The organism is Natronosalvus amylolyticus (assembly GCF_024298845.1).
In the GTDB taxonomy this organism is placed as follows: Archaea; Halobacteriota; Halobacteria; order Halobacteriales; family Natrialbaceae; genus Natronosalvus; species Natronosalvus amylolyticus.
In genome coordinates this window covers 3,480,565-3,523,614 of sequence record NZ_CP101156.1, presented here as the reverse complement: position 1 = coordinate 3,523,614, position 43,050 = coordinate 3,480,565, and the positions used below count along the sequence as shown (strand labels likewise).

Annotated in this window: 40 protein-coding genes; 23 read left to right on the top strand and 17 right to left on the bottom strand. The window is 59.9% G+C overall.

Translation table 11 applies throughout. The features are described from left to right. Nucleotides 1-61 precede the first annotated feature (61 nt). The 3 genes from NLK60_RS16450 (at nucleotide 62) to rad50 (ending at nucleotide 4,603) form a co-directional block, all read left to right on the top strand. A complete protein-coding gene (locus tag NLK60_RS16450) occupies nucleotides 62-331 on the top strand; it encodes a MarR family transcriptional regulator (protein ID WP_254808856.1) in 270 nt (89 codons plus the stop codon). A 139-nt stretch (nucleotides 332-470) separates the two neighbouring features. Continuing rightward, a complete protein-coding gene (mre11, locus tag NLK60_RS16445; protein ID WP_254808855.1) occupies nucleotides 471-1,898 on the top strand; it encodes a DNA double-strand break repair protein Mre11 in 1,428 nt (475 codons plus the stop codon). Then, nucleotides 1,895-4,603 carry a DNA double-strand break repair ATPase Rad50 gene (gene rad50, locus NLK60_RS16440; RefSeq protein WP_254808854.1) on the top strand — a complete coding sequence of 903 codons (2,709 nt, stop codon included), beginning with the start codon at nucleotides 1,895-1,897 and terminating at the stop codon, nucleotides 4,601-4,603. The genes mre11 and rad50 overlap by 4 nt, the downstream gene beginning before the upstream one ends. Before the next feature lie 44 nt (nucleotides 4,604-4,647). Here the strand turns inward: rad50 and NLK60_RS16435 are convergent, their stop codons facing one another. The 3 genes from NLK60_RS16435 to NLK60_RS16425 all read right to left on the bottom strand — a co-directional run bounded on the left by NLK60_RS16435 (nucleotide 4,648) and on the right by NLK60_RS16425 (nucleotide 5,725). Beyond that, a complete protein-coding gene (locus NLK60_RS16435; protein WP_254808853.1) occupies nucleotides 4,648-5,085 on the bottom strand; it encodes a DUF7346 family protein in 438 nt (145 codons plus the stop codon). Beyond that, nucleotides 5,082-5,444, bottom strand: a complete 363-nt coding sequence (locus NLK60_RS16430; RefSeq protein WP_254808852.1) for a DUF7322 domain-containing protein — start codon at nucleotides 5,442-5,444, stop codon at nucleotides 5,082-5,084. The genes NLK60_RS16435 and NLK60_RS16430 overlap by 4 nt, the downstream gene beginning before the upstream one ends. A 98-nt stretch (nucleotides 5,445-5,542) precedes the next feature. Continuing rightward, on the bottom strand, nucleotides 5,543-5,725 hold the full coding sequence (locus NLK60_RS16425; protein ID WP_254810509.1) for a DUF7331 family protein: 183 nt from the start codon (nucleotides 5,723-5,725) through the stop codon (nucleotides 5,543-5,545). 166 nt (nucleotides 5,726-5,891) lie between these two features. On the opposite strand from NLK60_RS16425, the gene NLK60_RS16420 reads away from it, so the two are divergent. The 6 genes from NLK60_RS16420 to NLK60_RS16395 all read left to right on the top strand — a co-directional run bounded on the left by NLK60_RS16420 (nucleotide 5,892) and on the right by NLK60_RS16395 (nucleotide 16,225). Next, nucleotides 5,892-11,165, top strand: a complete 5,274-nt coding sequence (locus NLK60_RS16420) for a DNA polymerase domain-containing protein (RefSeq protein WP_254808851.1) — start codon at nucleotides 5,892-5,894, stop codon at nucleotides 11,163-11,165. A 345-nt stretch (nucleotides 11,166-11,510) separates the two neighbouring features. Then, nucleotides 11,511-12,425, top strand: coding sequence for an ABC transporter ATP-binding protein (locus tag NLK60_RS16415; RefSeq protein ID WP_254808850.1), 915 nt, complete (start codon nucleotides 11,511-11,513; stop codon nucleotides 12,423-12,425). Nucleotides 12,426-12,486: 61 nt separating this feature from the next. After that, the gene (gene sufB, locus NLK60_RS16410; RefSeq protein ID WP_254808849.1) at nucleotides 12,487-13,917 is read left to right on the top strand and encodes a Fe-S cluster assembly protein SufB; all 1,431 of its coding nucleotides are present in this window, start codon (nucleotides 12,487-12,489) and stop codon (nucleotides 13,915-13,917) included. 1 nt (nucleotide 13,918) lies between these two features. Further along, entirely contained in the window at nucleotides 13,919-15,133 is a 1,215-nt protein-coding gene (gene sufD / locus NLK60_RS16405; protein WP_254808848.1) for a Fe-S cluster assembly protein SufD, read from the top strand. 421 nt (nucleotides 15,134-15,554) lie between these two features. Further along, complete coding sequence (locus NLK60_RS16400; RefSeq protein WP_254808847.1) at nucleotides 15,555-15,932, top strand: winged helix-turn-helix domain-containing protein; 378 nt, start codon at nucleotides 15,555-15,557, stop codon at nucleotides 15,930-15,932. Then, the gene (locus tag NLK60_RS16395) at nucleotides 15,929-16,225 is read left to right on the top strand and encodes a DUF7521 family protein (RefSeq protein WP_254808846.1); all 297 of its coding nucleotides are present in this window, start codon (nucleotides 15,929-15,931) and stop codon (nucleotides 16,223-16,225) included. Before NLK60_RS16400 ends, NLK60_RS16395 begins: the two co-directional genes overlap by 4 nt. 175 nt (nucleotides 16,226-16,400) lie before the next feature. Here NLK60_RS16395 and NLK60_RS16390 read toward each other — a convergent pair whose 3' ends face one another. Further along, nucleotides 16,401-17,594, bottom strand: coding sequence for a threonine synthase (locus NLK60_RS16390; RefSeq protein ID WP_254808845.1), 1,194 nt, complete (start codon nucleotides 17,592-17,594; stop codon nucleotides 16,401-16,403). Between the two features lie 260 nt (nucleotides 17,595-17,854). Here NLK60_RS16390 and NLK60_RS16385 point away from each other — a divergent pair, with 260 nt between their 5' ends. Then, the gene (locus tag NLK60_RS16385; RefSeq protein WP_254808844.1) at nucleotides 17,855-19,225 is read left to right on the top strand and encodes an NAD(P)/FAD-dependent oxidoreductase; all 1,371 of its coding nucleotides are present in this window, start codon (nucleotides 17,855-17,857) and stop codon (nucleotides 19,223-19,225) included. A gap of 6 nt (nucleotides 19,226-19,231) precedes the next feature. On the opposite strand, the gene NLK60_RS16380 is transcribed toward NLK60_RS16385, so the two are convergent. Both NLK60_RS16380 and artA read right to left on the bottom strand, forming a co-directional pair. Next, entirely contained in the window at nucleotides 19,232-20,047 is an 816-nt protein-coding gene (locus tag NLK60_RS16380; RefSeq protein WP_254808843.1) for a metallophosphoesterase, read from the bottom strand. Next, entirely contained in the window at nucleotides 20,040-21,053 is a 1,014-nt protein-coding gene (gene artA, locus NLK60_RS16375) for an archaeosortase A (protein ID WP_254808842.1), read from the bottom strand. Before artA ends, NLK60_RS16380 begins: the two co-directional genes overlap by 8 nt. 117 nt (nucleotides 21,054-21,170) lie before the next feature. Here artA and NLK60_RS16370 point away from each other — a divergent pair, with 117 nt between their 5' ends. After that, nucleotides 21,171-21,950 (top strand): DUF7839 domain-containing protein, encoded by a 780-nt coding sequence (locus NLK60_RS16370; RefSeq protein ID WP_254808841.1) that lies wholly within the window; start codon nucleotides 21,171-21,173, stop codon nucleotides 21,948-21,950. A gap of 50 nt (nucleotides 21,951-22,000) precedes the next feature. On the opposite strand, the gene NLK60_RS16365 is transcribed toward NLK60_RS16370, so the two are convergent. The 6 genes from NLK60_RS16365 to NLK60_RS16340 form a co-directional block, all read right to left on the bottom strand. Further along, nucleotides 22,001-22,609, bottom strand: a complete 609-nt coding sequence (locus tag NLK60_RS16365) for a J domain-containing protein (RefSeq protein ID WP_254808840.1) — start codon at nucleotides 22,607-22,609, stop codon at nucleotides 22,001-22,003. 289 nt (nucleotides 22,610-22,898) lie between these two features. After that, on the bottom strand, nucleotides 22,899-23,669 hold the full coding sequence (locus NLK60_RS16360; RefSeq protein WP_254808839.1) for a proteasome assembly chaperone family protein: 771 nt from the start codon (nucleotides 23,667-23,669) through the stop codon (nucleotides 22,899-22,901). 6 nt (nucleotides 23,670-23,675) lie between these two features. Further along, entirely contained in the window at nucleotides 23,676-23,855 is a 180-nt protein-coding gene (locus NLK60_RS16355; RefSeq protein ID WP_254808838.1) for an RNA-protein complex protein Nop10, read from the bottom strand. Nucleotides 23,856-23,872: 17 nt separating this feature from the next. Next, nucleotides 23,873-24,673, bottom strand: a complete 801-nt coding sequence (locus NLK60_RS16350) for a translation initiation factor IF-2 subunit alpha (RefSeq protein WP_254808837.1) — start codon at nucleotides 24,671-24,673, stop codon at nucleotides 23,873-23,875. Continuing rightward, nucleotides 24,670-24,843 carry a 30S ribosomal protein S27e gene (locus NLK60_RS16345; RefSeq protein ID WP_254808836.1) on the bottom strand — a complete coding sequence of 58 codons (174 nt, stop codon included), beginning with the start codon at nucleotides 24,841-24,843 and terminating at the stop codon, nucleotides 24,670-24,672. Before NLK60_RS16345 ends, NLK60_RS16350 begins: the two co-directional genes overlap by 4 nt. A gap of 5 nt (nucleotides 24,844-24,848) precedes the next feature. Then, the gene (locus tag NLK60_RS16340; RefSeq protein ID WP_254808835.1) at nucleotides 24,849-25,133 is read right to left on the bottom strand and encodes a 50S ribosomal protein L44e; all 285 of its coding nucleotides are present in this window, start codon (nucleotides 25,131-25,133) and stop codon (nucleotides 24,849-24,851) included. A gap of 324 nt (nucleotides 25,134-25,457) precedes the next feature. On the opposite strand from NLK60_RS16340, the gene NLK60_RS16335 reads away from it, so the two are divergent. Together NLK60_RS16335 and NLK60_RS16330 are read left to right on the top strand one after the other, a co-directional pair. Beyond that, on the top strand, nucleotides 25,458-25,724 hold the full coding sequence (locus tag NLK60_RS16335; RefSeq protein ID WP_254808834.1) for an HAH_0734 family protein: 267 nt from the start codon (nucleotides 25,458-25,460) through the stop codon (nucleotides 25,722-25,724). 306 nt (nucleotides 25,725-26,030) lie between these two features. Beyond that, complete coding sequence (locus NLK60_RS16330; protein WP_254808833.1) at nucleotides 26,031-26,633, top strand: metal-dependent hydrolase; 603 nt, start codon at nucleotides 26,031-26,033, stop codon at nucleotides 26,631-26,633. Nucleotides 26,634-26,729: 96 nt separating this feature from the next. Here NLK60_RS16330 and NLK60_RS16325 read toward each other — a convergent pair whose 3' ends face one another. Continuing rightward, the gene (locus tag NLK60_RS16325) at nucleotides 26,730-27,089 is read right to left on the bottom strand and encodes a winged helix-turn-helix domain-containing protein (RefSeq protein ID WP_254808832.1); all 360 of its coding nucleotides are present in this window, start codon (nucleotides 27,087-27,089) and stop codon (nucleotides 26,730-26,732) included. 193 nt (nucleotides 27,090-27,282) lie between these two features. On the opposite strand from NLK60_RS16325, the gene NLK60_RS16320 reads away from it, so the two are divergent. Further along, entirely contained in the window at nucleotides 27,283-27,987 is a 705-nt protein-coding gene (locus NLK60_RS16320; RefSeq protein WP_254808831.1) for a competence/damage-inducible protein A, read from the top strand. Nucleotides 27,988-28,362: 375 nt separating this feature from the next. Here the strand turns inward: NLK60_RS16320 and NLK60_RS19575 are convergent, their stop codons facing one another. Then, entirely contained in the window at nucleotides 28,363-28,485 is a 123-nt protein-coding gene (locus tag NLK60_RS19575) for a hypothetical protein (RefSeq protein ID WP_256530381.1), read from the bottom strand. A 111-nt stretch (nucleotides 28,486-28,596) separates the two neighbouring features. Here NLK60_RS19575 and NLK60_RS16315 point away from each other — a divergent pair, with 111 nt between their 5' ends. From NLK60_RS16315 to NLK60_RS16300, 4 genes are all read left to right on the top strand, one after another. After that, the gene (locus NLK60_RS16315) at nucleotides 28,597-29,682 is read left to right on the top strand and encodes an ATP-NAD kinase family protein (protein WP_254808830.1); all 1,086 of its coding nucleotides are present in this window, start codon (nucleotides 28,597-28,599) and stop codon (nucleotides 29,680-29,682) included. A gap of 169 nt (nucleotides 29,683-29,851) precedes the next feature. Continuing rightward, the gene (locus tag NLK60_RS16310) at nucleotides 29,852-30,883 is read left to right on the top strand and encodes a phosphate signaling complex PhoU family protein (RefSeq protein ID WP_254808829.1); all 1,032 of its coding nucleotides are present in this window, start codon (nucleotides 29,852-29,854) and stop codon (nucleotides 30,881-30,883) included. A 217-nt stretch (nucleotides 30,884-31,100) separates the two neighbouring features. Next, nucleotides 31,101-32,951, top strand: a complete 1,851-nt coding sequence (locus NLK60_RS16305) for a molybdopterin biosynthesis protein (RefSeq protein WP_254808828.1) — start codon at nucleotides 31,101-31,103, stop codon at nucleotides 32,949-32,951. Between the two features lie 167 nt (nucleotides 32,952-33,118). After that, nucleotides 33,119-33,766 (top strand): helix-turn-helix domain-containing protein, encoded by a 648-nt coding sequence (locus tag NLK60_RS16300; RefSeq protein ID WP_254808827.1) that lies wholly within the window; start codon nucleotides 33,119-33,121, stop codon nucleotides 33,764-33,766. Here NLK60_RS16300 and NLK60_RS16295 read toward each other — a convergent pair whose 3' ends face one another. Both NLK60_RS16295 and NLK60_RS16290 read right to left on the bottom strand, forming a co-directional pair. Continuing rightward, on the bottom strand, nucleotides 33,767-34,405 hold the full coding sequence (locus NLK60_RS16295) for an HAD family hydrolase (protein WP_254808826.1): 639 nt from the start codon (nucleotides 34,403-34,405) through the stop codon (nucleotides 33,767-33,769). It abuts the gene before it with no gap. 337 nt (nucleotides 34,406-34,742) lie between these two features. Further along, the gene (locus tag NLK60_RS16290) at nucleotides 34,743-34,934 is read right to left on the bottom strand and encodes an HVO_0649 family zinc finger protein (RefSeq protein ID WP_254808825.1); all 192 of its coding nucleotides are present in this window, start codon (nucleotides 34,932-34,934) and stop codon (nucleotides 34,743-34,745) included. Between the two features lie 268 nt (nucleotides 34,935-35,202). Here NLK60_RS16290 and NLK60_RS16285 point away from each other — a divergent pair, with 268 nt between their 5' ends. From NLK60_RS16285 to NLK60_RS16265, 5 genes are all read left to right on the top strand, one after another. Next, a complete protein-coding gene (locus NLK60_RS16285; protein WP_254808824.1) occupies nucleotides 35,203-37,086 on the top strand; it encodes a bacterio-opsin activator domain-containing protein in 1,884 nt (627 codons plus the stop codon). 116 nt (nucleotides 37,087-37,202) lie between these two features. Beyond that, a complete protein-coding gene (locus NLK60_RS16280) occupies nucleotides 37,203-37,385 on the top strand; it encodes a DUF1328 family protein (RefSeq protein WP_254808823.1) in 183 nt (60 codons plus the stop codon). 300 nt (nucleotides 37,386-37,685) lie between these two features. Beyond that, entirely contained in the window at nucleotides 37,686-39,614 is a 1,929-nt protein-coding gene (locus NLK60_RS16275; protein ID WP_254808822.1) for an aldehyde ferredoxin oxidoreductase family protein, read from the top strand. A gap of 121 nt (nucleotides 39,615-39,735) precedes the next feature. After that, nucleotides 39,736-40,671, top strand: coding sequence for an alpha/beta fold hydrolase (locus tag NLK60_RS16270; protein WP_254808821.1), 936 nt, complete (start codon nucleotides 39,736-39,738; stop codon nucleotides 40,669-40,671). A gap of 169 nt (nucleotides 40,672-40,840) precedes the next feature. Next, complete coding sequence (locus NLK60_RS16265; protein ID WP_254808820.1) at nucleotides 40,841-42,190, top strand: glycoside hydrolase family 68 protein; 1,350 nt, start codon at nucleotides 40,841-40,843, stop codon at nucleotides 42,188-42,190. Between the two features lie 52 nt (nucleotides 42,191-42,242). Here the strand turns inward: NLK60_RS16265 and NLK60_RS16260 are convergent, their stop codons facing one another. Then, nucleotides 42,243-42,602, bottom strand: coding sequence for a DUF8106 domain-containing protein (locus tag NLK60_RS16260; protein ID WP_254808819.1), 360 nt, complete (start codon nucleotides 42,600-42,602; stop codon nucleotides 42,243-42,245). Nucleotides 42,603-43,050 lie beyond the last annotated feature (448 nt).

The following is a 43,050-nucleotide window of genomic DNA, read 5'->3' as shown; positions in this document are numbered from 1 at the left end:
CTATCAGTCATAAACATAAACAGCAAATATTATTACCTTGTATGTACAAGCCTGTGCTACGATGAGCATATCAGAGCCGTTTCAGACGAGCGAACCCGACAGAGGCACGTGGGACGACGTCCGAGAACTGCCACCCAGCGCCAAACTCGTAGCGAAAGTTCTCGAGTACAACGAGACGATGACCCAACAGCAGATCGCCGAAGAGAGTCTGCTCCCGGCCCGCACAGTCAGGTACGCCCTGAACCGACTGGACGAAGAGAACGTCATCGAGTCGCGCTTTTCGTTCTCCGATGCACGCAAGCGGTTGTACTCACTCGAGATCGAACACTAACTGCAACTGACGTATCACTCGAGATCGAATATCACCGTTAGCACCTTACCGGTCGACCAACCACGAGTTCTCGAGTTTTCGTTCACTTTCACCCCAGTCACGCAATCCCTTTAGGCGATGGCGAACAAGGTCGCCGTAGATGACGCGGGTGACACACACGGGCGACACCCATATCGGGTACCAGCAGTACAACACGCCCGAGCGACGACGGGACTTTCTCGAGGCGTTCAGTGCAGTCGCTGACGATGCAATTGCCGAGAACGTCGACGCGCTCGTCCACGCTGGCGACCTCTTTCACGACCGACGGCCCAGCCTGCTCGATCTGCAAGGGACCGTCGAAATCTTACGGCGACTAGCCGATGCCGACATCCCCTTCCTTGCCGTCGTCGGGAACCACGAGGGCAAACGCGACGCCCAGTGGCTCGACCTCTTTGCGGATCTGGGGCTGGCGACCCGACTCGGAGCGTCCCCTGTGGTCGTCGACGATCTGGCGCTTTACGGGCTCGATTTCGTGCCGCGTTCCAGACGTGAGGACCTCCCATACGACTTCGATCCCGTTCCCGAGGACGCCGAGCATACGACGCTCGTCAGCCACGGCCTATTCGAACCGTTCGCTCACGCCGATTGGGACACCGAAACCGTCCTCGAGCGCTCGAACGTGACGTTCGATGCGATGTTACTCGGGGACAATCACGCCCCGGACACCGCCGAAGTGCGGGGTACCTGGGTCACCTACTGTGGTTCCACCGAGCGCGCGAGTGCGAGCGAGCGAGACGACCGCGGGTACAACCTCGTCACGTTCGAGAGCGACGTCACCATCAGCCGACGATCTGTTCCCGACACCCGCGAGTTCGTGTTCGTCGACGTCGAACTGGGCGAGGAAGAAGGAATCGACCGCGTTCAGGAACGCGTTCGAGAGTACGACCTCGAGGACGCCGTCGTCATCGTCACCGTAGAAGGTGACGGGCGACCGATCACACCCGCAACGGTTGAGGAGTTAGCCCTCGAGCGAGGTGCGCTGGTCGCTCGGGTCAACGACCGACGGGAGATTTCCGACACCGACGACGAGGTGACCGTCAGTTTCGCAGATCCGGACGCGGCCGTTCGAAAGCGTGTGCGGGAGATGGGACTGAGTAACGCAGCCCTCGAAATCGACGAAACCGTGCGTGACAGCGAGTTGGCGGATTCGAACGTGCGTGAGGCCGTCGAGCGTCGCGTGACGGAACTGCTCGAGGCCGACGAATCGGCGTTCGCACCCGCGCCGAATCGAGACCCGGACGAGGTGAACACGCTGGCTGATTCGCTCTCCGAAGACGCCGATTCCGAAGGCGACCACGCGGAAGAGGGCGCAAGCGACGTAACCCCCTCGAACGACGGGGCCGATACGGAGAGGGTTGATGATACCGATGGGAAAGATACCACGAACCCAGCCGACGAAAACGACGAATCGAGTGTTGTCGACGAGAGCGAAGACTCGAGTACAGTCGGTAAAAAAGACGAATCGGGCAGGGCCGATGAAAGCGACGAATCGAAAGAGTCGACGACTTCACTGGGTGATTTCGCATGAGAGTACTTTCACTCCGACTGAAAAACTTCAAGTGCTATGGGGAAGCCGAACTGGGGCTCGAGGACGGCGTCACCGTCGTCCACGGCGTCAACGGAAGCGGTAAATCGACGCTACTCGAGGCGATTTTCTTCGCTCTGTACGGGTCGAAGGCACTCGACAACCGTACCCTCGACGATGTCATCACCACCGGCGAAGAGGAAACGTCGGTCGAACTCACGTTCAGCCACGATGGAGAGCGGTACCGTATCCAGCGTGAACTGAAACTTCGCGGCGACCGAGCCACCACGACGACGTGTGTCCTCGAGTTGTCCGATGGCTCGGTCGAAGGGGCGCGGGACGTCCGACAGGCGGTTACCGAACTGTTGCGGATGGACGCCGACGCGTTCGTCAACTGTGCGTACGTCAGGCAGGGCGAGGTGAACAAGTTGATTCACGCCTCGCCACGTGAGCGACAGGACATGATCGACGAGTTGCTCCAGCTGGGCGCACTCGAGGAGTATCGAGAGCGCGCGAGCGAAGCACGACTCGGGGTCAAAGACGTCCTCGACCGACAGGAGGGCGCACTCGAGAAACTGCGAGAACAGATCGAACAGAAAGAACACAAGGAGTTACACGAGCGACTCAACGGACTCGAAAGTCGCCGAGCCGAGGTGACCGAACAGATCGACAACTACAGCCAGCAACGCGACGCTGCACAGGCGACACTCGAGGAGGCCGAAACGACACTCGAGCAGTACGAGGACACGCGGGAGGAAATCGACGTCCTCGAGGAGGAAATCGAGGCGTTACGGTCGACGATCAAAGCCACGGAATCCGAACGCGAGGAGCTGCTCGAAGCGATCACCGCGCTCGAAGACGAACGGTCGGAGACGGAAGCGGACAGAGACGAGACGGTAGCCTCTCTGGCGCTCGAGGTTTCGGGAGACTCCTCGAGCGAAACCGAGATTCGCGAGACCGTCGAGGATCGCCTCGATACTATCGGGGACCGCGACGAAGAGCTTCGAGACCAGTTACAGACCCAGCAGATCGAAATCGAAGGGAAACAGAACGAGCTCGAGACGTTGCGATCGCGTGCCGAAGAACTCGAGGACGAAGCTGCTGAGGCGAGGACGGAGGCGTCGGAACTGGCCGAAACAATCGAAGAGGACGAGGAGACCATCGAGCAACGAACCGAAAAACGAGCGAATCTCGAGAAGACGATCGAGACGGCACGGGCGACGTTCGAGGGAGCCCCGGTCGACGTCGGTGAGGCGGCCGCGTACCATGAGGAGTGTGTCGAAGCGCGTGACGAGTGTCAGTCCGAACTGGCGTCGATCGACGCGAAGATCGAGGCCCTCGAGTCGTCGATCGAGGAGGGCCAGGCCCTCCTCGCCGAAGGCAACTGCCCCGAGTGTGGTCAGCCAGTGGAGGATTCGCCACACGTCGACGTTCTCGAGGAGCGTCGGGAAGAACTCGCCGACCTGGAGGACACACGAGAGTCGTGCGTCGAGGCCCTCGAGGAAGCTCGTGGGGCGCTCGAGTCGGCCGAATCGCTGGTCGAAGCCGAACGGACGATTCGCGAGATCCAAGAACGGATCAGCGATGCGACGACGCTCCTCGAGGAGAAACGCGAACGACTCGAGGAACGTCGCGAGCGACGTGAAACGCTGCTCGAACGGGCGGTCGAACTGGAAGAGACGGCAGCGGCCAAGCGTGAAACAAGTGCGGAGATCGAGGCCGAAATCGAGTCGGCTCGAGAGCAACTCGGCGAAATCAACGGCGAACGGGCCGAGATCCGTACCGAACGCGAAACCCTCGAGACGGTTGCGGACCAAACTGACCGGCTCGCCGACCTCGAGCAACGGATCGACACGGTACGCGAGAAACGCGCGAGTAAAGCCGAGTTGAACGACGAGCGGCGGGACAGGCTCACCGAAAAACGCGAGCGCAAACGAGAACTCGAGGCCGAGTTCGATCCCTCGAAGGTGGAAGAAGCGCGGACGAAAAAGCAAAACGCCCGGGATTATCTCGAGCAGGTCGAACCCAGACTCGAGGAACTCGAGGAGACGCGCGAGGAAGTGCAGGGCGCAATCGGAGCCGTCGAACGGGAACTCGAGAACCTCGAGGAACTGCGAGCGGACCTCGAGCGGGTAAAAGCACGGTGTGAGGACTTACAATCGCTGTACGACGAAGCCGAAACCCTGCAGACGACCTACGGGGAACTGCGGGCCGAACTGCGCCAGCGAAACGTCGATACGCTCGAGCGCCTGCTCAACGAGACGTTCGAACTGGTGTATCAGAACGATTCCTACGCGTCCATCGATCTCGACGGGTCGTATCGTCTAACGGTCTATCAGAAAGACGGCGAAGCGCTGGAACCCGAACAGCTATCGGGTGGCGAACGGGCGCTGTTCAATTTGAGTCTTCGCTGTGCCATCTATCGGTTGCTCGCCGAAGGTGTCGAGGGGGCTGCACCCATGCCACCGTTGATTCTGGACGAGCCGACGGTGTTTCTCGATTCGGGCCACGTCACCCAGCTGGTTTCGCTCATCGAGTCGATGCGCCAGTTGGGCGTCGAACAGATTCTCGTGGTCAGCCACGACGAGGAGCTAGTCGGGGCCGCCGACGACCTCGTTCGAGTCGAGAAGGACGCTACCTCGAATCGCTCGCGTATCGAACGCGGTGAGCCACCCGAAGCCGCATTGCTCGCCGCCGGCTCGGACTAACGCTTCGGTCTGAGCGCTTTTCGAACGACTGGCCACGATTCCAGCTATTCCTCGAGTGAGAGCGATCGAAGCGTCTCGAGCGTTTGCCGCATCGACTCGGTGGTCCGGTAGCCGCGTTCGCCACCGACTTGCGTTTTAGCGAGCACGCCGGCAGCCGTCAACAGGGTGAGGCGTCCGTGCAAGTCACTTTCACAGAAGTCAGTCGTCTCGAGCAGTTCTCGGACGCCCAGCGGCCCTCTATCGGCGAGTTCGACGAGGAGCCCGAGCGTTCGCTCGTCGGGTGTCGCGAGTATCAGTGTACGAATATCGTCCGGGATAGCCCGTGCCGCAGTTTCTAACGGCGATTCGCCTTCGAGATGCTCGAGGCGGTCGTTGTCGACGTGTTTCGTGACGTTCGTTTCCGGATCGCGAACGAGACTCGAGTCACTCGAGCGTTTGAGCAGGAGGTACCGAGTACCGTCGGTATCGACGACGACGTTCATGCATCCCCCGATGTTTCGTCTGTGGTCGTCGTTTCTTCTCCGGACGCAGCCTCGATGGTTGCGGCCACGTCACGATAGCGTCTGAGCGCAAAGATAGAGAGTAAGAGTCCACCACCCAGAAAGAGCCAGCCGGCCCGTTGATTCGTCTGAAAGATGAGAAAGAGGGTGCCGAGTGAGAGCGCTATGAGCGCCGCCTTGATGACCATGACGAGCACCCAGAACTGGGTCGTCAGCTGCGGATCGGTATCTCCAGCGTTTTCGGAAACGTCCGGAATCGTGAGCGAGTCGCTGGTCGGGTCCCGAAACTCCGCTTCGGGGTCGTATTCGTCCGGTTCGTGCTCGCTCGGCTCGAAGTCCACACGTCGAAGACGTTCGCAGTGTGCAAAAAACGTTCGCGTTGTTGTCTGGCCGCTGATTCGGCGAAAAAGCAGCACGCGGGATGACGCCTGTGCACCGATCAGGCGAGTTCTTCGAGCGAGAGTGTTCGCGTGGTCTCTACCCACGCGAGGGGATTTTCGGCGTCATAGAAGACGACGCCCTCGTCCGTTTCGTATGACTCGATCGTGGCCGTTCCATCGGGTTGGCCACGCGGTTCGCTTCCGTCCGTCGTATCGTCATTAACACGGATAGACACGGCAATTACCTCAACCCATGCTATGTGTTACCACGTTATATGTCTTGTTGCCCAGCTATCGGCTGTCCAACAGGTTGACGACCGGTGGCGACGACCGTTCTTCCGCGTGCTACCGACGAGTTGCCAGGCGATTCGAGTGGGTTTTTACCGGACGCCTACAAAGCAGGATATCATGAGTGATTCGGGGCAGACTGGGTTGGACGCCTTCGCCGCGGACGACGACGAGCGCCCGGCAGCAGAAGCCGCCCACGTCGCCGGCAACGGCGGTTCGAGTGCAAGCGAGGTGATCGACGTGCAGCGCGAAACGCTCCCTGAACCCGAGGGAACGGTCGAAGTCGCCGTCATGCAGGTCGATTACACCGTCGCTGGTTACGGTGACGACGAACATCCTATCGTCCACGTCTTTGGCCGAACGACCGACAACGAACTCGAGCACATCCAGGTGGTTGGCTTCAAGCCGTATTTTTACGCCCCGACCGACACGCTCGATGTCGACCGTCTCGAGCGAAACGAGCGCATTACGGACTGGGAGGAAACCGACGAAAACGGCGACCCCTACGAGAGCATCCGTGGCCAGAACCTGACAAAGATATTCGGTCAGACGCCACGCGACGTCGGGCAGATTCGTGACGAGTTCGACCACTACGAGGCGGACATTCTGTTCCCGAACCGTCTGCTTATCGACAAGGACATCCGAAGCGGCGTCCGAGTTCCGGCGCGACGAGCAGACGATGGAAGCCTGGTCGTCCCGCACAACGAACTCGAGGCCTGTGCGGTCGAAGCCGACCCGCGCGTCCAGACGTTCGACATCGAGGTCGACGACCGAAACGGATTCCCCGAAGATGGCGAAGAACCGATCATCTGCCTGGCCAGTCACGACTCTTACCGGGACGAGTACATCCTCTGGGTGTTCGAAGCCGACGAGGGCGACGGAGAGATACCCCACGAGTTAGGCGAGTACGAACCCATCGAAGGCGACATCCACCACGAGGTTCGCGCCTTCGAGAAGGAAGAAGCCATGCTCGAGTCGTTCGTCTCGTACATCGACGAAACGGATCCAGACGTCCTAACGGGCTGGAATTTCGACGATTTCGACGCCCCCTACTTCCTCGACAGGCTCGAGGTCCTCGAGGGGAGCCACCACGACTACGACCTCGAGGTCGACCAGCTTTCCCGCGTCGACGAGGTCTGGCGAAGCAACTGGGGCGGTCCGGACATCAAAGGCCGCGTCGTCTTCGACCTGCTGTATGGCTACCAGCGAATGGTGTTCTCGGAACTAGATTCCTACCGGCTGGACGCGGTTGGCGAGGCTGAGTTAGGTGTTGGGAAAGAGCGCTATGCCGGCTCCATCGGGGACCTCTGGGAGAACGACCCGAAACGGTTGCTCGAGTACAACCTGCGGGACGTCGAACTCTGTGTCGAACTCGACCGCCAGCAGTCGATCGTCGCCTTCTGGGACGAGGTGCGCACGTTCGTCGGCTGTAAACTCGAGGATGCACCAACGCCAGGTGATACCGTCGACATGTACGTCCTCCACGAGGCGTACGGTCGGTTTGCGTTGCCCTCGAAAGGACAACAGGAAGCGGGTGAGGAGTACGAAGGTGGGGCGGTTTTCGACCCGATTACGGGCGTCAAAGAGAACGTGACGGTGCTCGACCTGAAGAGCCTGTATCCGATGTGTATGGTGACGATCAACGCCTCACCGGAGACGAAAGTCGACCCCGAGGAGTACGACGGCGAGACGCATATCGCTCCCTCGGGCACGCACTTCCGCCAGGAACCCGACGGCGTCATGCGGGAGATGATCAACGAGTTGCTGGCCGAACGTGAAGAGAAAAAGACTCTTCGAAACGAGCACGAACCCGGAACCCAGCCGTACGAACAGTACGACCGACAGCAAGGAGCTGTCAAAGTTATTATGAACTGCTTCACGCCGGACACTGAAGTGCTAACTCCCAAGGGTGTTCAAAATGTCACGGCGCTCGAGGTGGGTGACGAGGTCTACTCGTTGGATCCGGAAACAATGCGAATGGAGGTCAAACCGGTCACAGAGACACACGCATATCCGGACTATACGAACGAACTCATCGATATACAGACCAGTAAAATCGACTTTCGAGTAACGCCAAATCATCGTATGCTCGTTCGAAAGAACGAGCGAAATGGAATTACTGAAGACACGTATCGGTTCATCGAAGCTGGATCGCTAGATCGAGCGACGAATTACGAGTTGCCACACGACTGGGACGGTCCTGGCGGTGACACACTGGAGACCGTCGACCTCACGAGGATGATCGACGGGGAATACGAAGTCTGGGTTCGGCCATCGGTGCACGGTCACACGTTCACTGCCGAACTCGGGTGGACGCCGAGGCGAGTCCCGAAAGCCGACGTTGGACAGACGGGATACGTCTTCACGGCCGAAGAGTTCGAGGCCAACCGCGAGTACATCGAGGACGTGTGTGAACGAAGCTTCGTCCATCTGGAATCCGGTCGAAAGTGGATTCCACGTACCTATGACGGCGACGCGTTTCTCGACTTGCTCGCCTGGTACATCACGGAAGGGAACGTTTACACGTCAGAGACGAAAGAATTCAACGGAAAGACTCGCGGTTCAGCGACGACCGTCAAAATCGCCCAGAACGTCGTGCCAGTGGCTGATGGTGGCGTCGACCACCACACGACGATCGGTTCTCTGCTCGAGGAGATGGGATTCGACTGTTACGTCGACGACCGATGTTACCAGTTCACGTCGAAACTGTTCGGCGAATTCCTTCGAGAGACGTGCGGCGACAACAGCTTCGAGAAGCGTATTCCGGATTTCATCTTCGAGTGCAGTAGCCGTCAGAAACGACGCTTCCTCGAGACCCTGATCGACGGTGACGGCGACTGGCAGACGAACAGTTGGCGGTACACAACTTCGAGCGAGAAATTGCGAGACGACGTGCTTCGCCTCTGTGCCCATCTCGGGTTGACTGGAAGTTACGACCACGATAGCGGATCCTGGCGAATTTACGTCACAGAGGACTCGAAGAATACGCTTCGGATGCACCGAAGTTCCTCCCGGAGTACGGCCGAAGACGGCGTCTACTGTGTCACCGTTGCTGACAATCATACCTTGCTTGCGGGCCGGAATGGAAAATTTCAGTTCGTCGGGCAGTCATTGTATGGCGTTTCGGGGTGGGAACGGTTCCGGCTCTACGACAAAGAGGCGGCATCTGCGATCACCGCTACCGGCCGAGAAGTCATCGAGTTCACCGAAGAAGCCTCGAACGAAATCGGGTACGACGTGGCTTACGGGGACAGTATAACCGGCGACCGCCCAGTCGTCGTTCGCGACTCGAACGGGTACGTGCAGGTACAGCCCATCGAAACCCTCTTTCAGGACGCGACGAAGACTGCCGATTCTGGGGTCTTGATTACTGCAGACGGCGGAACAGTGGGTGCCACTTCGATTGGCAAAGACCGACGCCAACTCGAGGGCTGGGAGGCACTCTCGGTCTCGGCAGACGGGGAGGCTGAGTGGCAGCCGATACAACAGATTATTCGTCACAAAACCGACAAACCAGTTATCACGCTCCAGCACAAGTTCGGTGAGTCGACGACGACGCGAGATCACGCCTACATTGTCGAAGCGGATAACGAATACGTCGAGGCGACACCCGAAAATGTCGATGAGCCGCTTCGAGTCCCGGAGATCCCAGCCGTCGATACTGTCACGAATGTCGACGTATTCGAGGTGTTGGATGGGTATACACGAACGTACGAAGACGGACGAAGCGTTGGCCGAGAAAACGCCGAAACCAAGGTGAAACGGGTACACGCGACCGACGAGTACGTCTGGTTCGGCCACGAACACCATGGTGAGCTCGAGTCGACGGTCAAAGTGAAGCGCCATATCGATCTCGATTCCCCGGATGGGGTAGCATTCGTTCGCCTGCTTGCAGCCTACATCACCGAAGGAAGCGCCTCTACAGCCGAAACGTCGAAAGGCAAGTTCGGCGCATCGATTGCAGAATCTCGGATGGAGTGGTTACAACAGCTCAAAACGGACTACGAACGACTGTTCGAGGGGGCGACTGCCACGGTAATCGATTCCGACAGTCGTCCAGTGCGAACCATCGAGTCGACGTCGCCGCACGAAGAGGACGAGATCACGTACGATGATCAGACGAAAAAACTGCAGCTAATGAACGAACTTTCGGCAGTATTCTTCCGAGAGTTTGCCGGGCAAACGTCACACGGAAAACGCCTTCCTTCGTTCGTTTTCCACCTTCCAGAGTCACTGCAATCACTGTTTTTAACCGTCCTCATCGAAGGTGATGGTTCGCGCGAATTCCCACGGTATAGCGAGGATTACAGCGAGCGCCATTTTGACTACGAGACCGTCAGTCGAGAACTCGCGGCCGGTCTTTCCACCTTGCTCACCCAGCAGGGTCAGAAACACTCGTTAAAATATCGAGACGAAAAGAATAGTTACACCATTCGAACGTGTGATTACTACCGGGCCGGTCAGGACCCCGTCCTTCGAGAAGCCGACTCAGACGGGTACGTGTACGATCTAAGCGTTGCCGAAAACGAGAACTTTGTTGACGGGGTTGGTGGTCTCGTCCTCCACAATACCGACAGCGTCATGCTCGAGCTCGGTCCCGACGTATCCACCGAAGAAGCGATCGACCAGTCCTTCGAGATAGAGGAGTACGTCAACGAGCGCTACGACGACTTCGCACTCGAGGAACTCAATGCGGAGTTACACCGCTTCCAGATCGAGTTCGAGAAACTGTATCGGCGCTTTTTCCAGGCCGGCACGAAAAAGCGCTACGCAGGCCACATCGTCTGGAAAGAAGGAAAAGACGTCGACGACATCGATATCACCGGCTTCGAGTACAAGCGCTCTGACATCGCACCCATCACGAAGGAAGTCCAACACCGCGTGATCGAGATGATCGTCCGTGACGGTGACGTCGACGCGGTGACCGACTACGTCGCCGGCGTGATCGACGACTTCCTCGAGGGAGACGTCAGCCTTGAGGAGATCGCCATCCCTGGCGGCATCGGAAAGCGCCTCGATAACTACGATACCGACACGGCCCAGGTGCGCGGAGCGAAGTACGCCAACCGAATGCTTGGCACCAACTTCGACCGGGGGAGCAAGCCAAAACGGCTGTATCTGGACCGGGTCGACCCGGCGTTCTTCCGTCGCCTCGAGGACGAGGAAGGACTCGACCCGCACACCGACCCCGTCTACGGGGCGTTCAAACGCGACCCCGACGTAATCTGTTTCGAGTACGAAGACCAGATTCCAGACGAGTTCAGCGTCGATTACGACAAAATGCTCGAGAAGACCCTCCAGGGGCCGATCGAACGGATTCTCGAGGCGCTTGGCATGTCCTGGGACGAAGTCAAATCCGGTCAGGAACAGACGGGTCTGGACTCGTTCATGTGACCGTCCGTTGACGGGGTTTCTGCTCATCAATTGTGCGCGTTTCAGATCTGATAAGATAACCAGATGTGGTTACACCACGTGTCCAGTGTTGTTTGTTGACATCAACCACAATAGAAACAGCAGTCAAAAAACACCGAATACAGTCGCATAGTAGGATTTATCCGGGAATCAGGCGACTCATATAGTCCCTAATTGAAACTGGCTTGGCTTCGGCACTTCACCGACAAGAAACTCTGTTTTCTGTATCGAAAAATAATTCTCCAATTGACCCACCGTTCACAATGAAATACGAAACCATTATGGGGCTGACGACCCCACTCACGAACGACAGAGGTAACCGAATATATGGCACGTCTTGAACTTAAAAACTTGCACGCTGAAGTGGCCGAGGGCGACGAACAAATTCTCCGCGGTGTCGACCTCGAGATAAACTCCGGAGAGATCCACGCACTGATGGGGCCAAACGGCTCCGGGAAGTCGACCTGCTCGAAGGTCATCGCCGGGCATCCGGCCTACGAAGTCACCGAAGGCGAAGTCTTGCTCCACCTCGAGGAAGGTGAGTTCGGTGACGAAATCGACATCCCCGAGGACAAACGCACCTGGAATCTGCTCGAGCTCGAGCCGAACGAACGCGCCGCCCTGGGCGTCTTCCTCGGCTTCCAGTACCCGGCCGAAATCGAAGGCGTCACCATGACGAACTTCCTCCGAACGGCACTCAACGCAAAGATCGAAGAGCGCGAAGAGCTGTTTGAGGACGAAGACGAGGATACGGCCGAAGCCGAAGACGAGGAAGACGAAACCGTCCCCTCCCCGATGGAAGGAGCGGCCGACGACGGCGAGATCGGCGTCTCCGAGTTCCAGGATATCCTGCGCGAGAAGATGGCACAACTGGACATGGACGAGAAGTTCGCCCACCGCTATCTCAATGCCGGCTTCTCCGGCGGGGAGAAAAAGCAAAACGAAGTGCTCCAGGCTGCGATTCTCGAGCCCTCGATCGCCGTCCTCGATGAGATCGACTCGGGACTCGACATCGACCGACTGCAAGACGTCTCCAACGGGATCAACTCCCTGCGCGACGATCAGGGCACCGGCATCCTCCAGATCACTCACTACCAGCGCATCCTCGATTACGTCGAACCCGACCGCGTCCACATCATGCTCGACGGAAAGATCGTCAAAAGCGACGACGCAAGCCTCGCTCAGCAACTCGAGGACAAGGGGTACGACTGGGTTCGCGAAGAGGTATACGAGGCGGCGTAACCGTATTCAGCTAGCCAAACCGTCATAACGCTACAGCCGTAAACACAACCAGATACAACCTATGAGTTCAGAACAAGACCACCTCAAAGAGACCGACACCGAAGCCCGCTTCGATTTCAAACAGAAGGAGCGCTCGGCTGTCCGGTCAGAGAAAGGACTGACTGAAGAGGTCATCCGGATGATCTCCGAAGACAAAGACGAACCGGAGTGGATGCTCGAGCGACGCCTCCGTGCGCTCAAGCAGTACCACGCGATGCCGATGCCCACCGACTGGCCCGGACAGCCGGACCTGTCGGAGCTCGACGTCGAGGAAATCGTCCCCTACATTCGCCCTGACGTCGACAAACGTGAAGGCGTCGACGACTGGGACGAACTGCCCGACGACATCAAGGATACCTTCGAAAAACTCGGTATTCCGGAAGCCGAGCGAAAGGCGCTCTCCGGGGTCGGCGCCCAGTACGAGTCCGAGATCGTCTACCAGAACATGCAAGAACAGTGGGAGGAAAAAGGCGTCGTCTTCATGAACATGGACCAGGCGGTCAAAGAGCACCCCGAGATCGTCAAGGAACACTTCATGACGACGTGTGTCCCACCGAGTGACAACAAGTTCGCCGCACTCCACGGCGCCGTCTGGTCGGGCGGTTCGTTCGTGTACGTCCCCGAGGACGTCACCGTCGAGATGCCAGTACAGGCGTACTTCCGGATGAACAGCGAGGGGATGGGCCAGTTCGAACACACGCTCATCGTCGCCGAACCGGGGTCGGAAGTCCACTACATCGAGGGCTGTTCCGCACCGAAATACGGCAAACACAACCTCCACAGCGGTGGCGTCGAAGTCTTCGTCAAAGAAGGCGCACACGTCCAGTACTCGACCGTCCAGAACTGGTCGAAGAACACCTTCAACCTCAACACGAAACGCGCACTGGTCGACGCGGACGGAACCATGGAGTGGATTTCGGGCTCGATGGGCTCGAAAGCCACCATGCTCTACCCGTGTTCGATTCTTAAAGGACGAGGCGCAACCGACACCCACATCACTATCGCTTTCGCTGGCGAGGGACAGGACATCGACACCGGCGCGAAAGTCTACCACAACGCGCCGAACACGAAGTCGACCATCGAGTCCAAATCGATCTCCAAAGACGGTGGCCGTACCAATTACCGCGGCCTCGTCCACATCGCCGACGGCGCCGAGGGCTCCTCGACGGCTGTCGAATGTGACGCGCTGATGTTCGACAACGAATCGACCTCCGACACCATGCCGTACATGGAAATCGAGGAGTCGAAAGTCGACGTCGCCCACGAGGCGACCGTCGGGAAAATCGGGGACGAGGACATCTTCTACCTCCAGAGCCGTGGCCTCGACGACGACGACGCCAAGAAGATGATCGTCGCCGGCTTCATCGAGCCGATCACCGAAGAACTGCCGATCGAATACGCGGTCGAACTCAACCGCCTCATCGAACTCGAGATGGAGGGAAGCCTCGGATAATATGAGCACGACACAGGTACACGCCAATCTAACGGACGCACAGGTACGCGAAATCTCGGGGAACCTCGAGGAACCCGAGTGGATGCTCGAGACGCGTCTCGATGCACTCGAGGCACTCGAGACGCTCGATATGCCGGACGTGATCCGCACGCCGGGTCGAGACTGGACGAACCTCCACGGCCTCGATTTCGAAGCGTTTGTCGACCCGCTCAACGCGGCAGAGGACAAAGATCAGGTCGGTCCCGAGGACGTTGACGTGCTTTCGTGGGGCGACGCACTCGCCGAACACGAAGAACTCGTTCGCGAGCACTTCGGCTCCATCATCGATCCGCAGGAGAACTACCTGACGGCGCTTTCGACGGCCCTGTTTACCACCGGAACGGTCATCTACGTTCCCGAAGGTGTCGACGCCGAAGACGTCACCATCCGGACCGAACAGCACTCCCGCTCGCTGTTCAACTACACGCTCGTGATCACCGAGGAATCCTCGTCGGTCACGATTCTCGAGCGCCAATCGACTGGGACGGCACTCGAGGACGAACAGTACTACAGCGGCATCGTCGAAATCGCCGCCGGCGAGAACAGCTACGTCCAGTACGGTAGCCTCCAGAATCTCGACGAAGATTCCTACTGTTTCACCGCCAAACGAGGCGAGACAGATACCTACGCTACGATCAACTGGATCGAAGGCAACATCGGGACGAAGCTAACCAAAACCGAAACCTCGACCCTGCTCGCTGGCGACTCATCGGAGACCCAGATCGTCGGCGCGTTCTTCGGCCACAACGACCAGCACTTCGACCTCGACGTCAAGGTCTGGCACCGCGCCGAACACACGACGGCGGACCTCGTTACCCGAGGCGTCACCGACGACACCGCTCGCTCGGTGTACGAAGGAGTCCAGAACGTCGGCCGTGACGCCTGGGACACGAGTTCCTACCAGCGCGAAAACACCCTGATGCTGAGTGACGAGAGCGAAGCCGACGCCTCCCCCAAGCTCATCATCAACAACCACGACACGGAGGCCAGCCACTCCGCGACCGTCGGCCAGATCGACGAGGAGGACCTGTTGTATATGACTTCTCGTGGGGTCTCGCCACGACTGGCCCGCAACATGCTCGTCGAAGGCTTCTTCGTGCCAGTCCTCGAGGAAGTCGCTGTCGACGAACTGCGCGAGGACCTCGAGACGCTGATCCGAGAGCGACTCGAGAACTGAACGGAGGTCAGTTTCGTTTTCTCACGTTGGGCCGTCGTTTTTCCACCGTCACCAGGACCGGTTCGTTCGATCTCGAGTGGCGTCAGCGAGAGGCGTGAAACGCTCCCAGTGACGATGCCCTGAGTAGTTCGTCACGCCTGACCGTGTGGGCCGAACCGATGATAGTTGTCGGCTTCGACCCACACGTGGACGCTTGACGGCGTACTGAGTACCTTCCCAAACGTCGACCGGTGAGTGAAATCGAACCGCACTGCGTGATTTCACGCACAAATACAGGTTCGAGAAGCCACTGAGTGACAGCGTATCACCTCGAGAAAAAACACGTCCAGACCGGCTCGATCTCGATCAAGAAACAGTTTCACCTGGGGAAAACCGGCGAAACCGATGGCACTAAACCCCTCTTGTGAGTAGAAATAGCTGAATGGTCCGGGACCCGACCGCCACAGAATCGCTGCCGACGGCCAAGGACATCTGTGCCGCTCTCGACGACCCAGACTGTCGGGAAATTATCCGGAATCTCGAGGAACCTATGACGGCTTCTGAACTCAAAACGAGCTGTGACATCCCCCAATCGACGCTGTATCGCAAGCTGGATCTGTTGACCGAGTCGACGCTACTCGAGGAGTCGACCGAGATACGCCGTGACGGCCACCACGCGAGCAAGTATGCGATTGCCTTCGAAGAGATTTCGTTACAGCTAGACGAGGAAAACGAGCTGACCGTGGCGATCGATCGACCGCCACAGACGACTGACGAACGACTGGCGAGTCTCTGGTCGGAGGTGCGAGAGGAAGTATGAGCCCACACACTGCTGCAGCGACGGAAGTGACGATTGCACTGGCTATCGTCAAAACGCTGATCCTCGTCGTCGGCGGCTCGATTACCTACTTCGCGTTGAAGGCCTATCGACGCACGCGACGACGCGAACTGGGGCTGTTGACGCTCGGATTCGGTCTCGTGACGCTCGGATTCGTCCTCGCGGGCGTGTTGTACGAAATTCTCGAGGTCACGCTCGAGACGGGGATTTTGATCGAAAGTCTACTCGTCCTCGTCGGCTTCGGCGTAATCGCGTACTCGCTGTACGTGGATTGAACCGACGCGTACGGTACTCGTGGCCACGGCCTCGTTTCTGTTACAACTGAGAGGGGAGACTCGTAGGCAGCACAGTCGAGACCCCCAGATGCGTCTTCCCGGCTGGGGTTTAAGCGCCAGCCAGTCGAAAACCGGCGAGGCGGATGGCGCAGCCCTCGAGCGACTGCGTATGCGTTCAGATACCTTTCCCCATCAGGTGACTGCGAAGGACGTCTGCGTCCTTGTTCCCCGTTCCGGTATTGAGAATAACGACGGTCGCGTCCTCGTCGAACTCTCCACTATCACCGAGTTCCCAGGCCCCGCTGGCTGCTGCAGCACAGGTCGGTGCCATCTCGAGGCCCTCACCCTTGGCGACGGCGATTGCCGCCTCGAGGATTTCCTCGTCGTCGGTCGCCACCGCCCCACCGTCGCTCTCGCGGAGGGCCTCGAGGATCCACGGGCTCGCGCCAGGGTCGGGAATTTCGATGCCGCCACAGATCGTGTCGGGGTATTCGACTGGGTCGTGCCGGTTCTTTCCGGCCTCGAAGGCCTCGACGATTGGCTGACACCCCGTGGCCTGTGCGGCGTAGAAGGCCGGAATCTCGTCGATCAGGCCCAGCTGCTCGAACTCGCGGGCGGCCTTGTACATGCCGACGATGCCGACCCCGCCGCCGGTCGGATAGACGATGGCGTCCGGAACCTCCCAGTCGAGTTGCTCGATAATCTCGTAGAGCATCGTCTTCTTGCCCTCGTGGCGGTAGGGCGTAACGAAGGTTTTCACCGAGTACCAGTCGTCGTGTTCGGCCATCGCGTCGTCGTAGGCCGCGCCGGCGTCGCCGATTCGCCCACCGACGACGGTCATGTCGCCGCCGTGGACGTTGACCATCGCCTTGTTCGTGAAGCCGGCTCGAGCGGGCAAGAAGACGTGTGAATCGATATCGGCGCGTCCGGCGTAGGCTGCGGCCGCCTGACCGGCGTTCCCGGCCGAAGCGAGGGCGACGTCACTCGCGCCGTGCTGGCTCGCCGCGGTTACCGCGACGGTCTGGCCGCGGTCTTTGAACGTCCCCGTCGGGTTTCGCCCTTCGTCTTTGAACACGACGCGGTCGACGCCGAGCTGGTCGGCGAGTTTCGAGCAGTCGACCAGCGGCGTGGCCCCTTCGTCCATCGTCACCGCCGACTCGCGCGTGAACGGCAACAGTTCCTCGTAGCGCCACATCGAGTCGAACGGTCGCGACTCGAGGTCCGCCCGCTCGAGGTCGATGGCGTCGTAGTCGTAGGTCGGGTCCAGAATGCCACCACAGGCGTCACACCGATGGGTTCCTGTCTCGGCGTCGAACGTCTCGCCACAGTCGATACACTCGAGGCCGGCGAACGCGTCGGTCGTCTCCATACTCGAGGTGTGGGAGGCCGGCACCAAATCGCTGTTCATCACGCCCGCGAAAGACTGTCGCTCCAGACGAACCGCCAGGAGTCACTCGGCTACCTCTGCACACACGCCTGTCACTATGGAGCGGTATTCAACCTTTAATACACAATGTGTAGTATTCACTATCTAAATACTACCAAAATCAGTGTCTCGCACGTGTTGGGAATCGACGAATCGGTTGCCGAGGGGTCGAACCATTTGTAGCAGGAGACCGAACGGCCGGTATGACACAGACACCGACCGTTGCGGTCGTCGGAGGGGGGCTGGCCGGCCTCGTGACGGCCCGCCACCTCGCCGCCGGTGGCCTCGAGGTCACGCTGTACGAACGGGCCGCGGAAGTCGGCGGCCGCGTCAGGACTACCGTCGAGGACGGATTCCGGTTCGACCGTGGGTTCCAGGTCCTGTTTACGGCCTATCCCGCCGTTCGTGCCGAACTCGACCTCGAGGCTCTGGATCTCAAACCCTTCTCGCCGGGTGCGGTGATCGCTCGAGACGGCCATCGCTCGACGCTTGCGGACCCGCTTCGAGAGCCGCGGGCGCTCCCGGCCACACTGCTCAATCGAGACGTCACCATTGGCGACAAACTCGCAGTACTCAAACTGCGCCGGAACCTGGCCGCCCGCGATCTGGAATCGATTTTCCCGTTCTCGAGCGCGGACGGCGGCAGGTCGGTGGCTGAAGCCACCTCGAGTGAATCCGGCGCTCGAGAGGGCGAGACCGACACCAGCATCGAGAGCTACCTCCGAGAATCGGGCTTCTCCGACCGGTTCATCGACCGCTTTGCCGCCCCGTTCTACGGTGGGATTACGCTCGACCGGAGTCTGTCGACCTCGAGTCGGGTCTTCGAGTACACGTTCCGAACACTCTCGGAGGGATCGATTGCAGTCCCCGCAAACGGAATGGGAGCGATTCCCGCGCAGTTGGCGGCCAATGCGCGACGGGCCGGCGCTCAGATCGAACTCGAGACGACCGTTACCGCCGTCACGGGAACCGACGATGGACGCGTCGAACTGACCCTCGAGCGTGGCGACGAGACGACGACAGACACCCAGTCGTTCGACGCTGCTGTCGTTGCCACCGACCCGCCGACGGCGAGCGAACTGGCCGGACTCGAGTCGATTCCGACCGACGGGCCCGGCTGTGTCACCCAGTACTACCGACTGCCGGCGGGGACGACGCTCGATACCGGAAAGCGCCTGCTGTTGAACGCAGCCGACGACGACGGGCCGAATCACGTCACGCCACACACTGACGTCACACCTTCGTACGCACCCGAAGATGCCTCACTGGTGAGCGCGACGTATCTCGGTGACCTCGAGACCGACGCGGCCCAACTCCGCGAGCGTACCCGAGCGGCACTCCAGTCGTGGTACCCCGAGCGGCGCTTCGACGACCTCGAGATGCTTCACACCGCACGTATTCCCTTCGCCCAGTTTGCCCAGCCACCGGGCGTCCACGAGACGCTTCCCGGCCCGCGTGACCCAGGTGATTCGGTCTACCTCGCGGGCGATTACACCCGGTGGTCGTCGATTCAGGGTGCACTCGAGAGCGGTCGGCAGGCGGCGAAGGCGGTGCTCGAAGACGTCTCACGGTGAGCCAGTTCAAAGCAGCGAGCGACACTGCCCGAGTGGCGGAAACCATCGCACCGCCGCGAGTCTCGAGTCGTATACGCCCGGATACCACCGGTCTGGGTTCGAGACCAGCGGACACTGAAAGTCCGACCCGCGGAGTCGGTTGACCGTCATCCCCGCGGCACTTTTCGTAAACGCCGGGAGCATCAGGACATCTGCACCGTCCACACAACCAGGGCCGAACAGCAGACAGGGTCGTTTTCGGCCACCAATCGAGAGGGCCGGATGGTCGTGGCCGACGATATACAGAGCCGGTCGTTCGCTCGAGAACTCGGGTGCCTGCTGTTCGTCCCTGAGACCGAGCCTTTCATCCACCTTGTCCTCGAGTTCGGGACGTTCGTGGCCGTGACAGACCACTGTCCCGGGTCCTGGCCGATACAGCTTGGGGCGAGGTCCATCGTACACCGACTCGAGCATCCCATCGTGGTTGCCCGGGGTAATCACCAGGTCGGCGTCCGCGTCAGCGACCAGTCGTTCGAGACGGGTGACGCTCCAGTCGACCCCACGGGGGAGCGTCGAGAAGGCGTGTAAGCAGTCGCCAGCGACGACCACGGTTTCGGGTTCGGTGAGGGAGACGAGCGATTCGAGGCGAGCGAGCGTGTCCCCGTCGTCGTCGACCGGTGCATCGACGTTCGAGGCCGCTCCGCGCCCGAGGTGGAGGTCAGAAACGACGAGCGTGTCGCTCCGTTGGAGGTAGAGTGCTCGCTCGAGGAGCGTTATCGAGTGGCTCTCGAGGTTTGGTGGCCGGTAGTCGGTGGTTTCGATCGGGTGGTCGTCCTCAGTCATCACCGGGGTTGACCGCTTCCTCGCTTACGGGTGTGCCATCGAGGTCGGCCAGCGCGTCGTACAGGTCGTACTCGTTGCCGGTGATGACGAACAGCGCTTCCTCGAGCGGGCCCAGAATTTCGGGGAGGATTTTGATGACCAGATAGGTGATACCGACGAGGGCGACGATCGAGAGCGACTGGGCGATGAAGTTGTGGGCAACCAGGAAGGAAGTGCGATTCTCAGGGGCACCCATGAACGTCGTCGTGATGTAGATCAGCGAGTCGTACTGGAACCAGCCGTAGGGCGAGGCAATGGCGATGAACACGTTACGCAGGAAGTTCAGGAACCAGATGACGCCGACGGCCAACGCGAAGGCGGTCACCTTGCGTTTGAGCGGGGCTTTCACCGAGGCGATCAGACCGCCGAAAATAGCCATGCTCCCGATGCCGGTACAGGCGAGCACGATGTAGGTCGTTCGACCGGTGACGGTCTCATCGGGATCGAAATCGAAGCGACTCTGGTAGCCGTTTGCTCCCTCGTTGATACCGGGGCTGTACCCGAGCAGTTCCATCCCGAAGTGTGCCTGTGCGGCCGTCGTTTCGATCAGCCACTGGCGGACGAACGGAATCGTCTCCACTGGGAGATATATCATGCCCATAATTGCGACAGCCTTGGTGAGAGTGAGCAAGGAAAGTCGTCCGTTGTACAGCAGATAACCAGTATACGCGCACAATGGCAACGCAACTAGGCTCAGTACGGTCTGAATCGGACTCTGGGCGTCAGTATAGTAGTACGGCACCATGGTCAACCAGAACAACCCGAACAGAACCCACGAACCCGAGCCAACGTGTCGAGCGAGGTCACTGCGCTGTTGCCAACTGAAAACCAGCGCAGCCACGAATCCCGCTATCGAAACCCACGCGAGGACGTCGGCGACCGAGACGGAAGCGAGAAATCCCGGGACGACACTCGAGGTACCGACGGAAGCGCCGGCGTCGAGTGCCAGTGACCGAGGCGAAGACATAGTCAGACGAATTGATGTACTCGGTCGGTATCAACCTGACGCTGTGTGTCGGTCGTACACGACCGCCCATCTACCGGGACCGCGTGACTTTTTACGACGTCGGGTAAACTGTCACCTATGGTCGACGTCCTCGACAACAAACGCGAGGCAACGCGCTTTCGCATCCTCACCGAAATTGCCCATCGACAACCGGCAGTGAGCCAGGGCGAAATCGCTGACGAAGTCGGCGTCACGAGTCAGGCCGTCAGCGAGTACATTCGCGAACTCGTCGAGGACGGCTACGTCGAAAAACAGGGCCGATCACGGTATCGAGTCACCAACGAGGGCGTCGACTGGCTGTTTCAGGCTGCCGACGACGTCAGTCGCTTTGCCAACCACGTCACCGAAGACGTCCTCGGTGCGATGGGCGAAGACGCCGCCATCGCCACCGCCCCACTCGAGGCCGGAGATCCGGTGTCGGTTACCCTCGAAGACGGCCTGTTACACGCAACGCCCGGCACGGCGGGCCCCGCAACGGGCGTCGCGATGACCGGCGCCCAGGCCGACGAGGACGTCGGCGTGACGAACTTTCAGGGCGTCATCGACCTCGAGCCGGGCGCCGTCACGGTCTGGCAGGTCCCCGCCGTTCGCGCCGGCGGGAGCGATGCCGTCTCGAGTTCCGACCTCGCCGCTGGCTGTCGCGACGCCGACCTCGTCCTCGCGACGGGCGTCGAAGCGGTCGTCGCCCTCCGGCAAACCGACATCGAGCCCGCAACCACCTTCGCCGTCGGCAACGTCGCTGCTGCGGCAGCCGAACGTGGACTCGACGTGGCCGTCGTCGCCACGACTGACGCCGTCGGCCGCGTAACTGATGTGTTGCGTGATGGTGACGTCACCTACGAAGTGCTCGAGAGTTGAACAGGACGACTCGAGAACGAATTGGCCCGTCTTCCGTCGAGCGTAATCTGTCACTCGGCGTGTTCTTTCACCGTCGCGTACGCCTCCTGGACCTCCCGAAACGAGTCACGGTCGCCGCCATGGTCGGGGTGTACCTGCTTGACTCGTTCACGATAGGCCGTCTTGATCTCGGTTGCATCTGCTGTTTTCGGAACCTCGAGGGCACGGTAGGCCCGTGTGAGCCGCGTCTGTACGTCGACTGGTCCAGTGTGTACCTGTTCGGGTACTTCGAACGGCAACCGATGACCGAGATGGACACCCGGCATCTCGTGTTCGGCGAGGATAACGTAGGTGTCAGTGGTCTGTTGCAGGTGAAAGAAATCCTGTGCGTCGAAAGTCACCGCGACGTCTCTTGTCGGCAAGTAAAATGCAACCGTCGTCCCCTCGAGCGAGTAGCCTTCGATATATCGTTCGCCGATTTCCTGTAAGTACGACCGAATTTCACCCTGGCGACGGCCTTCACTCGAGTAGCCACCCCGCTCCTGTGTCGGGGTCGACTGTGTCGGGAACCATCGCTCGCCGACAGTGAAGATTGCAGCGGCGAGACACGAGAAGAGCCCGCCAAGGGCAAGCCCCGCAAGAACCGCTGGCGGAATCGCCTCGAGAACGCTCGCTAACACGTCTACGGATAGGGCGTGAGCGATAAAGAAAGGCTCGCTCTCCAGTGGTGGTATCGACAGAGAAAAGTGGCTCGAGTCGATCCCGACACGATTGCGTACAACCGTGAGTTCACAGGGACCGTTGTCGTCAGGTCACGAACGCTCGCTATAGGGTTGACGTCCGGAAATGAATTTGTACAACAGCCACTATCAGGCCAGAAGCTCACTAGTATCCTCCCAAACATCGACTAATGAGTGAAACCGGACAACAGCAATCGATTTCACTCATCGGTTCAGGTTTGGGAAGCCACTAGCCGATGTAACGGAGGTCGTCGTCGCTTGGCACTTCCATCGACTGTTGCTGGTTCTCCATCTCCTGAATCTTGCCCATGACGTCTTTCATCTCCTCGGCTCGCTCGTCGAGTGACTCGTACTCGAGGTCGATCTCGAGTCGTTCCTCGATGATTTCGAGCACCGCCCGTGCGCTCATCGGGTCGACCAGATAGCCGCTGGTTTCGCCCATGAGACAGGTGGCGTCGATACCACGACGTTCGCCCAGCCCAAGCAACAGGCCGGAGACGCCAACGATACCGCCTGCGGGTTCGTCGTCCCGGAACTCCACGCCGATCTCCTCGAGGTCCTCGAGCATGGATTCGTTGTTCACGGCCCCGAGAACGGCGTACTCGTCGATGAGTTCGCCCGTCGGGACGCCGCCGAGGGCGTACAGTTCGCTCACGCCGAAGGACTCGGCAACGTCGAGAAACGCGTCCGTCAGCACGTAGTGTCCTTCGTTCGTCTGGGCCTGGTGATCGCCAGTCAACACGAGCATGTCACGGCCGGTTTCAGGAGTGACCGCGTGAACGGAGGCACAGGTCAGACTAGTTACGCCACCGTCGACGGACACCTGTGGCGGGAACTCCTGTGAATAGATCCGACGAACGAGTGTCGTATCAGCCTCGAGTTCCTCGAGAATATGATCGGCAGCCAGTTTGCCGACGTGGCCGACGCCAGGCAATCCTTCGATCAAAACCGGCTCATTGAGGTCGACCTCGGCGACTGCGTCGATGTCGAGTGCGTCCATACCTTATCAGCGAACGCGACGGTAAAGAGCGCGTCGGTACTCGCCGTAGGCATCGTTCGGGTCGAACGGCGCGGGCGCGCTGTTGACACTCTCGGCGCCACACTCGGGACAGGTAGGAGAAAGGGTGTATACGGGCCGCTCGTGGTTCGATTCCCACTCGCTACAGACGTGAATATCTGATTTCATAACAAATGGAGGTGCCGTTACTCGTCGTCGGAACGACGCTCGCGGTGGTACTCACCTTCGCCGCCTTCGGCTTCGATCGCCGAAATCGCTCGCTCAGCGCTTGCCTCGAGCGCGGCTTCCGCAGTTTTGTAATTCGGTGCCTGAACCGTGATTCGGTACTCGGGGGAGCCGACGTAGCTCACCGAAAGGTCGATTTCGTCCGGGAGTTCGCCGTTCCCCTCGGCCGCCTCGAGCGCGGCTTTGATCCCGTCGACGCCGGACGGAGAGGCGTTCTCGAGGTCGACGTAGCCGGTAACGTTGACGTAGGGGACCGAAACGTTTTCTCGAGCCGTTTCGACCAGGGCCGCACGTTCGTCTTCGCTCAGGTCGGTCTTCTCGAGGGCTTCTTCGCCGTGAATCGCGGCCTGTTTGAAGCCGTCGTACAGGCTGCCGTGTGCGCCAAGCAGTTCGTTGGCGATGGAGATGTACAGTTCGTCGTCGATGTCTTCACCGAAGGCGATCTCCATCCAGTTGTCGGCCTTTTGCTCGTTTTTCCACTCCTGGATCTTGTCCGAGCGCTGGTGGTCGTTGACGTCTTTCAGCGAGAGATCGATCTGTTCGTGTGACTCGTCGACGTCGATCACTTTGCAGACGGCGATCTGGCCTTCACGAACGTGATCGCGAACGTTCTTGATCCAGCCACTCGCGACTTCGGAGATGTGAATCAGGCCACGTTTGTCCTGATACTCCTCGAGATCGACGAAGACACCGAAGTCTTCGATTTCTTCGATCTTGCCGACGACGAGTTCACCGGGCTCGGGCCAGCCGCTGTATTTCATCGTGCTTCCACAGTCTCGACGATTTCGTGTGCGATCTCGGCTTTTCCGCCGGTCGGAACGGCGAGCGTCGTGCCACAGACGGCACAGGCGACCTCGGAGGCGGCCTTGCCGAAGACGATCTGTTCGTTCTCACAATCACTGCATCGGACGCGGTAGTAGCTTCCTGCCATATCAATCACTCCTGGAACTCGAGTCGGCCAGCACGCCATCCCTCACGGAGGTGGGCTTTGCCGCACTCGCTGCAACGGTATTTGAGGTCGGTCTTTTTCGTCGGTTTGTCACCACTTGGCACCTTCGAGAACTTCCCGGAGTTGCCGATGGTCGACAGCTGGCGGGCGCGCTGGCGGTCGGCGACCTGCTTCATACCGGTCTGTCGGCCGGTTCGGACCTTCTCGACCTCGTGCTGGTGATGGGCTTTGCAGTGCGGGCAGTACGTATTGAATCGGCGTGGCATCTGCATGATTAACTCACTTGCAGTGGGGTATGGCATCCCTGTTTAAAACCCGTTTGGTTCCGACCGCGACAGTGGACAGGCATTGTGTGTGGCGATCACACACAGTAATGCGACACTCGCGTGAACAATAGCGTTCCACGACGCAGACACGCGTTGAGACGCGAAAATCGGTGACCAGGAACTCGAGACACTACCCTACCGGAGGTGTCTCGAGACATAGCCGTTCACGTCCCCCGGAGCGATAGCACCTTCGAAGGGCGCACGACAGACCCAAGTGAACCCGTGGATGGCTTCGAAGCGCTTAATTCCCCATCGTTCGAACCAGCGGACATGAAACGGCTCATCATCCACGGGGACCCCGGTATCCGGAAAGGCGCGGTCATCGAACTCGACGGGGAGGAACTGGTCTGTTTTGGTATCAGTCGTAACGGGGAGTGGCACGGTCCTGACCGCGTCCAGCTCTGGTGTACGGTCGGTGAAGAAGACGAGTTCGAAGACTTCCAGCTGCGAAACTTTACGCCACACTGGCTCGAGGTCGAACGCGTCGACGCTAGCGAGGTCTCCGTCCTGCAGGCCAAAGGCGACCTGGTGGCCTGAACTGACCGCAATACCGACGCGCTCGGGCGTCCATACCAGTGGTTGGTGATATGTCCGGGGTTTATATGCGAATCCGCACCAAGTGTGTTTCGAACGCCAGTTTGTGCGTTCTGATCCGAATAAAGTGAATCGAATTGCCGACAACCGAGACGCGTCACTCGAGGACACACCTGTCGCCCGGTTCAGCGTTGTTCCTCGAAGCTTCTATTCCCCTCGAGTATCCATTCCTTATCCAGGCAGCCGCACAAAGACCGATCGTCTGCAGGGGAGCCATAACTAACCGACGGGCACCTCGAAAGTCGAACGATGTGGCCCTGGGAACACGTCGTCGTCGGCTATTTCAGTTACTCGGTGTTCACCCATCTCGTCTACCGAGACGCGCCCGGTGCGCTCGAGACAGTGGCGGTCGTCGGGGCCTCGTTGCTTCCCGATGTCATCGACAAACCGCTGGCCTGGGAGTTCGGCGTCTTCGATACGGGGTACGCCCTGGGGCATTCGGTTTTCTTTGCCATCCCGGTGTGCACTGCAATCGGTATGCTGACGCGTCTGTACGGACGACCGCGCCTGGGCCTCGCGTTCGGAGTCGGCTATCTTGCCCATCTTCCCGCTGATGTCATCCCGATGTATTTCCGAACCGGGACCCTTCCGTTCGAGCGGGTCCTCTGGCCAGTCCAGAGTGCACCGCCCGATTCCGTTTCGGGAGGATTTCGTGACCAGCTTATCGGTGCACTCGAGAGCTATCGTGCGGGCCTTCTCTCGGGCGAACTCGCCACGGTCGAATGGGCTGGGCTCGCCTTGGTCGCGATTACCGGTCTATTGTGGCTATACGATGGCGCGCCGGTCGCTCGAGAGCTGGTGACTGGTAGCAAAAACGGGCTCCTCGCGATGGCTGCTCGAGTGTGGAACTAATGTCGGTACCCATGCGCGAACACACAATGTTACACGTTGGCATCGGCTGACAGTATGCCGGGCCGTATCCGAAGAACAGTGTACAGAAGGGAGGTATTAATGTTCTAACTGGTCTTCTAACTGGTTTTTCGCCTCCGTCCGACGTTTCTGAGAGAACTGCGGTTGTTCACACGAAAAATCCACTTCGATTTCGTCGAGCGTGCGTCGATAGATGTTCGTCCGCCTGCCTTCCGTCGAGAGCTGTCGCCCCTCACACTCGAGCAGCCCCGCGTCGACGAGTTCTTCGATGCGACGATAGCACGTCGCAATCGGAATTTCGATATCTTCGCTCAGCGCCTGTGCGGATTTCGGCGTTCCCGCCGCACAGAGGATTTCAGCACTGTATTTGCTTCCGAGCGCCGAAAGCAGTGCGTCCGGTTCACCTTCAGCTTGTTCAGTCCAACCACCACGTGACATGAATATCAGAGACATTCTAATTATCAGAATTGAATCTTGTGGTTGTTCTGATTCTCCATTATATATTTGCTGGCCGTGCTGAACGAACGTGGCAACGATACCGACGATAGTGCTCGACAATCGTATCAGAGTGCCAATAATAATGCGGGCGATGGCGAGAGAGCTTTGACAAGCCGGGGCCAAAGCTGTCGGTATGGACGTGGCGATCGTCACGATCGGGGACGAACTGCTGGCCGGGCGAACGACCAACACGAACGCGACCTGGCTGTGCAGCCAACTCACAGAGCGTGGCGTCGACGTCGAGCGGGTGACGACCCTCCCCGACCGGGTGGCAGACATTGCCCGCGTGGTCAACGAATATCACGCCGAGTACGACGCCGTCATCGTCACCGGCGGCCTCGGGCCGACGCACGACGACGTGACCATCGAAGCCATCGGGGCGGCGTTCGGTCGCCCGCTCGAGGAACACGATGCTGTGCTGGAGTGGCTCGAGACTGAAGGCGGGTACGCTCGCGAAGATCTCACCGATGGCACGGCAATGCTCCCGCGCGACGCTCGCCCGCTCCATAACGTGGCTGGCGTTGCGCCCGGGTGTGTTATCGGTTCGGTGTACGTCCTCCCGGGCGTCCCACACGAGATGAAGCCAATGTTCGAGGGTGTCGCAACGGAATTTAGCGGCCAAGAACGGTTTCGAGAGGTCGTTGTGGCCGACGAACCCGAAAGCGCCCTGCTCGACCGACTGGCGGAGTTACAGCAACGCTTCGACGTGGGCGTTGGAAGCTATCCTGGAGAGCACGTCCGCATCAGCGTCCAGAGTACGGATCGCGAGCTCGTCGAGGAAGCCGTCGGCTGGCTGCGTGACCACGTCAAGACGGTGGCTGTGACTGAAGATAGCTGAGGACCGGGTCGGGTGGGAAACGAGTTCGTCACACCAGTGTCGTCCCCTCGGCGTCCGTCCGCCCGGGCCGACGTTCGTGACTTGCAGTCAACGAGAACCGAGCGATCGCCACCTCAGATAATATACCGTCGGACAGAGGCTTTGATAGACTGTCGCCGGGAACGCCCTCCAGCGAAACTATCAACCGTTCTGTCCGACGGGATAGTAGCCATCGAAACGATCTGTTCACCTATCGCAGCGCCGTCTTTCGAGCCGGTGTGCACTGACGTTCGCTGGCCCCTATACCGATGACGCTCGAGGGAGTTTTGATTCGCCAAGCGATGATCGCGCTCGAACAAACACTACCGGTGAACCGCCCCGAGGCACTCGCCTTGCTTATCTGTAGACGTACAGCAGCCAGAGCCCGACGATGACCAGACCCGCAAGCAGTACGCCCCAGCCGGATACTTCGATCGGAACGGCCGACCCCTCGAGAAGGGTTCCTGTGAGTTCGTCCATGGTTCCACCTGAGAACGCGCCCCTCTTAATGGTTCAGAAAACGGGCGGGATTCACCACCGCGGCCCGACCGAAGCCACACGGCTTTTTTCTCCCCGGCCGAAGGGGCGCGTATGGAGACACTGGGGTTCGTCGTCAATCCGATCGCGGGCATGGGCGGTCGCGTCGGATTGAAAGGTACCGACGGGATGGTCGAAGAAGCACGACGACGTGGTGCAGAGCCACGCGCGCCGGAACGAGCACGAACTGCACTCGAGACGCTGGCCCGCAGAAAACCCGAACTGACCGTCTACACGGCCGCCGGGCAGATGGGCGAGGACGCCGCGCTCGCGGCCGGCTACGACCCTGTCGTGGTCTACGAACCGACCGTCGTGGAAGATCAAACCACAGACACCAGTGCAACAGACACGAGAGCCGCCGTCGAAGCCATGCTCGAGGAGGGTGTCGATCTTGTTCTCTTCGTTGGGGGGGACGGAACGGCCGTCGACGTTGCGGAAGTGCTCGAGGACGACGAGCACGAGACACCGATGCTCGGCGTGCCTGCAGGCGTCAAAATCTACTCCTCGGTGTTCGGTGTGACGCCTGCGGACGCCGGTAGGGTGGCAGCCGAGTTCGACCGCGTCGAAGCCCGTGAGGTGAACGACATCGACGAAGCCGCCTACCGCGAGGGAACCGTCCGGGCCGAACTCAAAGCCGTCGTCCCCGTTCCCGTTGCAAGTGCCGTCCAATCGAGTAAACAGCTCTCGAGCGGGAGTGTCGACGGGCTCGCCGCGGGTTTTGCGGATGAGGTCGACCCCGAAGCGACCTACGTCTTCGGCCCGGGGAGTACCGTCGGCGCGATCGAAAGCGAACTGGGGATCGACCCCTCACCACTTGGCGTCGACGTTTGGCGAGACGGCGAACTGCTGATCAGAGATGCCGCGGAAGCCGAAATTCTCGACGTCATCGAGGATCCCGTGGTAATCGTCGTCTCCCCCATCGGTGGACAAGGGTTCGTGTTCGGGCGCGGCAACCACCAGATATCCCCCGCCGTCATCGAGCGAGCCGAATCGATCGAAATCGTCGCCTCCGACGACAAACTCGATTCGATCGGCACCTTACACGTGGATACGGACGACCCCGAACTGGACGACTCGCTCCGCGGCTGGGTCCACGTCAGAACTGGCCGGTTCACTACCCGGATGCTCAAACTCGAGTGAGACGCTCGGAAGGGCAGGGAAAAGCTGCCTCGTACCCGATTTCTCGGCACCAAGAGCCGAATATAAGGTGTAATGATATTAAACCAAGATAAACTAGGGCACACACACTCGAACAAGTTGATACTACACATATAGTCAAGATTAAGGTTGGCCTGACCCTACTGAGGATATGGAGACGCGGAAAGTTCAACGGCTCGGCCCCTCGACGCTGGCGATGACGTTGCCAGCCGAGTGGGCAAGCGAACATGGTGTCGAAAAAGGCGACGAGGTCTCACTCCGCATGGGCGGAAAAGGGACGCTCACGGTGATGCCCGAATCGGCTAACACCGAGGAGATGGAGGCGATCATCCGAACGGATAACCTGGATGCCGACGCCGTCGAGCGTGCCATCGTCGCCCAGTACGTCCTCGGACGGCGTGTCATCCGCATCGAGTGTACTGACGGTGCGCTCGAGTCGGCTCACATCAACGCCGTCTATCGGGCGGAAACCCAGTTGATGGGGTTAGGGGTAATCGAAGAAACCCCCGAAAGCATCTCGATCCGGTGTTCGGTCGACCCCGAAGACTTCACGCTCGATAACCTCCTCGAGCGCCTCGAACGAACCGGGCGAACCATGCGCGGGGAAGCGATCAAGGCGCTTGCACACGGCAATCCCGACCTGGCCCAGCGGGCACTCAATCGGGAACGACAGGCTAACAAGATCTTCGTCCTGCTGTTGCGTCTCATCTTTACGGCCTACCAGAACCCCAATCTCGCCCGCGCAGTCGGCCTCGAGAGCGGGTTCCCGCTGATTGGCTACCGCTCGATTGCCAAGAACCTCGAACTCACTGCCGACAACGCCGAAGATATCGCCGACATCGTGATGGAAGCCGAGGGACACACGCTCAACGTCGACCAGTCGGTGATGCGTGACATTCGTGAGTTGACCGAGAAGGTCGACGAAATCACGACGCTGGCAGTCGAGTCGGCCGTCGAACGAAACTACGACAAGACGATCGAAGCTCGAGAGTTGTTCCACGATATTTCGAACCGGGAGCGCGAAATCCTCGCGGAGTTGCCCGAGATGTCGAACGAGGACCTGCTCCAGGTTCGCGAGGTGCTGGTCAGCCTCCAACAGACGGCCCAGTATGCGATGCGTAACGCCGAAATCGCAGCGAACCTGGCGCTCAACGAAGAGTCGGAGCACACGACGATTCGGTAACAGTCTTGGGCTTTCATCTCGCTCGGGGTGCGTGAAGCCGACCCTATTCAATCGGATATGTATTTGCACTCACGAGCAGTGGTCAGCGCCACTGGTCACGTATTTTTGTGAACTGTCTGGGTCAAGCCCCGAGAGTTCCCGCAGACCGACCATCGATACGCACCGACAACGATCCGCATGAGTGGCAACTATAGGTTCGCGTTCCAAACGATGAGCCATGGAACGCAAGGAGTTTCGCGATCTCGTCTCACCCGAGGCCGCAACGGAGGCGATCGAGTCGCTCTCCCTCGAGGGCGGTATCGACCGCGTCCCGCTTGCAGAGGCCCACGGACGCGTGCTGGTGACGCGGCTAGACGCCGAACTCGACGTCCCCGGATTCGACCGCTCGAGCATGGACGGCTACGCGCTACGGGCCGCCGATACGTTCGGGGCTGACGAAGCCGATCCGGCCCGCCTCGAGGTTGTCGGTGCGGTTCACGCCGGGGAAACACCGGCGGTCGAAGTGGGCGATGGCGAGGCGGTCGAGATTTCGACCGGGGCCGTCATGCCCGCCGGCGCGGACGCGATGGTTCCCGTCGAGCGAACCGATCTCGAGGCCGGGGACGTGCTGGTACGGACGGGTGTCGCGCCCGGTGACAACGTCATGTTCGCCGGTGCGGATGTTGCTGCTGGCGAGCGGGCACTGGGGCCGGGAACGCAGATCACGCCACGAGAAATCGGTTTGCTGTCGGCGCTGGGTCTCGAGGAGGTCCCCGTTCGGGCAAAACCACGCGTTGGGATCATTTCGACCGGTGACGAACTGGTCAGACCCGGTGGGGACCTCGACAGTGACCGCGGCGAGATTTACGACGTCAACAGTTACACTATCGCCGCCGCCGTCGAGGAGGCCGGCGGCGAAGCCGTACTGTTTCCGCACGCCGGCGACGATCAAGCCGAGATGGAGCGTGTCCTCAGAGATGCCGCCGCCGACTGTGATCTGGTCCTCTCGTCTGGCTCGACGAGTGCGAGCGCCGTCGATGTCATCTATCGCGTTATCGAAGAGCAGGGTGAGTTACTGGTTCACGGTGTTTCGATCAAACCCGGCAAACCCATGCTAATCGGCCGCCTCGAGGGATCTGCGTACGTGGGCCTTCCCGGCTATCCCGTCTCGGCGATGATGGTGTTCCGGACGTTCGTCGCACCCGTGCTTCGCGAGGCTGCAGGCCTCCCGGAACCAGCCTCGGCGACGATCACCGGCGAGTTGGCTATCCAGGAGCGCTCACCACAGGGCCGACACCGACTCGTCCCGGTTGGGCTAACGACCGACGGTGACGAAAACCTCCTCGTCTATCCCGTGGACAAGGGAAGCGGTGCAACGACAAGCTTATCGGACGCCGACGGCCTGGTCGAGATCGACGCCCAAACCGACTACCTCGAGGCCGGAAAGCAAGTCGAAGTCACCCTCTTTTCGCCCGAAACACGACCACCGACACTGTTCGCCGTGGGTGAGAACGATCCCACGATGAATCGCGCCCTCGACCGACTCGATCGGCCGCGATACCTCCCCATCGGCTCACGGCCGAGTCTTCGGCGACTCCGCAAAGGAGTCCCCGACGTCGCAGTGGTAGCGGGTCCGCTCGAGCGCGAGGTCGACCACGAATTACTCGGCGAGTGGACGCGCGAATGGGGACTGGTCGTCCCCGCTGGCAATCCAGAGGAGGTTGCGGGGCTCGCTGATCTCGTCGATCAGCCACTGAGGTTCGTCAATCGGACGACCGATTCGGGCCTCCGCTCGAGCCTCGGTCTCGAGGTTGCGGATCTGGCGGCCGCCCGTGACGTCGAGCGTCACGATATCGTCAGTGCCGTCGACGGCTTCGATATCGGCCTCCGTGCTCACGAAAGCCCGGCCCGACGAGTCGCCGTCGGCGACGCCGACGTCGGTCTCGGGCTTGCCGAAACCGCAAGCCAACTCAGCCTCGGATTCGTCCCACTCGGCGAACAGCCCGTTCGCGTTCTCGCTAACCCGGATCGAACCGGCAAACCCGGGGTCCGATCACTCGAGGGTGTGCTCACGGACGTTCTCGAGTGAGCGGCCCTGGGTACACCCGAGTAGCTTTCCAACCAGGGGTCGCCGCCTGGGAAGCGTTTGTTTTGACGTTCAGCAAGGAACCAATAGAAGATTCAAACATTCTGTCTATCTTGAAAGGCTCGTTTCTCGAAGTCACAGTTTTACGCATCAACGGTGTACAACCCACGATGTCGACGATTGCCGAGTTCCGCGTCCCAGCGGCCGAGACCGTCCTGTCGGCGACCTTCGAAGCGCTACCGACCGTGCGCTTCGAACTCGAGGCATCGGTATCGAAGACCCTCCCCTCCCTGTGGGTTTCAGGTGTCGAACGCGAAGCCATCGAAGACGCGTTCGCCAGCGATTCGAGCGTCGAAGCGTTCGAACTGGTCGCCCGCTCCGAAGAGCGACTGCTGTACGATATCGATTCGAGTGCCGCACAGTCGTTTTACGACAAACTGCTGTCATCGGGTGGCTCATTGCTCGAGGGACACGGCTGTGACGGCTGGTGGCAGTACAAGATGCGGTTTCGGAGCCGGGAGGCTCTGGTCGAGACCCACGAACGTCTCGAGAACAACGAGATTACGGTTGACCTGAGCCGCGTGACCGACATTTCCCGGATGAGGGCGGGGAACTCGAGGTTGACACCCGAACAGCACGAGGCGCTGACGGCTGCGTTCGAGCGCGGGTACTTCCAGATACCGCGACAGATTTCGATGGAAGAACTCGCCGCCGAACTCGGGATCTCCCATCAGGCGCTCTCCGAACGCCTCCGCCGAGCGTATGGCACGCTCGTCGATGCGGAGGTGCAGCCGGCGAACGAGCGAACGAACAGCTGATCAGGTGCCGATCTCGAGTTCGTCGAACGATTGTACACGGTAATCACCGAGTACGCACTGCCCTCGACGTTCGTGGCCGACGCGTTCGACGTGAATTGCATCAAGCCCCGCGTTCCAGGCAGCCCCGACGTCGTTTGCCCCGTCGCCAGCGAGGACACCTCGAGCGTCGGACTCGAGCAATCCGAGGTCTGCCATTGCCCGTTCGACGGGCGTCGGATCGGGCTTCCAGCCGGTTTCCTCGGTGCAACAGAGAGTCGTGTCGAACCAGTCGCGGATATCGAGTTCGTCCAGTACCGGACCGGCGAGGAACTGCTGACAATGGGTGACCAATCCGACCGGCGTCTCGAGGTCACCGACGAACGCGGCATCGTCGTGGAGGTAGGTGTGCTGGGCCCGAACGGCAGGATCTTCTTCGGCGTGGAAGGCGTTCCAGAAGGTGTCGGGTTCGATACCCCACTCGCGTAACTGAGCATTTCGCGAACCGGAGAGTCCACTCCAGAGGATATCCGCCTCGCGGTCACTAAACGAGTGATCGAGGCGGTCGCCGACCCGATCGAAGACCGACCGTGTGTACGACCACTCGACGTCGACGAGCGTCCCGTCGAGGTCGAGCAGCCAGAAATCGTACTCGGAGACCATCGGAGCGATCAGTAAGGCAGTCAAGAATAAATGTGTATCGACCGAGTGCATGGGCTGGTACCCTCTCACGCGCCGACCCATACGTGAAACCGAGCCCAGAAATCGCTTTCACGCATCCGTTCAGGTTTAGGGAGCCACTGCTCCTCCGCTACGCGTCGACATGTGAGCCGACCCCATCGGTTCGGTCCACACGTTCAGGCGTGAAGAACTATAGTAGCCAGTGAACCGATGTACACACCGACCGCGACGCACGCTTGCGAGAGGGTGGGCAATGACGTTCACTGGCTACTATACTATCTCCTGTTCAAGCACGGACTCGGCCTCGAGAGTAGACCCATCACCCAATGAGTAGTTCCCGCGTGTCGACTGCCTCACACGAGGGACACACGAACCGGTAGCGAACACGACGTCCCGACGTCTCGGCCGTCCAGTTGCCAGCTCGGTCTTTGGCCCCGCACGCACCGCACCGTTGATGCGTTCGCTCGAGTCTGTCCCGATAGCGCTCGAGTGGATACTTTGAGAGAGCCATGTGTTAACACATGACTCGAGAGTCTATAAATCCATCCGTATCTTCACTCGCACTCCGTCAAGCGTCGACATGCGTGAAACCGAATCGAGCGCTTGCTTTCACCCACGGGTACAGGTTCGGAAAGCCACTATCGTCGTACCGGTAGCGGTCGGTTCAAAATCTACCGGTCCCGGCTACTTGAGGGTCCTGCCAAGACCCTACTACAGGAACGGGAGTGTGGGTGGAAACGACCGAACAAATTTAATACCGAGCCCTATCTAAGTAGGGTATGGATGATGTCGACGCGACGCATGGAAAGGGTGAGTCGGTCCCCCAGAGAGGGGTCACCGCCGCGCTCGAATACGTCGCCGACCCGGTCTTTACCGTCGAAGACGGGACGATAATCTACGCCAATGAACGGGCAAAAAACGCCCTCGAGTTGCCCACTGACGTAATCGGGACCGAAGCATCGAACGCGCTGGAGCCGATATGGTCGAACCTGGAAACCGAAATCGCCGAAACGACGATCGGAACGGTTCGTAACGTCGATATCGACGTGGAGGCTTTCGACGCTCGCGTCCACCGGGGACACGACGGCGCGACGGTTACGCTACATTCTCACGACGATGAAACCGAATTCGAAGATGTCGATCGGGCGGTCAAAACGCGAGCCATCAACGAAGCACCGGTCGGTTTCTCGCTGTCCGACCCACATATGGAGGATAACCCGCTGGTCTACGTCAACAGCGCATACGAGGAGTTAACCGGCTATCCCGGTGACGAAGTCGTCGGCCGAAACTGTCGGCTTCTGCAGGGGCCCGAGTCCGATGCCGCCGCCACCGACGAGATGCGGGCCGCAATCGACGAGGAACGACCGACGACCGTCGAGATCAAAAACTACCGGAAGGATGGGGCGGAGTTCTGGAACGAGGTCACCGTCGCTCCGGTTCGAAACAGCGCTGGCGAAATTACCCACTACGTTGGGTTCCAGAACGATATTACGCAGCGAAAGGAAGCCCAGTTCGCCCTGCAAGAGCGCACGGACGAACTCGAGTATATTCTCGAACGTGTCGAAGGCCTGATTCAGGACGTGACGACCGCCGTCGCCGGTTCGATCTCTCGGAGCGCGCTCGAGCAGTCGGTCTGTGAACGGATCGCGGCGGAATCACCGTACGAAGGGGCCTGGGTCGGTGAACGAAATCCCGCAACGGACGTGCTCGAAGTTCGTGCAACCGCGGGTGTCGACCCCGAGGATGTACCGGTCGATGCGGACCACCCGTCGGCCGTGAGCCTCGAGACGGAGTCTGTCGTCGTCGAGACCCACGGCGGGATGACCCAGGCTGCCTTCCCACTGGAGTACAACGGCGTCGAGTACGGCACCCTTACCGTCTGTTCCGACCAGAACCATGAGGTCACTGACCGTGAGGAGGTGATACTCTCGGCACTGGCTCGAGCGGTCGCCAGCGGAATCAACGCTCGCGAAACCAGTCGAATGCTCGCCACCGACGCCGTCGTGGCCGTCGAGCTCGATCTCACCGACCCCGCACTCGTTCCAGTCGCGCTGACGACCGAAACCGACTGCCAGCTCGAGTATCGACGGTCCGTCCACCGAACCGGTGACGACACGGCTTCCCTGTTCACCGCCACGGGCATCGCTACTGAGGACCTACAGAGCGCCGCTTCCACCCTCGAAGACGCCGACCTCGAGGTGCTCGTCGAACGGGAGGACAGCTGCCTCATCGAAGTCCACAGCGATGACGACTTCGTCCGCTGGCTCTCCGAACGGGGTATCCTCGTCCAATCAATCGAAGCCGATTCCGGTCGAGCGCGTGTGACACTCGAGATTCCACACTCGACGAACGTTCGTGGCGTCGTCGAAGCGGTACAATCGAAATACGACGGTACCGACGTCGTCTCGTTCCGACAGCACGAACGCGGCGGTGATACCCAAGAAGAGTTCGCAGCAAGTCTCGAAGGAAAGCTGACGGAGCGACAGTTCGCCTCGTTACAGCGAGCGTATCTGGGCGGCTATTTCGAGTGGCCCCGGCCGACGACTGGCGAGGAACTCGCCCAGTCGATGGGCGTCTCACGACCAACGTTCCACGAGCATTTACGAAGTGCGGAGGCGAAACTGTGTCAGGCGTTTTTCGACGACGAACCCGACTCGAGGTGAACCCGAACCCAATACCGAATGAACCACTGGTTACCGGATCGTAGTCCCACCTTAGCCTCGAAAATCGGATACGACGGTCACCCGCGTTTAAATAACCGATCGTGGTACGCCGGGCCATGCTCGAGATTCCGCTTCAGATCGGTGGCGGTGGCTTCCTGTACTGGGCGATCATCTTCTTCGTGCTGGCGATTATCGCGGCCGCAGTGGGCGCGCGAGGCGTCGCCGGCATCAGCATGGAAATCGCCCGAATCTTCGTGTTGATATTCATCATCCTCGCCATCGTGGCCCTGCTCTTGTAGCCCTCGAGACGGGCCGCCGTGAGCAGTCAACGAGCGACAGATCGCGGCCTCCCGAGAGGTGCCACCGGGGCCAGATCTTGACGGCTCGTGAATGCACCTCCGATTACCTTCACGATCGGACACGCGAGGAGTTCTCACCGCGAATAAATCCCCTCGAATCCCTCCCCTCACTCCACGTCCCCTTTCTGTGACACCGTATGTCGGCCCACATTCGAGGAGTTGCGAAGTAACTACAGATGGTTACCCCATCGTGGGAACGACTAACAGGCTGCAGAACCAATATAACGAACAGGGTTTACTATGACAGAACTTGGCGGTTTTCAGGATCGCGTGGCACGGGTCGATCTCTCGGACGGATCGGTAGGATACGAGTCGATCGATGACGAAGACGCGCGCAAGTACATCGGTGCGCGCGGACTCGGCGTAAAGTACGTCTTCGATCAGGGGCCGGACGTCGATCCGATGAGTCCGGACAACCTGCTCGCGTTTATGAACGGGCCGTTGACCGGAACGCAGGTGACGATGTCGGGACGTATCGCCGTCTGTACGAAATCACCGCTGACCGGCACGGTTACCGACAGCCATCACGGTGGCTGGTCCGGGGCACGGCTGAAATGGGCGGGCTTCGACGGCCTCCTGTTCGAGGGGAAAGCCGACGACCCCGTCTACGCCTACATCGAAGACGGCGAAGTCGAACTCCGTGATGCCTCCCATCTCTGGGGGAAAGGCGTCCACGAGACCAGAGACACCCTGGAGGAGGAAGTCGACGGTTCCTACGGGAAGAACCTCTCGATGATGGCCGTTGGTCCGGGCGGCGAAAACGAGGTCAAATACGCCTGTATCGTCAACGAAGATGACCGTGCGTCGGGTCGTGGCGGCACCGGGTGCGTAATGGGCTCGAAAAACCTCAAAGCGGTCGTTGTCAAGTCGACGACCAAGATGCCACAGCCGGCAGACCCAGAAACGTTCAAGGAGGGTCACCAGCAGGCGATGAAAGCGATCACCGAGTCCGACGTGACCGCACCAAACGAGGGTGGCCTCTCGCTGTACGGCACGAACGTGTTGATGAACATCGGCGAGGAGATGGATGGACTGCCGACGAAAAACGGTCGCTACACATCGACCGAAAGTATGCGAAACACCGAAGGCGTCGACATCGACGCCGAACGCGTCTCCGGCGAGAACGTCCGCGAGAACATCCTCGTCGACGAACCGACCTGCCACTCCTGTCCGGTCGCCTGTAAGAAGGAAGTCGAAGTTACCCGGATGCACAAAGGCGAGGAGATGAACGTCCGGATGGAGTCGTACGAGTACGAATCAGCCTACGCGCTCGGACCGAACTCCGCCCACACCGACCGCGATGCCGTCGCCGTGATGATCGATCGGTGTAACGACATGGGCGTCGACACCATCGAAACCGGGAACATGATGGCGATGGCCATGGAAATGACCGAACACGGCAAACTCGAGGGAGTCGGCGAACTCGAGTGGGGCGACACGGAGACGATGATCGACATGATCGACGCGATCGGCCGCCGGGACGGCGACCTCGCCGACTTGCTCGCCGAAGGCCCCCGCCGGGTCGCCGACCGTAAAGACGCCCACGACAACTCGCTGGCGGTCAAAGGGCAGACGATTCCGGCCTACGACCCACGCTGTATGAAGGGGATGGGTATCGGCTACGCGACCTCTAATCGCGGCGCCTGCCACCTTCGTGCGTACACGCCATCTGCCGAAATCCTCGGCATTCCAGAGAAGGTCGATCCCTACGAATACGAGGGCAAGGGCGAACTCGCAGCCGCCTTCCAGGACCTCCACGCCATCAGCGACTCCTTCGACATCTGCAAGTTCAACGCCTTCGCCGAAGGCATCGAGGAGTACGTGCTGCAGTACAACGGCATGACCGGCCTCGACGTCACCGAAGACGACTTGCTCGAGGCAGGCGAACGGATCTACACGCTGGAGCGTTACTACAACAACCTCAACGGTTTCGACGGTGCAGACGACTCGCTGCCGGCACGCTTCCTCGAAGGCGAGGACGGCATCCCTGGCCAGGGAGCCAGCGAGGGCGAGTTCTGCGAACTCGAGGAGATGAAAACCGAGTACTACGACCACCGTGGCTGGGTCGACGGCATCGTCCCCGACGAAAAACTCGAGGCACTCGAGATCGACCTCGGCCCCGGCACGGGCGTGTCCTCGAGCGATTCGCCCGCCCCGGCTGACGACTGATACGGACCGCTGTGAATTTTTACCAGTAGTTCCGATCAGGTCGACAGTCACCTGAGAGACTGCGTGAACTGTACGAGAGCTACACGTATTTTCCTGCTCACTCGAAAGGTGTCTACAAACGATGAAGTACCAAGACCGCGAACCTAACGAGATGATAGACGACCTCGTCCGTCACGACCAAACGATCGTCAACGACGTTCGCCTGCACTACGTCTCCGCCGGGCCGCCAGACGGTGACCTCGTCATTTGCTTACACGGTTTCCCCGAGTTCTGGTACGCCTGGCGACACCAGATTCCCACGCTCGCCGACGCTGGCTATCGCGTTATCGCCCCGGATATGCGTGGGTACAACCGGTCGGAAAAGCCCCACGGCCTCGAGTCATATCGACTCGAGACCCTTGTAGCAGACGTCACCGAGCTCATCACCGATCTCGGAAGCGAACGCGCTCACCTGGTCGCTCATGACTGGGGCGGGTTAGTGGCCTGGGCAACTGCGTACTCGCATCCGAACGTCGTGCAAACCCTGACGGTCCTCAACGCCCCGCACCCGGTCAAATACGTCCGGGAACTCTCACTCGAGCAGTGTCTTCGGTCCTGGTACGTTCTCTGGTTTCAGGTACCCTGGATACCAAACCGGTTCCTGACGGTGAAAAACAGCGCCGCGCTCGAATCGGTGTTCACCGACAGCGCGGCCGACCCAGCGGCGTTTACCGATCGGGATATCGAGCGCTACCGGCGTGCCTTTTCTCGACCCGGCGTCGCGAAATCGGCCCTCGCGTACTATCGGGCACTCTTCCGCGGCTGGTTCCCCCAGCAGGCAGTGGGTCGACTTCCACTCGTTGGCGAGCGGCTTGCCCCACGAGTTCCACGAGTACCTACCCCGACTCAGGTTCTCTGGGGCGAACAGGATACGGCGCTCGCAGTCGAACAAACCGTGGGGCTCGAGCGATACGTCGGTGATCTCACCGTTCGTCGATTTCCCGACGCGAGCCACTGGCTCCACGTCGAACGATCCGACGTCGTCACGGATGCAATCCTCGAGTTTCTTTCCGGGTAGTGACTTCCCAACCCTGAACGGATGCGTGAAACCGATGGTTTCACTCATTAGTCGACGTCTGGGAAGGTACTAGTACGAGGGACGGTGCTGGCACAGCGGCGAATCAACGGCGATCGAACGCCAGCCTGTATCGAGAAAAGTGTTTATCCGTGGGCGAGTAAACTCTGCTATGAGCCATCACCACACACCGGACCATGAGACTGAACACGCACCCGGATACGGTGCACCCTCCGGCTGGAGTCCCGAACAGGCCCGACGAATCGAGCGAACGCCAGAAACGACTGCACCGATCGTCTATCCAGCCGACGAAGACGATGGATCAGGACTCCACATCTGGGACACCTGGTTTTTGCGCACTCGTGATGGCTCCATTGCGACCATCGACGGCTGGCGCGTAATCTTCTCACTCACCGCGCCGGCAGATCTGCTCCCAGGCAAGCGCCACGACGTCGCCAGGATTCGCTATTTTTACTCGCGTGACGGCCACGACTGGCACTGTGGTGGCACGCTCTTCGAGGAAGGCACGGCGTTCGGCTCGAGACAGTGGGCCGGGTCCGCTCTGTACGACGACGGAACCGTCTACTGCTTTTACACTGCAGCTGGCTCCCGTGAGGGACCGTTGAGCTACCACCAGCGCCTCGCGGTTGGCGCGGGCGGCTCGGTCGAAACCGACGAAACCGGCCTCGACATCCTCGGTCCCTTCGATCACCAGATCATGCTCGAGGCCGACGGCGACCGATACGAAACCGAAGCCCAGTCCCGGGGAATGATCTACACCTTCCGCGATCCGTGGTTCTTCGAAGATCCCGAAACGGGTGCAACGCATCTACTGTTCGAAGCGAATACACCGGTCCCCGAAGACGCCGACTGCTGCAACGGCGACCCGACACGCCAGGAGTTCAACGGCTCGATCGGCCTCGCAACGTCCCCAACCGGGGACCCGACGCAATGGCAGTTCGAAGACCCGCTCATCGATGCCGTCTGTGTCAACCAGGAACTCGAGCGACCGCACCTCATCGTCCGCGATGGGCGTTACTACCTGTTCATCTCGAGTCACCGCCACACCTTCGAACCGGGACTCGACGGGTTCGACGCCCTCTATGGGTTCGTCGCTGAGTCACTTCGGGGACCGTACCGCCCGCTCAACGACTCAGGGCTCGTCCTGACGAACCCGGCCGCGGCAGCGTATCAGACGTACTCCTGGCTCGCCTATCCACACCGTGAGGAGATACTCGTCTCGAGTTTTCTCAACTACTACAACCTCGAGGGACTCAGTATCGACGAAGTTGGTAACCTTCCACCCGAAGCCCAGTTCGAGCGCTTCGGTGGAACGCTCGCACCCACCGTCAGACTCACGCTCGATGGCGACCGGACAGCGGTTCGAGGGACGCTCGATCATGGACACCTCCCCACACCTGAGGAGGACCTCCCACCAACCCTACGTGGCCGACTCACCGATGCCGACCAGAAAGGAGCTGGTTCGTATGGACAGACTGGGCGCGCTGACAGTAGCGACTGACTGAATTGAAAATTGAAGAAGGGGAGAAAGCCGTCACACTGCTACCGCGTGCCTATCGGTTTCGAAAGGCGGCCGCTTCGACCGTCGCAGTCCACGCACGAACCGGTTCCGTTACAACTCGACCCCAGGCACTGACGAGTGAACGAGGACGAAATTCGTCGCTGGAGGCACGCTCTCGAGGTGCCCCTGAACCATCTTCGTCCACGTTGACGCCTCCGCCTGGAGAACTTCTGTGAGGGCGTTCGGTGATCGTCGTTGTACACTCCGGACAGATGTACGCGAGCGTCGAGTCACGGGTTTCGACTTCCCAGTCACCGTCGACTGGGCTTTGATGATCGCATTCCCAGCAAAACAGTGTACGTTTCGGTGGTGGTTCTGTTGGGACAGTTGCCCCGGGCGTATCCATTGTCATATGAGATGGTAACGAGTCGAGGCACTTAACCTGTGCGGCAACCACTTCCGTTTCAAACAGTTGTTCCGTATATGGGTAGACATTCATGAATATAGATCCCTATAGACACACAGGACGTTCACTGGAAACCCGATTTGTAAGACACTACCGTGATGGAGATGAACACGTCACTGACAGTCGTGGGAGGAGTTTTCAATGGATGCAACGTACCCTCCCAAACGTCGACTGATGAGTGAAACCATCGGTTTCACGCATCCGTACAGGGTTGGGAAGCCACGCAGCGTCTCGTAATTTCTGCACTCGATACCTCGAGAATTTATCGGAGGAGTCCATCGATTCCGTGCCTCTAGTCGAAACACAAACGCTGCTTCCACGAGGCGAAATGCCTGGTTGGCTACGATACCCCCCATCAGCGAGCATCGGCGCTATGAACGGGAAGCCGAAAAAA

Excerpts from the sequence above, each read along its gene's own strand:
- NLK60_RS16450 (WP_254808856.1), top strand. The coding sequence starts at position 62 with ATGAGCATATCAGAGCCGTTTCAGACGAGCGAACCCGACAGAGGCACG.
- mre11 (WP_254808855.1), top strand. The coding sequence starts at position 471 with ATGACGCGGGTGACACACACGGGCGACACCCATATCGGGTACCAGCAG.
- rad50 (WP_254808854.1), top strand. The coding sequence starts at position 1,895 with ATGAGAGTACTTTCACTCCGACTGAAAAACTTCAAGTGCTATGGGGAA.
- NLK60_RS16435 (WP_254808853.1), bottom strand. The coding sequence starts at position 5,085 with ATGAACGTCGTCGTCGATACCGACGGTACTCGGTACCTCCTGCTCAAA.
- NLK60_RS16420 (WP_254808851.1), top strand. The coding sequence starts at position 5,892 with ATGAGTGATTCGGGGCAGACTGGGTTGGACGCCTTCGCCGCGGACGAC.
- NLK60_RS16415 (WP_254808850.1), top strand. The coding sequence starts at position 11,511 with ATGGCACGTCTTGAACTTAAAAACTTGCACGCTGAAGTGGCCGAGGGC.
- sufB (WP_254808849.1), top strand. The coding sequence starts at position 12,487 with ATGAGTTCAGAACAAGACCACCTCAAAGAGACCGACACCGAAGCCCGC.
- sufD (WP_254808848.1), top strand. The coding sequence starts at position 13,919 with ATGAGCACGACACAGGTACACGCCAATCTAACGGACGCACAGGTACGC.
- NLK60_RS16400 (WP_254808847.1), top strand. The coding sequence starts at position 15,555 with ATGGTCCGGGACCCGACCGCCACAGAATCGCTGCCGACGGCCAAGGAC.
- NLK60_RS16395 (WP_254808846.1), top strand. The coding sequence starts at position 15,929 with ATGAGCCCACACACTGCTGCAGCGACGGAAGTGACGATTGCACTGGCT.
- NLK60_RS16390 (WP_254808845.1), bottom strand. The coding sequence starts at position 17,594 with ATGGAGACGACCGACGCGTTCGCCGGCCTCGAGTGTATCGACTGTGGC.
- NLK60_RS16385 (WP_254808844.1), top strand. The coding sequence starts at position 17,855 with ATGACACAGACACCGACCGTTGCGGTCGTCGGAGGGGGGCTGGCCGGC.
- NLK60_RS16380 (WP_254808843.1), bottom strand. The coding sequence starts at position 20,047 with ATGACTGAGGACGACCACCCGATCGAAACCACCGACTACCGGCCACCA.
- artA (WP_254808842.1), bottom strand. The coding sequence starts at position 21,053 with ATGTCTTCGCCTCGGTCACTGGCACTCGACGCCGGCGCTTCCGTCGGT.
- NLK60_RS16370 (WP_254808841.1), top strand. The coding sequence starts at position 21,171 with ATGGTCGACGTCCTCGACAACAAACGCGAGGCAACGCGCTTTCGCATC.
- NLK60_RS16360 (WP_254808839.1), bottom strand. The coding sequence starts at position 23,669 with ATGGACGCACTCGACATCGACGCAGTCGCCGAGGTCGACCTCAATGAG.
- NLK60_RS16355 (WP_254808838.1), bottom strand. The coding sequence starts at position 23,855 with ATGAAATCAGATATTCACGTCTGTAGCGAGTGGGAATCGAACCACGAG.
- NLK60_RS16350 (WP_254808837.1), bottom strand. The coding sequence starts at position 24,673 with ATGAAATACAGCGGCTGGCCCGAGCCCGGTGAACTCGTCGTCGGCAAG.
- NLK60_RS16345 (WP_254808836.1), bottom strand. The coding sequence starts at position 24,843 with ATGGCAGGAAGCTACTACCGCGTCCGATGCAGTGATTGTGAGAACGAA.
- NLK60_RS16340 (WP_254808835.1), bottom strand. The coding sequence starts at position 25,133 with ATGCAGATGCCACGCCGATTCAATACGTACTGCCCGCACTGCAAAGCC.
- NLK60_RS16335 (WP_254808834.1), top strand. The coding sequence starts at position 25,458 with ATGAAACGGCTCATCATCCACGGGGACCCCGGTATCCGGAAAGGCGCG.
- NLK60_RS16330 (WP_254808833.1), top strand. The coding sequence starts at position 26,031 with ATGTGGCCCTGGGAACACGTCGTCGTCGGCTATTTCAGTTACTCGGTG.
- NLK60_RS16325 (WP_254808832.1), bottom strand. The coding sequence starts at position 27,089 with ATGTCACGTGGTGGTTGGACTGAACAAGCTGAAGGTGAACCGGACGCA.
- NLK60_RS16320 (WP_254808831.1), top strand. The coding sequence starts at position 27,283 with ATGGACGTGGCGATCGTCACGATCGGGGACGAACTGCTGGCCGGGCGA.
- NLK60_RS19575 (WP_256530381.1), bottom strand. The coding sequence starts at position 28,485 with ATGGACGAACTCACAGGAACCCTTCTCGAGGGGTCGGCCGTTCCGATC.
- NLK60_RS16315 (WP_254808830.1), top strand. The coding sequence starts at position 28,597 with ATGGAGACACTGGGGTTCGTCGTCAATCCGATCGCGGGCATGGGCGGT.
- NLK60_RS16310 (WP_254808829.1), top strand. The coding sequence starts at position 29,852 with ATGGAGACGCGGAAAGTTCAACGGCTCGGCCCCTCGACGCTGGCGATG.
- NLK60_RS16305 (WP_254808828.1), top strand. The coding sequence starts at position 31,101 with ATGGAACGCAAGGAGTTTCGCGATCTCGTCTCACCCGAGGCCGCAACG.
- NLK60_RS16300 (WP_254808827.1), top strand. The coding sequence starts at position 33,119 with ATGTCGACGATTGCCGAGTTCCGCGTCCCAGCGGCCGAGACCGTCCTG.
- NLK60_RS16295 (WP_254808826.1), bottom strand. The coding sequence starts at position 34,405 with ATGGTCTCCGAGTACGATTTCTGGCTGCTCGACCTCGACGGGACGCTC.
- NLK60_RS16290 (WP_254808825.1), bottom strand. The coding sequence starts at position 34,934 with ATGGCTCTCTCAAAGTATCCACTCGAGCGCTATCGGGACAGACTCGAG.
- NLK60_RS16285 (WP_254808824.1), top strand. The coding sequence starts at position 35,203 with ATGGATGATGTCGACGCGACGCATGGAAAGGGTGAGTCGGTCCCCCAG.
- NLK60_RS16280 (WP_254808823.1), top strand. The coding sequence starts at position 37,203 with ATGCTCGAGATTCCGCTTCAGATCGGTGGCGGTGGCTTCCTGTACTGG.
- NLK60_RS16275 (WP_254808822.1), top strand. The coding sequence starts at position 37,686 with ATGACAGAACTTGGCGGTTTTCAGGATCGCGTGGCACGGGTCGATCTC.
- NLK60_RS16270 (WP_254808821.1), top strand. The coding sequence starts at position 39,736 with ATGAAGTACCAAGACCGCGAACCTAACGAGATGATAGACGACCTCGTC.
- NLK60_RS16265 (WP_254808820.1), top strand. The coding sequence starts at position 40,841 with ATGAGCCATCACCACACACCGGACCATGAGACTGAACACGCACCCGGA.
- NLK60_RS16260 (WP_254808819.1), bottom strand. The coding sequence starts at position 42,602 with ATGACAATGGATACGCCCGGGGCAACTGTCCCAACAGAACCACCACCG.